We start from the raw sequence: 57,671 nt of genomic DNA, 5'->3' as shown, positions 1-57,671 counted from the left end.
GCTTGTCCGGAGTAACGCCTAATTCATTCATCCCGTAAAGAATCCGCCGTTGCACCGGCTTCAAGCCGTCACGAACATCCGGCAGTGCCCGGGCAGCGATGACACTCATTGCATAGTCCAGGAACGAATTCTTCATTTGACTCGTCAGATTAGTATCGGTAATCCGGCTTGTGTCTTCATCAGCCACTTTCGTGTTCCTCCTTTAGCTCTTACAGATCCAGATTTTCAACGAACTTCGCATTATCCTCGATAAACTTCCGCCGCGGAGCGACTTTGGTTCCCATCAACATCGGGAAGATCTTGTCGGCTGCCGCCGCATCATCCAATTTAACCCGCAATAAGCGCCGATTTTCCGGATTCATCGTTGTCTCCCAGAGTTGGTCCGAATCCATTTCACCAAGCCCCTTGTAACGTTGGATTACGGGTTTAGGCGTTGGCTGCAGCGCATTAACCGTTTTTTCCAATTCTTCGTCGGATTGAACGTACTTGACGAACTTACCCTGGCGAACCTGGTACAGCGGCGGCTGAGCGATGTAGACGTAGCCGTGTTCGATCATCGGCCGCATAAAGCGGTAGAACAGCGTCAAAAGGAGAATTCGAATGTGGGCCCCGTCAACATCGGCATCAGTCATAATAATCAGCTTGTGGTAATTAGCCTTGCTGATATCAAAATCTTCCCCAAAGCCGGTGCCGAGGGCCGTAAATAGCGACCGGATTTCATCATTAGCTAAAACCCGGTTAAGGCTGGCCTTTTCCACGTTCAAAATCTTGCCCCGAATCGGCAAAATCGCCTGAGTCAGCCGGGAACGGCCTTGTTTTGCAGAACCGCCGGCGGAATCCCCTTCGACGATAAACAATTCAGAGATATTCGGGTCGTTGCTGGTATTGTCCGCCAACTTACCCGGCAGACTGCTAATTTCCAGGCCGCTCTTCTTCCGCGTTACTTCCCGTGCCCGCTTAGCGGCGTCACGGGCCTTAGAAGCTAGCAAACCCTTGTCAACGATCTTATGGGCGGTGTCCGGATTTTCCATCAGGAAACGGTTAAAGGTTTCGGCAAAGATGTGGTCCGTCGCCGTCCGAGCATCAGAGTTACTGAGTTTGGTCTTCGTTTGCCCTTCAAATTGGGGATCGGGGTGCTTAATCGAGACGACAGCCGTCATCCCTTCCCGGACGTCCTCCCCAGACAGCGACTCATTATCGTGAAGGATCTTAGCCTGGTGGCCATAGTCGTTGATCACCCGGGTCAGAGCCGTCTTAAAGCCAGTTTCGTGGGTCCCGCCTTCGTAGGTGTTGATGTTATTAGTAAAGGTCAGCAGCTCACTGTGGTAGTCATTGGTGTATTGCAGTGACACTTCAACCGTAATGCCCTTGTACTTGCCTTCAACGTAGATCGGTGGGTTAAAGAGCACCTCATGGTTCTTGTTCAGAAATTCAACATAGTGGCGAATTCCGCCTTCGAAGTGGAATTCTTGTTTCGTAGCCTTTTCAGGGCGCTTGTCCTCGATCGTAATCTTGAGCCCCTTATTCAGGAAAGCCAGTTCACGAATTCGGTCGGTCAAAGTCTTGATGTTATAAGTCGTTGTTTCCCGGAATAATTCCGGATCCGGCTTGAAGTGAACCCGCGTCCCGTGTTGGATCTCGGGGATTCCTGTCTTGACGACTTTCATCGGAGTCTTAACGTGGCCCCGTTCAAAATCCATATAGTATTCTTTGCCTTGCCGGGTCACGTAAACGTCCAGTTCTTCTGAAAGAGCGTTAACAACCGACGCCCCCACACCGTGCAGACCACCAGATACTTTATAACTGCCACCACCGAACTTTCCGCCGGCGTGCAACACTGTGAAGACCGTTTCCAGCGCAGGCTTACCGGTTTCCTTCTGGGTATCGACCGGGATCCCCCGGCCATTGTCAACAACGGTGATGCTGTTGTCGGGTTCGACTACCACGTTGATTTCATCACAAAAACCAGCAAGTGCTTCATCAATCCCGTTATCGACGATTTCCCAAACTAGGTGATGAAGACCCTGCGACGTCGTACTGCCGATATACATCCCCGGGCGCTTCCGAACAGCCTCCAAACCCTTCAGAACTTGGATTTGACTCGCATCGTACTCACTACCCAGCTCTGCCTTTTTTTCCTGTTCCTTTTCACTTTCGCTCACTGTGTTTCCTCCTTCTTCACGTGTCCGTCCGCAATATTAAAAATCGTCGGTTGCTTGATCAATTGCCTGGCAACCCCACTCAAACTGGTGGTGGTTAAAAAGGTCTGGACTTTATCCTGGATTGCCGTCAATAAATGTGTTTGCCGCTCATCGTCTAATTCTGACAGCACATCGTCTAACAGCAACAGGGGATATTCTCCCGTTTGCGACTTCATAAGGTCAATTTCGGCCAATTTGACGGAGAGTGCCGTCGTCCGCTGCTGGCCCTGAGAACCAAAACTCTGCACATTGGCCCCATTAACGAAAAAATGAACGTCATCACGATGGGGCCCGCTCAAAGTCGTCCCTAGTTCAATCTCGTGGTCCTTGCTTTTCGCGTAGCGTTCCCGTAACTGACGTTCATAGTCCGCGGCTGTTTGATCTTCCCCCACATCGACCTGACTGACGTACTTAAAAGTCAGGTCTTCCTTCGCCGTTGAAATATGGTGGTGAAGATCAGCCGCCCAGTGCTCTAGTTGCTGAAGCAGCGTCGCACGCAAGGCAATCAATTGCCCTCCCGCGGCAGCTAACTCGTCAGATAAAACCCCCAGCAAGACCTGGTCACTTTGCTGGTGGTACTTGAGCTGCTTTAGATACTGGTTCCGCTGTTTCAAATATTGATTGTAACGACTCAATTGGTAAAGATACTGGCTGCTCATTTGGCTAAACTCGGTATCCATAAATTGGCGCCGGACAACTGGCGCTCCTTTAACAATCGCCAAGTCCTCTGGCGCAAATAAAACGACATTTAACGATCCTACATAGGTCGAAAGTCGGGATTGAAAAAGGTGATTGAGTTGTACCCGTTTACCGCGACCACTAAATTGCACTTCGAGAGGAAGACTCCCGAGACGCTTCTTAACCCGACCGGTGATCGTCGCTTTTTTTTGGTGCCAGCGAATCAATTCACGATCGTTGGCCGTCCGATGACTCTTCGTCAGCGCTAACACATAGATGGCTTCCATCAAATTGGTCTTGCCCTGGGCATTGGCGCCGATAAAGATATTAATGCCAGGATGAAAATGGACCTTTAAATCGGCATAGTTTCGAAAATTATGCAGCTGCAATTCTTCAAGAAACAAGCCACCACCCCGTTTATTGAACCGTCCATTGTCCCTGCTCGGGGATGGTCACTGTGTCGCCCGACCGCAATTTTTTACCACGTCGATCCTCTGGTTGTTCATTCACTAAGACCTGATGTTCCTTTAAAAACCACTTGGCTGCCCCGCCAGTCGGGATCACGCCAGCTTCTTTGAGGAGTTGGCCAAGGGTAATAAAGTCACCATTGATTGTCACCGTTTTTGTATCTGCCATTTAATCACCTACTTCTCCGTTTAACATTTCAATTATACCGTTTTTCAGAGGCAAAAACAAATCTAATGCCCCTTGCGTGGCCCTCAGGAAGCAATAGGCCATTTAAGGCAAATATCACCTTCGACCAGCAAAAAAGATATAATGCGCTCTCATGTCGTTTTAGCAGTTTTGAGAAAATAAAAAAAGCAAGGCACCAGGCCTTGCCATAATCAATTGAAATTTCAATCCTTTTAGCGTGTCCGCACCGGGGTGATCAGCTGGACAAAGTTGTTGTCCTCATCGCCGCTTGGGACCAAGGTGAACGGCCGCAACGGGGATGTGAATGACATCGTAATCGTTGCCTTACCAAAGGAACGCAGCGCATCCTTCATGTAATCCGGGTTAAAGGAAATTTCCAGTTCTTTTCCGCTCAGTTGACTGTTAGCCACGGCTTCTTCCACAAAACCAACGTCAGGTGAATCACCGCTGATCTGTGCCTTGTTTTCGGCCGGGTTTAAGGAAAGTTCGACTACATTATTGCGGCTTTCGTGTGACAGCAAAGAAGCCCGCTCGATTGCAGCCAGGAATTGGTCAGCTTGCAATTCGATCTGAGTGTCTGAAGTCGTTGGAATCAAGCGACTGGTTTCTGGATAGTTACCATCCAGCAATCGGGAATAGAAGTGAGTATTGCCAAAACTAAACAGCGCCAGGTTATCGGCAATCTGCAGTTTGACGTTATCCTTTTCATCGCTGATCATCCGGGATAATTCCGTCAATGATTTTCCCGGTAACACCACATCGTAGGCCTGGCTGTTATCGTCAGCCAATTCCACTTGCCGTTGTGCCAAACGGTGACTGTCAGTTGCCACCAGAGTCAAAAGCTTATTTGACAGGGTAATATGAATTCCCGTTAAAATTGGGCGATTTTCTTGGTTAGAAACGGCAAAAACTGTCTGACTAATAACTTCCCGCAGCATATCCGGTGCTAACTCAATCGTTTGCTCAGCCTCCACCTCTGGCAATGGCGGGTAATTGTTGGCATCCTGACCATTGATCTTAAATTCGGCCGGACCGGAGGTAATCTGGGCCTCAAAATTGTTTGTAACTGTAATGGTTACAGTATCATCAGGAAGTTTTTTGATGATTTCATTAAAGAACCGTGCTGGCAAAACAATTGCACCAGGTTTGTCAATCTTTAATGCATATTTATCATCAAGAATGGATATTTTACTTTCAAGAGTAATGTCAGCATTACTGCCAGTTAACGTAATGTCGTCTTTGCTTACGACCATCTTTAACCCAGTTAAGATGGGAATGGTTGTTTTTGAAGAGATCGCCCTTAAAACATTATTGAGTTGTTCAATGAATGCTGAACGGTTAATTGTAAATTTCATTTAGGACACTCCTTGTTTCCCTGTTAGTAAATACATTAATAATTAATATAAAAAGTAGGTGTAGTAGGCCTTGTAAATCTTGTGGATAAGTTTGGCCAGGCCACAGCTGAGTAAGCATTTAGCTTGTTGATAACCTGTGGATAAGTGGTGGAAAAATAGTTAGTTGTCAACAATCAGCGTTGTAGATCCATTTTAAGATCTTGGATATCGTCTTGCAATGTTTGGTTGTCCTTGAGCTGCTTCTCGATTTTATCGATTGCGTGCAGGACGGTAGTGTGGTCTTTGCCCCCGAAGGCTTTTCCGATTTGTGGCAGAGAGTCGTTGGTCAGTTCGCGTGATAGGTACATAGCGATTTGGCGCGGGACGACGATCTGTTTAGTGCGCTTTCGACCGGTTATGTCAGATTGGTTGATTTTGTAATAAGCCGCGACCCGCTTTTGGATGGTATCGATGTCGACTCCTTCGTCTTCACTTTCCGTGGCCATGCCCTGCAGGGCTTCACGGGTGAGGGCGAGGGTGATCGGTTCGTGTTTCATCTGGGCGAGGATTTTCACTTTCATCAAGGCACCTTCAAGCTCCCGAACGTTAGTGTTAATGCGACTGGCAATGGCATTTAGGACTTCGTTAGGTGCCTGGATGTTCTCTTCTTCGGCCTTGCTGCGTAGGATGGCGATTCGTGTTTCGAGGTTCGGCGAAGCAATTTCTACTGATAGTCCCCAGACAAAGCGGGAGACTAACCGGTCTGTCATGTCAGGAATTTCTTTTGGATACCGATCAGCTGTCAGGACAATCTGCTTGCTATTATCGTGCAATGAATTAAAGGTATTGAAAAACTCGAGCTGCGTCCCTTCTTTTTTTGAAAAGAATTGAATGTCGTCGACCAGGAGGGCGTCGAGGTTACGGTATTCTTGACGGAATTGTTCCTGGCTATTGTTTTTAATGGAGTTGACGTAGTCGTTAATGAAGTTTTCGCTTGTTACGTATTTGATGCGTGCTGCTGGATTATGTTCGAGCATGTTGTTGGCGATTGCTTGCATCAGGTGGGTTTTTCCGAGACCGACACCACCGTAAATTAGAAGGGGATTGTAGACCTTGCCGGGATTATCGGAAATAGCGTAAGCGGCGGCGTAGGCCATTTCATTGCTGCGGCCTTGAATGAAGTTTTTAAAAGTGTACTCAGGATTTAAAGGAGTTTCTTCCTTATATGTCGGCAGATTATTGACCGGAGTACTTGGCCTTGCTTCTTCATTTGCTAATTCGTTGGTAACAATGTATTCCGGGGTAATATTGGTTGTCGTTTGTTGGTAGAGAACGTTCTTTACTTTAGGATCGACTTCTTCTCGCCAAAATTTTTGGATGTATTTGTTAGGCAGTTCGATGGTCAAAAAATTGTTGTGGAGGGAAACGACTTTTGCCGGGGTGATAAGGTTTTTGTAAGTCGGTTTTCCGTAAATATCACGTAGGTGATTCTGAATTGCTTGCCATAGGGCATTAAGCTCAGTCACGAGAGTACCCCCTTCAGAGAATAAAATAATAAAACCAAAGGGTATTCTAGCATTCCTTTATAGAGTTTTCCACAGGCCTAAAAAATTTTGCCCACAATGTACACAACGGTGCGTGTAAATAGCCCACAATGGTGTCGAAATGTGGAAAATCCAGTAATTAATAGCACTTTTACACAGGCAAAAGTTGACAACTATTATTGGCCTGACGCCATTCTTGACTTATCCACCGGGTTATCCACAAGCATGTGGATAATGCAAATCACAGGGGTGTGGATCATCCACAAGCCCGTTAAAAACGTGTGGAAAACTTTGCAAAAGTAGGGTAAAAAAAACAACGCTGTGGATTATTTTGTGGAAACTGTGGATAAGTAAAAAAAAGCAATTATTTTTAGTGGTTTAAAGTGCTTAGGAACTGTGATACAATACAAAAGTATGTTTATGAGTGCGCCCGTTTTTTGGGGCGTCACAGAGCAAACACCGATATAAGGAGGTGCCACAAAAAATGGCAATGAAGCGCACATTTCAGCCAAAGAAGCGTCACCGTGCTCGTGTACACGGTTTTCGCGCACGTATGAGTACCAGCAACGGTCGTAAGGTGCTGGCACGTCGCCGTCAAAAAGGCCGCAAGGTATTAACGGTTAAGGCCTAAGGACTTAACGATTTAACCAAAAGGGCACGGCAAGCAATTGTGCTGCAATGAACCATAGTTGTAGCCGTTGACTTGCCATGCTCTTTTTTATTTTGTTGCAGTGGTTTAACGGGTGGAACGAAAATGCGAAAATCGTACCGTGTAAAAAAAGAACAAGAATTTCAACGAGTGTTTGAGACTCATAATTCGGTGGCTAACCATAAATTCATCATTTACCAAATGCAAAAACCGGGTCAAAAGCATTTCCGGGTCGGCATTTCAGTTGGTAAAAAAATTGGTAACGCGGTGCACCGGAACTGGGTCAAACGACGCATTCGGCAGACTTTATTAGAAGTCAAGCCACAGCTGAAAACTGATGTGGATTTTCTAGTGATTGCGCGGCCCTCTGCTGACGGTTTATCGATGGCAGAAACCAAGCGCAACTTAGTTCACGCTCTTAAACTGGCTAAACTGATTGATTAGGAGAAACACGTTTTGAAATCACGCATGAAACGCCTTAAACGGGCCCTCAGTTTAGTAGGGATCATGGGGATGACTTTGCTGTTGACAGCCTGCTCGAACGGCCCGATCACAAGTCACAGCAAGGGGCTCTGGGATCACTTTATTCTATATAACTGTTCTCGCTTTATTATTTGGCTGTCTCACAACTTCGGCGGTTACGGGATGGGGATCATTATTTTCACGATCATCATCCGAATCATTTTGTTGCCGCTGATGTATTACCAGACGAAGCAAACCGTTAAGATGCAAGAGATGGCCCCACAGTTAAAAGCCCTGCAAAAGAAGTACTCGTCCCGGGATCGTGAGACGATGATGAAGATGCAGGAAGAACAGCGAGATCTCTACCGCAAAGCGGGAATTAATCCTTATGCTTCCATGCTGCCATTACTGATCCAACTTCCCGTGATGTGGGCATTGTATCAGGCAATTTGGCGGACCTCAGAGTTGCGGTCCGGAAGCTTCCTGTGGCTGCAACTGGGGCACACCGATCCTTATTATGTTATGCCAATTCTGGCGGCGGTCTTTACCTTAATTAGTTCGTGGCTCAGTACGGCATCGATGCCAGAAAAGAACTCGATGACGACTGTGATGACCTGGGGGATGCCGATTATGGTCTTCTTTATGGCCCTTGGTTTCTCGTCAGCTATCACTCTCTACTGGGTTGTGACCAACGCCTTCCAAGTGGTCCAAACCCTGTTAATTCAAAACCCGTTCAAAATTAATCGGGAACGTGAAGAAAGACAGAAGGCGCAACAAGCACAGAAACGGCAGATTGCTCGCGCTAAGCGCAAAGCCTTGCGGAGTCATCGCCGTCATTAATGAGATCAGAGGCTGGGAAAAGGTTGGATTTTCCAGCCTCTCTTTAGTTTAGTGGACGGAAAGGGAGAATAAGATGGAGTCATTTAGTGCGCACACGCTAGAAGAAGCGAAACAATTAGCAGCCCAACATTTTAATATTTCCCAGGAAATGTTGACGATTCGGGTGAAACAAAAAGCGCGACGTGGCTTCCTGGGGATTGGTCGCCGCCCCGCAATTATCGAAGCGGAACCGATAACCAAGCCGGTGCCAAAAGTTGCTAAACACCAAGCCGGGCATGACTCCCAGCGTTCAGCAGTAAAACCCAAAAGTGTGACGCATCCGCGAGCTGTAAAGCAGACAACTTCTCCCCATAAGTCGGCGCGGCCGGCTGAAAAGGATCCCCAAGAACTGGAACGGGAACGCGCGGAAGCAAACCACCGCCGCAATCTCCAGAAGATGCGGAAGGCGGCTCAGGGCTGCTGTCAGTATCTCGAAAGTATTTTGCGCGAGTTGGGGATCCCCGCAACGGCGCAAGTCAACCAGCTGCGGGCCCACAATTTAACGATCGAAATTAAAACTAAACGGTCGTCGGCGGTGATCGGCTACCATGGTCGCCAAATCAACGCTTTAGAAGAATTGGGAACTGCCTATCTTAACTATCAGGGAGTTCACGACCCGGGATTGGTTTTGGATACGGCCCATTACCGTGAGCGGCGCAAGAAGGCGATTAAACGGCTTGCTGACCGCTGTGTGATGGAAGTAATTTCTACTGGCCAGGCGGTCTTCCTCGACCCGATGCCGGCACGGGAGCGTAAAGAAATGCACCGCCTCCTGGAAGATAACCCAAAGGTAAAGACTTATTCCCACGGCCGTGAACCATTTCGTAGCGTTGTGGTGGCGCCAAGCAATTAATGTTGACATTGGCGAAACTGCTTCGTACAATGAACTTGGAAAATTTAAGATAACGTTAGAGTAGTGAAAGTGCTTTGACCATCTTACTGGATTACCAGTGGCTGGGATTGGCACTTTTTTCTTTGGATTCTTGAGAGGAGGAACCGGTGTTGAATGCTACAGCTGGGGAAGAGACTATCGCTGCGATTGCTACCCCGATGGGGGAAGGCGGAATTTCGATCATTCGGGTCAGTGGCGATCAGGCCATCCCGGTCGTCAACCGTTTGTTTAAAGGCCGCGATTTAAGCAAGGTCGCAAGTCACACAATTAACTATGGTCACATCGTGGATCCAGAAACAGGTGAAGAGTTGGACGAAGTGATGGCCTCGGTGATGAAGGCCCCTAAGACTTACACTAAGGAAGACGTTGTCGAAGTGAATTGCCATGGGGGTTTGCTAGTGACTAACCAGATCCTGGAACTGCTCCTCGCTAACGGGGCCCGGATGGCAGAGCCGGGTGAGTTTACCAAGCGTGCCTTTCTAAATGGACGCCTGGACCTCTCCCAGGCCGAAGCGGTGATGGACATCATCCGGGCTAAGACAGATAAGTCTAAGCAGGTGGCAGTCAATCAACTGGATGGGAGCCTATCTCGGTTGATCCGGCAGTTCCGACAAGAGATCCTCAATGTCCTGGCAAAGGTCGAGGTCAACATCGACTATCCCGAGTATGATGACGCCGAAGTCATGACGACAAAGCTGATGAAAGACCACGCTACCAGTCTCCGTCAAAAATTGATCAAGCTTCTCGACACCGCCAAGCAGGGGAAGGTCCTGCGGGATGGCCTGGCGACCGCCATTATCGGGCGGCCGAACGTCGGCAAGTCGAGTTTGCTCAATGCCCTCTTGCATGAGGACAAGGCAATCGTCACTAACGTGGCCGGGACAACCCGGGACGTCATTGAGGAATACGTCAACGTCAAGGGAGTACCGCTCAAACTGATCGATACGGCCGGCATTCGCAAGACGGATGATCAAGTTGAAAAAATCGGCGTGGAGCGGAGTGAAAAGGCGATCAACACGGCGGATCTGGTTCTCCTCTTGATCGATGGATCGGCTCCGTTGACGGCTGAGGATCATGAATTGATCACGGCCACCCAGGGCAAGCAACGGATTGTCTTGGTGAATAAGACTGACTTGCCACAGAAGATAGATATGGACCTTTTAAAGTCCTACCTGGATGGGGATGAGTTGATCACAACTTCAATTATTACCAACCAGGGGATGGACCAACTGGCGACCACGATCAGCCACCTCTTCTTTAATGAAGGGATTGAATCTAGCCAAAATCAAGTTATGGTTACCAATGCCCGACAGATTGCTCTGTTGAAGAAAGCAAAGGCGGCTCTCGATGACGTCTTGACTGGTATCGATGACGGGATGCCGGTCGACCTGGTTCAGATTGATTTACGGCGCAGCTGGGATTTGCTCGGTGAAATTACCGGTAACAGTTACCAGGACGAGTTGATTGATCAGCTTTTCAGTCAATTCTGTTTGGGAAAGTAATGGAGGCATTAGAGAAATGGAACAGAAAAAAACTGGGACGGTGGTCCAATACGACGCCGGCAGTTATGATGTGATTGTGGTTGGTGCCGGTCATGCGGGCTGTGAGGCGGCGCTGGCGGCGGCCCGGATGGGAAACAAGACCCTGCTGGTGACGATTAGTCTGGAGATGGTTGCCTTTATGCCATGCAACCCGTCTGTCGGTGGCCCCGCCAAGGGGATCGTTGTGCGGGAAATCGACGCTCTCGGCGGTCAAATGGGCAAGAATATCGATGCCACCTACGTTCAGATGCGGATGCTTAATACCGGGAAGGGCCCGGCGGTTCGTGCTCTGCGGGCACAAGCCGATAAGCACGCTTACCACATGCAGATGAAAAAGACGATTGAGGAGACGCCTAACCTGACCCTACGCCAGGCAACGGTTGATGAATTGATTGTCAAAGATGGCGTTTGCCAGGGAGTGATCACTAATACCGGGGCCCGTTATCAAGCCAAAGCCGTTGTTTTGACCGTGGGGACGGCAGCCCGTGGGAAGATCATCATCGGTGAATTGCAATACGAATCGGGTCCGAACAACTCGAAGGCGGCCGTTAAATTGTCCCAGTGTTTGGAACGGTTGGGCTTTGAGCTGAAGCGCTTCAAGACGGGAACGCCGCCGCGAATTAACGGGAACACGATTCATTACGATGAAACGGAAGAACAGCCCGGGGATACAACGCCACACCACTTCAGTTTCGACACGCCAGACAGCGCCTACCTGTCCATTTCTGACCAAATCTCTTGTTGGTTGACTTACACCAACCCCACGACTCATCAGATCATTCGCGACAATCTCGGCCGGGCACCAATGTTCTCCGGCGTCATTAAGGGCGTAGGACCGCGTTACTGCCCGTCGATCGAAGATAAGATCGTCCGCTTTGCGGATAAGGATCACCACCAAATCTTCCTTGAACCGGAAGGCCGGACGACGGACGAATGGTATGTCGATGGTCTGTCAACGTCGATGCCAGAGGAAATCCAACAGCGGATGCTGCACTCCGTCAAAGGACTGGAAGATGTCCAGCTGATGCGGCCTGGTTACGCCATCGAATACGACGTGGTTTCACCATACCAGTTGCGGTCGACTCTGGAAACCAAGCTGGTGAAGAATCTCTACACGGCCGGCCAGACCAACGGGACATCCGGGTACGAAGAGGCTGCAGGACAAGGCCTGGTTGCCGGGATTAATGCCGGACGCCGGGCGCTGGGCAAGGGGCCCTTCGTACTGAAACGTTCTGATGCCTATATCGGGGTGATGATTGACGATCTGGTCACGAAGGGGACTAACGAGCCGTACCGTTTACTGACCAGCCGGGCAGAGTATCGGTTGATTTTGCGGCACGATAACGCTGATTTCCGGTTGATGGAAAAGGGCCATCAGATTGGCCTGGTCAGCGACGAGCGCTTCCAGAAGATGGAAGAAAAGAAGCAGCAAGTGGCTGCTGAAATTAAGCGCCTCGAAAACGTCCGGATTAAGCCGGGCCAAGCAGTAGATGAATTTATCGAACGGCATGGCGACCACGCGCTGAAGGATGCGGTGACGGCGGCCGACTTCTTAAAGCGGCCTTATGTTGACTACCAGACCCTGCTGCAATTTATCGATCAACCAGCGGAAAAGTTAAGCCGGCAGGTGATTGAACAGGTTGAAATTCAGTTGAAGTACGCGGGCTACATTAAGAAGGAAATGGTCAGTGTCAAGCGCCTGAAGCGGATGGAAGCCAAGCGGATTCCAGATGATCTGGATTATGAGGCAATCGAAGGCCTTGCCACGGAAGGCCGGCAGAAGCTGGAAAAGATTCGGCCGGAGACGATGGCCCAGGCGTCACGGATCAGCGGGGTCAACCCGGCTGACCTGGCGATTTTGAGTGTTTACTTGCAGCAGGGATATGTGGCGCGGATTCAGAAAGATGAAAAATAAGTTCTGGTAAGCCAAAAATAACTTGAATTGATGAATTGGCATATGATACGATTTTTTTAGCTATGGCAACACGGAGGTTATGCAATGGAGTGGCAGATTGGCAATGTCAAAATTCCCAACCGGGTAGTGGTCGCCCCGATGGCCGGGGTTACCAATTCGGCTTTTCGGGTGATCTGTAAGAAGTTCGGGGCTGGTTACGTGGTCTGTGAAATGATTTCGGACCGTGGCATCATGTACCGCAATAAGAAGACTTTGTCGATGATGAATGTCGACCCGGTCGAACACCCGATGGGCATTCAGATTTTTGGCGGCAGTAAGGAAACCCTGGTGCAGGCAGCTCAGTTTGTTGATACGAAGACTGATGCGGACGTCATCGACATCAACATGGGCTGCCCCGTCAACAAAGTGGTTAACACCGATGCTGGCGCCCGGTGGCTGCTTGATCCAGACAAGGTTTACGAGATGGTTTCCTATGTCGTTGACGCTGTTTCCAAGCCGGTTACCGTTAAGATGCGGATTGGCTGGGACTCTGATCATGTCTACGCCGTCAAAAATGCGCTGGCAGCAGAACGGGCAGGTGCTTCGGCCATTGCGATGCACGGGCGGACACGTAAGCAGTTCTACTCAGGGTACGCCGACTGGAATGTTTTAAAAGAAGTGGCGGACGCCTTGACCATCCCATTCATGGGGAATGGGGATGTCAAATCTCCTGAAGATGCCAAGCGGATGCTCGATGAAGTTGGCTGTAACGCCGTCATGATTGGTCGTGCGGTTTTAGGCAACCCATGGATGCTAAAGCGGACGGTCCACTACCTCGAAACCGGCGAGTTGCTGCCAGAAGCCACGCCTGAACAAAAGATCAGCATCGCTAAGGAACACCTGCACGATCTGATCGAACTGAAGGGTGATTACGTCGGAGTTCGTGAATTCCGGGGCCAAGCGGCATATTATGTCAAAGGGATCCCGCATTCTGCCCGGACCAAGGCCGCATTGATGGAAGCGACCGAGGAAGCGGAGATGGACCGCCTATTTGACGAATTGCTCGTGAAGGTTCAGGATTATCAACGTGAGCGACAAGCAAAAAATTAGTTTATTGGAGGCTGAGCTGTAATGGCAAAGGAAGAACATTTAAACGACCAAATGCAAGTGCGGCGCGACAAGATGAAGAAGTTGCGCGACGAGGGGATTGACCCGTTTGGCCAAAAATTTAAGCGTGACCACCTGTCTAGTGAAATTCGCGAGGAATTTGGTGATTTGAGCGAAGATGAACTGGCTAAACAGGAAAATATGGTGACGATTGCCGGCCGGATGATTGCTAAGCGGGGTAGTGGGAAGGCTAGTTTTGCCGACCTCTTTGACCGCGGTGGCAAGATTCAGATCTATGTTCGGCAAGACATTATCGGCGAAGATGCTTACCAAGTCTTTAAGGACTCCGATATCGGTGACTTCTGGGGCTTGACAGGGGATGTTATCAAGACCCGGGTGGGTGAACTGACCATTCGGGCGCGCAAGATGACCTTCCTGACAAAGGCACTGCGGCCGCTGCCGGATAAGTATCACGGTCTTCAAGATCCAGAATTGGTTTACCGCAAGCGTTACTTGGATCTGATTACCAATCCGGAAAGCTTCAAGCGTTTCCATGACCGGACGAAGATTATCAAGGCGATTCGTAATTACATGGATGGTCAACACTTCACAGAAGTCGAAACCCCGGCCTTGGAAACCGTTGCTTCAGGTGCTGACGCTCGGCCATTTATCACCCATCACAATGCTTTAAACATCGACATGTACTTGCGGATTGCTACGGAACTGCGGCTAAAGCGGCTGATCGTCGGTGGCTTTGAACGGGTTTACGAACTCGGTAAGGTTTTCCGGAACGAGGGGATGGACAAGCGTCACAACCCAGAATTCGATACGATGGAAACTTACGCGGCCTACTTCGACTACGAAGACGTCATGCGTGAAACTGAGGGGATTTTCAAGGCAGCTGCGAAGGTTATGAACCCTGACATGAAGATCACTTATCAGGGGACTGATCTTGACTTCAGCAAGCCGTTTGCCCGGATGACGATGGCCGAATCAATCAAGAAGTACACGGGAATCGACTTCGAGAAAGACATGACGATCGATGAAGCTCGTCAGCTGGCCGACGAAAACAATGTCCAGTACGAGAAGTGGTGGAAGGTTGGCCACATCATGAACGCCTTCTTTGAAGACAAGGTTCAACCAAATCTGGAACAACCAATCTTCATCTACAAGTACCCGATTGAAGTTTCTCCACTGGCGCACAAGAACCGTGAAGACCCACGCTTCGTTGACCGTTTTGAACTCTACATCGTGGGCAGCGAATTCGCGAACGCCTTTACCGAACTGAACGACCCGATTGACCAACGGGAACGTTTCGAAGCTGAAGCACGCGAACACGCTGAAGGTAACGATGAGTACCAGCCGATTGACGAGGACTTCGTTGAAGCCCTGGAATACGGAATGCCGCCGACAGGTGGTCTGGGTGTTGGGATTGACCGTCTGGTAATGCTGATGACCAATGCGAAGTCCATTCGCGACGTTTTGCTTTTCCCAACGATGCGGCCACTTGATAAGGGTGACAACTAGGCACCTGTTCAGTTAAATTATTGACTCCGGTATAGGCCGGGGTCTTTTTTAGTATTGTTGTTTTGCCATTGTCCTTACGGTATGATTTGGTTAATTATCACTGGTGAAAAGGGGAAACTTATCTTGGCAAAAGTTTTTATCGTTGAAGATAACCAGGAAATTATTGAGATGGTTAAGCCCGCCCTGGCAAAGTGGAAGTATAAGACAGAAACAGTCCGGGACTGGGACCAGGTTGCTAGTGAGGTAACGGGGGCTGCTCCTGACTTAATACTCGTCGACATTACCCTCCCCACTTTTGACGGCTTTTATTAGATTCACGAAATTAGGCGGAATTGTCAGGCCCCAATCATCGTCATTTCGGCGGCAAACATCGATGTCAATATTACCCGGGCTATTGCGCTTGGTGCCGATGACTACTTGATGAAGCCTTTCTCAACAACGGTTCTCTTGGCTAAAATCCAGGCACTACTCCGCCGGCAGCAGAATAATGATCCGGATAAGTTAAGCTGGGATGATAATCAACTGAATGGGTTAACCAACGAGTTAACAAATTCAGTCGGGAGCGTCACTCTTTCGCCGACCGAAGGAGCCCTCCTCGCGGTTTTGATTAGCCACCTCAATCACACGGTTAGGAAAGAACAGCTTCTTGAATGGCTCTGGCAAGGTGGCAAGTACCTGAATGAGAATACCCTCAACGTCAACATCAGTCGGCTCCGGGTCAAATTATCAACCGTCAAGTTGGCGCAGGATCTAAGGACGGAACGCGGAATCGGTTACCGCTTGGTGGCTAATAATGAAGATTAAAACTTTTCTTGCTTACCAGCTGAAGTCGTGGGGGCCAACGATCATCGCCTACCTGCTCTTGCTTGCACTATTGGCTACCCCCTCACGACTTTTTACCGTTTGCCCCAATCACTAGTAGTTGACACCTTGCGTTTTAGTCTGCCACTGGTCATCATCTGGGTACTGGTCGACTGTTACTTTACTAGCAAAAAGATCCAAGCAATTAACAATGACCACCAGATTATCCCCCAATCTCCAGTTGGGTTCGTCTTATTAACCCGTCAGCAGCGCCAAAATAGTGATGACCAGCAGCAAATTCAACAATTATCTTCCCAGCAGCAACGGCAGTTTGAGCAGCTGGAATTGTATTCTCACGAGATCAAAAACACCCTGACCAGTCTCCGTGCAGCTGCCGAAAATCAGCCACAGGTTGCCAGTCAAACGATCTTGTCTGCTGTTTCCCAAGCTGATTACCACCTCAACATGATGCTCAGCGACGAACGACTGTCATTAAGTGATAATGACTTTGACTTCGAGTGGCTCAAATTGGAAGAACTCGTTAACCACATTATCAAGGACAATTCCGCTATCTTCATCAACCGCCAACTGATTCCAGTATTGACTGGCCTTTCGCATGTCAGGGTCCTTACTGACCGCAAATGGCTGCATTTCTGCATTTCCCAGTTATTATCCAATGCTATCAAGTATTCCCCAACTGGGATGACTATCCAGGTGTGCTGGAAGGACAATGCCCTTCAAATTATTGATCAGGGTCCTGGCATTGCCAGCAGTGATCTTCCGCGAATCTACGATAACGGCTTTTCTGGCCGCAACGGTCACCAAACGACCAAATCGACGGGGATGGGGCTCTACCTTGTTAAGCAGGTGACCCAGCGCTTAAACTTTAACGTCCAATTTCAATCCCGGCAAGATCGCGGCACTATTGCGATGCTCAAGTTTCCGCCTACTAATGTTCGCCAATGATTTAGCTAACATTACAAAATTGTAAGGTTCTCCGCCTTCCTGTAAGTAGGAATGGGCGGGGAACCTTTTTATAATTTAGTTAATCAATAAACGAAGGGAACGAAAAAAATGAATCTCTTACATCTCAGCCACCTCAAGCGAACTTACCATCCCCATTCTGCTCACCCGGTGAGGGCTTTAAAGGACATCAGCTTCGATGTCGATCCTGGTGAATACATTGCTATCATGGGTGAATCAGGTGCCGGAAAGAGCACCCTCTTGAATATCATCGCGACCCTCGAAAAAGCCAGTGCGGGTGAGATCAAACTTAATGGTCAAAACCTCAGCGCCCTGACGGTTGACCAGGCAGCGAAGTATCGTCGCGAACATCTCGGTTTTATCTTTCAGCACTTCAATCTGTTAAACAGTCTCTCTAATCGTGATAACATTTATCTGCCATTGGTTCTTTCCAAGACGGCAGTTTCCAAAATGGAAAAACGGCTCCAGCCATTAGCTTCATCCCTTGGAATTGAAAACATTCTCGACCGTTACCCAGCCGAGATCTCCGGAGGCCAGCAACAGCGAATCGCGATTGCCCGCGCATTGATCACGCATCCGGACTTGCTATTGGCTGATGAACCAACCGGGGCCCTTGATTCCAATACCAGCAATGAAATCCTTGATCTTTTCGCCAGCGTCAATGAAAACGGCCAGACAATTATCATGGTTACCCACAGTGCTGCGGCAGCCAGTCGGGCCAAGCGAACCCTCTTCATTAAGGACGGGCGAATCTATCATGAACTTTTCCGCGGCGACAACCCCTTTAAGAAGTACCAGGAAGAAATCAGCCAAACCATGATGACCCTTACGAATGGGGGTGAATAGTAATGCTCTTTATTAAACTTGTTAATTCCAGTTTTAAACGGAACCAGCGCAGTTACTTTCCCTACTTAGTCGCTACCACGATGCTGGTGGCCATTAACTACATCTTTTTAGCTATTGGGAGAAATGCTAGCCTGAAAAAATTAAATACTGGCACAGCTACTAGTGCGTTGCTGGCCCTGGGCTTTTGTTTCATCTTCCTGATCACCGTTGCTTTCTTGATCTACGTCAACCGATTTCTTTGGCGGGAACGTCGTCAAGAGATGGGCCTTTATTCGATGCTTGGTATGACCCGACGCAATCTTCAACTGCTGGTCGTCATTGAAAAAAGTTACTTGCTAGCAAGTAGCCTCGTCGCTGGTCTGACGATCGGGGTTACCTTTGAAAAATTAGCTTTCCTGGGGTTAGGCTACCTGCTAAAAATAAGTCACCTGACGCAACCGTGGATTGTTCCGGCAGCACTTGGACAAACGGCTTTGCTGATGCTACTGCTTTTTGTCCTCATTCTTTTCGTTGACTTATTGAAGCTTCACCGACTGAGCCCTAGCCAGCTCTGGAAGCCCGTGGGAACCACGGTTAAACACCACGGAATTATTTATGGTCTTGCGGGTCTCCTTGGCCTTATCCTCCTTGTTGCCGCTTATTGGATTGCCTTAACCATCAAGCCACGGGTTTCAGCCATTACCCACTTTTTCTTGGCAGTCCTTTTGTTGACTATCGGGACCTACCTTTTCTTTATCATCGGCAGTATCGTCTTTCTCCAGCTCCTTCAAAAGAATAAGGGTTACTACTACCAGCCCCGCCACTTTATCGCTGTGTCAGGAATGCGACAACGGATGGAACAAAACGGGGCCAGCCTTGCCACTATCTGCCTGCTCTGCAGTTCCATTTTAGTGATCCTCTTTACCTCAATTACCCTCTATGCGGGGATTAATAATACCATCCGCTCATATGCCCCACAGGATGTGGTGATGTCTGGCCAACGGCTGAATTCTCAGCAATGGTCAACGATTGAGCAGACTGCTAAAGATCACCAGGCAACTATTAGCCACCGCTTAATCTACACCATGACGGCACCTCGCTACGGGTACTGGCAAGGCGATCGTTTTATCAATCAAGGCAATATCTTGAAAATGAATAGTCAAACGAGTAGCTCGGTTATCCTCTTGACCACCAAGGAATATAACCGGATTACTAACAACCATGTCCACCTCAACAACGATCAGGCCTTGGCTTATTCAAGCAATAAAGGGCATTATGGCCGGGTTAGGATTAACAACCAGCAGTATCATGCTAAAAAGTTAGCCAACTATCCGCTGTATTTCAACTTGGACCACAGCATTTATACGCCAACGTTCTACGTCGTCAACCACTTACCTGCGGGACTGCCAACGACGACGGTTACTTGTTTTGATTATCAGCTAAAGGGGAAAACGGAGAAGCAGATTAACTTTGAATCTGCTCTTCAATCACAACTGAAACTTACTACCAGCAACTTTACTGGAAAAGCAACGATCACTTCGCTCATCAATGGTCTCTACGGTGGACTCGTCTTTATTGGGATCCTCATCAGCATCACTTTAGCCATTACTACCACGATTGTGATCTACTTTAAACAGATTACCGAAGGCTATGCGGACCAGGAACGCTTTGCTACCATGCAACAGGTTGGCCTTAGCGAGAAAGAGACCATTAAGAGCATCCATAGCCAAGTTCTGATGGTCTTTCTTCTTCCAGTTATCGGAGCGCTCATCAACCTTTGCTTTGCTTTCCCGGCCATCCGACAAATCATGGTACAACTAAGCTTGTACAACCTGCCGTTAATGATTACGGTTGGCGTGATCGTCACGGTCAGCCTGTTGGTGCTCTACCTGATTATTTATGGACTGACAACCTGCACGTATCGGCAGATTGTTGATCAGCCCCTCACTGGGCATCATTAGTCTGACATCTTAATTATCATAATGAGATAGCGCCGAAAAAGAAAAAATGCCTCAATTTCCCTGCGTGAAATCGAAGCATTGGTAGCTCATAGTTATTCTAAAACTAATAGGAATTAGTGTGGGCCGTTAACAGCGAATATTAAAGTAATCATCTGGTGATATACCGTATCGCTAGATGATTTTTATCTTTAGTTGTTGGAACTAGCTCTGGCTCGGAAATTATGGTGCAAGCCGTGCCATACGTGCCGGTCCGCGATCCCAATCAGTGGACCGTTGAATAGGATGCACATCAAAGTGCCGAGGTTGACCGAATCAATGCGACGGGTGAACATGAATACCAGCAAGATGACGGTTATCGGAATGAGAAAGTTGATGAGCTGGGCTTGTGCGACGTGGCCGTGGAGGTAAAGAAAGCGCAAAATATTGGTGGTATCATCGTTGGGATGCATGACGATGTTGGCTCGCTGGTAGATTGAAATTGCTGCACAGAAGATACAGATTCCTGCAAAGCAGAGGACGGTTCGCCAGATGATGTTGAGCTGGGGAACACCCAATTGCTTGTAAATAGCTAAGAAGAGGTCGATGAAGTAGCTGAAGCAGGCGATGTAGATCGTCTCACCGATGAAGCGCCATTTATCCCACTGGCGGATCAGCAGTTGGTTGGTGATCGCTACAAGAACGCCGGCGATAAACATCGTCATCCCTACGGAGAGGTGGAAGAGTGCAGCGAGGTTAACTTCGGCGGCGGTCCATGGCGCAGCCCCCATATTGGTGGAAATAGTCAGGCCGTTGCCGAGGGCGTTGGTGACTAGGCCAACGATCAAGGCACTGATGCGAGTAATGGTTGAATTCTGTTTCTCCACGTTCCAGATTTCCTTTCTTCTAAGTTGTAACATAGAACAACATTCTATTGAGCCGGCGAGGGGATGTCAATGATATTGATGCTTTGATGCTGGTCAGCAAAAATGCCAGGATGAGTTTTGAAAAGAGCTAGAAGAGTCGATGATTATCATTGACAAGGCCCCAGCTTCACGAAATAATTTAGGGTGTAACACTTTAAAGGAGTAGCGATAACAAAATGCAACTAAGCAGTCAAGAAGCGCTAGTGTTGCTGCGCGAACACAATCTATTAGTGAAAGTCGTGCACAACCAATCATTTACAGCGAGTGACGTCCACTACGATTCTCGTCGGGTGACGCCAGGCAGCCTGTTTTTCTGTAAAGGGCGGACTAAGCCGGAATACTTGGCCAGTGCCCGGCAAAAAGGAGCGGTAGCCTATGTTGCTCCGCAGGAGGACGCAGCTGGTGGTGACCTACCCGGAATTATCGTGAACAATGAGGACAAGGCGATGGCACTTTTGTCAGCAGCGTTTTTCGGCTTCCCCCAAGACCAACTCTTCCTGGTCGGCATTACCGGGACCAAGGGTAAGACGACGATGGCTTATTTTGCTTACGACGCGTTGCGCAACCAGGAAGGCAAGCAGGTAGCACTGCTGTCAACCGTTAACTCCGTGTTAGGACCGAAGCCGACGGACACCTTTAAATCTGCCCTGACGACACCCGAATCACTGGATCTTTTCCGTGATATGCGACGGGCCGTCGATAACGGGATGGATCATATGGTGATGGAGGTTTCCTCCCAGGCTTACCTGCGGAACCGAGTTTACGGGTTGAAGTTTGACGTAGGAATTTTTCTCAATATCTTCCCGGACCACATCGGCCGCAATGAACATCCTAATTTTGCTAACTATCAGTTCTGCAAGGAACAGCTGATGGTCAATTCCCGGCGTTGCATCATCAATGCCGATGACCCGCACTTCGCAGACTTCTATGCTGCTGCGAAGTCGACGACGGACCCGGAAAAGATCTTTGTCTTCGGCCGGCCAACCGAAAATGGAGACGTTCCATTAGATTTCAGTTACCAAAATGACGGGGAAAATCTTCACGGCTCTCATTTCAACTTGCAGGCTTTATCGGCACGGGCCAAGGCCTTGGCAGTTGCTGGCGACTATCACGTCGATATTGCTGGCGATTACAACGAAGGCAACGCGACGGCAGCGATTATCACGAGCGGTATCGCTGGGGCTCAGCCGGCAGCTATCGCAGCAGCGCTGGAACACACCCGTATTCCGGGGCGGATGGATATGCTGACGACTAAGCACCATGGCACAGTCTACATCGATTACGCCCACGACTACATCAGCGTCAAGCGACTGGTGGCTTTCTTGCGCCAGCAAACCCACGTTAGTGGCCGGGTGATCGTCCTGCTGGGAGCAACCGGTGACAAAGGAATTTCACGGCGAGAAGGCTTTGGCAAGGCCCTGTCCGAAGAGAAAGCGGACGTAGCTATTCTGACGACGGATGATCCCGGCTTTGAAGACCCCAAGAAAATTGACCAGGAGATCGACAGCTACATTGACCACTCCCGGGTCGGCAAGGTCGAGTACATTATGGACCGGCAGAAAGCAATTGAGCACGCTATTGCTAACAGCACTCCTGATGACATCGTAGTGCTGGCCGGCAAGGGTGATGACCACTTCCAGAAGATCAAAGGGGCCAACGTCCCATACCCGAGCGACATTACAGTGGCTACGGAGACCATTAAGAAATTGGAAAAGTAGGACGGGGGCGGCTGCGCCCTTCCTGGTTCATGGTAAAATAGTAAAAAATTAATAAATTGGAGTAGTAGTAATGAGAGCATTTAAAGAGGTTATGAGTTGGGTCATTCCGGTTATCATCGGGCTGCTGATTGCTTTATTGATCAACCAATTCTTCCACTTTGTGCGAGTGGATGGGCCGTCGATGCAACCAAACCTGCAGAACAACGAACGGGTCGTTTGTTATAGACATGAGAAGATCCATCGCGGCAACGTAATTGTGTTTGACGCCAACGGGGTCGACCCCCAAGTCTCGAAGAAGACGGATTACGTCAAGCGGGTCATTGGCCTGCCAGGTGACACGGTTAAGTCACAAAATGGTAAATTGTACGTCAACGGCAAAGAGGTTAACCAGGATTATATCAGCCAGGTTCAACGGAACCAGGGGACTGGTAACTGGACCCTGAAGAGCATCTCGAAGCGCAATAACTGGTTGTCGCATAACGGCGCCACCAAGGTGCCGGCAGGTGAATACTTTGTCTTAGGTGATCACCGGAGCGTTTCCAATGATGGCCGCTATTGGGGCTTCGTGCCGCAGAACAAAGTCACCGGAGTGGTTAAGGTGGGCTTCTGGAATCGAAAACAGCCTGCCCGCAACAACGTTAACAATCAGTGGCAGCATTACTTTAAATAACTAATTGGGCCTGACGGACTTCTCAATTGAGAAGTGGTCGGGTCCTTTTTACTTAGGAGTTCTTTGCTTCCGATCTATCAATTTGCGCAGTACAATTAAGAAGTTATCGATTTAAAGACAAGGAAGGGATCGTTTTGACAAAATATTCAGCACTCTCTCAGCAGGAGATCAAGAACTTTCATGATGACTTTGTTTCACGTGAAACATCAGCGGTAATTGCCCGGGCCGTGATGAAGAATGGTATCAAGGCTAGTAGTGAAAATCCCGCAATCAGCACGCATGATCACCGGGTCTTCAACGTTGAAGTAAAGACCGGTGCGGTGACCAACCAACGGCAGAGTGGACGTTGCTGGTCCTTTGCCGCCCTGAACACCTTGCGACACCATTTTGCTTTGAAATATAAGCTCAATGACTTTGAATTATCGCAAAACTACCTTTTCTTCTGGGATCGGATTGAACGGGCCAATATGTTCTTGCAAAAGGTGATCGCCACTGCAGACAAGCCTTTCCACGACCGGACCGTCGATTTTCTCGTTTCCACAGCGCTAGATGATGGTGGTCAGTGGTCTAACGCGGCCGGTATTATTGAAAAATACGGGGTTGTGCCGGAATATGTCATGCCAGATACCTACAATACCAAGAACACCAGCGATGTCGCGGCGGTGATGCATGATCTAATGAAGAAGGATGCTCTTGAACTGCGACGGCAGATCAATGAGAAACATGCTAGTAAGGAGCAATTAGCTAAGCTGCGTTCACAAATGATGAGTGACGTTTACCGGGTAGCCGTGATGGCTTTCGGCGAGCCACCGCTGAAGTTTGACCTTGAATACAAGGACGACGATAAGAAGTACCATCGGCAAGCGGACTTAACACCGCTGGATTTCTACCACCAATACTTTGATGTCGATCTTCGCGACTATGTATTGATCACGAATGCTCCGGATCACGAGATGAACAAGCTCTATTCGATGCCGGTTGAAGATAACGTCGTTGATGGGATCCCGTTGCAGTTCTTAAACGTGCCATTCCACTATTTGCAGGATCTCGCTATCAAGCAGCTCAAGGATAACGAAACAGTATGGGTCGGCAACGACGTCCTTCAGCAGATGGACCGCAAGCGCGGTATCATGGATTCACAGCTCTTTAAAGCGGGCGAACTGCTGGGTGTTGACTTTGCGATGAACAAAGCGGACCGTCTTGAGAGCCGCCAGGGAATGGTATCTCACGCGATGACCTTAACCGGAGTTAACCTGGTCGATGGGGAACCAAACCGCTGGAAGATCGAAAATTCCTGGGGTGATAAGAACGGCGCCAAGGGCTACTTCGTGATGACCGAAGATTGGTTTAAGGACTACACCTACGAAGCTGTTATCAACCAGAAATACCTGGATGACGACTTGAAGAAGTTGTTAACCCAAAAGCCGGTTGAACTGCCAGGTTGGGATTCGTTAGCTTAGGTAACGTGGCTACTGGATTGGTGACTGAATTCGTTATTTTGGCGGATGATGAGCCCGCAATCGCGGCGTTGAAACTGCCTGATGAATGGGTTATGATAAAGGCTCGAGATAGATTACATGATCGTTGCAAAAAGCAAAATTAAGGAAGATAAAAGTGAGTACAAAGGTTAAGTTTCAGCCCATTTTATTGGGGACTGATTTTAATTGTTACGGGATGGCCCGCTCGTTTTATGCGGCTTACGGGATCAAAAGCATCGCCTATGGTGATACTCAGTTAGCCCCGACTCGTTATACCAAACTGATTGATGTGCGTTTACACAAGGGCTTTAATAGCAACCCTGGTTTTATGAAAGTGATGAACCAGGTGGCAGCTCAACTTGATCCAGACACAAAGTATCTGCTCTTGAGCTGTGGGGATGGGTACACTGAGCTCATTTCCCAGCACTTGGACGAACTAAAAAAGCACTTTGTTTGTCCTTATGTTGATCGGCAATTGTTTAAGGCCCTTGGTACCAAGGAAACCTTCTACCAGGCTGCCGAAAAGTACGGCCTGCCTTACCCAAAGACCCGGATCATCACCAAAGAAGAGGTCGAGAGTAAGGGCGCCGCAAACATTCAGCTGCCGTTTGATTTCCCGGTTGCCCTCAAACCGTCCAACAGTATTGAATGGCTGGACATCCACTTTGAAGGACGCAAGAAGGCTTACGTGCTGGACACGCGTGAGCAGTTCAATGAATTGCTGCCAAAAATTTACAAGGCCGGTTACCAAAGTGACTTCATTTGCCAAGACTTTATTCCTGGTGATGATTCCAACATGCGGGTGATCAATGCCTACGTTGATATGAACCACCATGTTCGGATGATCTGCCTCGGCCATCCCTTGCTGGAAGATCCGGCACCGGCTGCCGTTGGGAACTACATGGCGATTCTGCCAGAAAAGAACCAGCAAATCTACGATCAAATTGTGAAGTTCTTGGAGGCTGTCAATTACGTTGGCTTTGCCGATTTTGACTTGAAATATGATCGACGCGACGGCCAATTCAAGGTCTTTGAGATCAACTTACGGCAGGGACGGAGCAGTTTTTACTGCACTCTGAATGGCTACAACCTGGCCAAGTACGTTACCGATGACGTTATTTTCCATCTGCCAAAGGAAGATACGGACTACGCTGATGGCAACATGCTTTGGTTGGGCTTGCCAAAGAAACTGTTCTACAAGTACGCCAAGGATAATCAATACAAGCAGCGGGCAATCAAACTGATCGAGGCCGGTCAGTGGGGGACCACCGCTTTTGATAAGCACGATTCTCTAAAGCAGCGCTTGCTGATGCACTATGCCTTTCACTTGATGAAAGCTGATTACGAGAAGTACTTCGTGCAACGGTAGGACAAAGCGAGACAAAGAAAGGACATAACTATGTGCGGAATTGCAGGATTCGTTAACGATAATGAGCCGAAGGTGAAAGACTCTGTCTTGAAGCAGATGTTAGCCCGGATTATTCACCGGGGTCCAGATGGTGAAGGGCGCTTTTCTGATCCGAACGCCGCGATCGGGATGCGCCGCTTAAGCATCATCGATGTCCGGGGCGGGGATCAGCCGATTTTTAACGAAAACAAGCGGTTGGCCATCGTTTTTAACGGGGAAATCTACAACTTCCGGCCACTGCGGAAGAAGCTGATCGACCTGGGTCACACCTTCACGACGACGACGGACACGGAAGTAATCCTTCATGGCTACGAAGAATGGGGTGCAGACGTCTGCAAGAAATTGCGGGGGATGTTTGCTTTCGTCATCTGGAATCGCGACACGAAAGTTCTCTTCGGGGCCCGGGACCACTTCGGTATCAAGCCGCTCTACTATGCACAGATGAACGGCACCTTTATGTTTGCTTCTGAGATCAAATCCCTCTTAGCGCACCCAGATTTCCATAAGGAATTGAACCGGGAAGCGCTGAAGCCATACATGACCTTCCAGTACCCAGCGATTGACGAAACCTTCTTCAAGGGCGTCTTTCGGATTCCGGAGGGTCACTACTTCACCTACAAGGACGGCCAGCTGACGACGACGCAGTACTGGGATGCGGACTTTGATCCCCAAAACGAAGGCTTTGATGAGGCCGTCGACAACATTGAACAAGTAGTCGATGATTCTGTCAAAGCCCATTCCTTTGCTGATAAGAATGTAAAGGTGGGCTCCTTCCTGTCAGCCGGGGTCGACTCCAGTTATGTTACGGCGATGATGCGGCCAAACGAAACCTTCTCAATCGGTTTTGACCGTCGCTACGATGAAACAAAGGATAGTAGTCGACTGGCTAAGCTGCTGAAGTTGAAGAACCAAAACGGTAAGCTGACGGACTCTGAAGCTTTCCATACTTTTCCGAAGATCCAGTACTATCTGGATGAACCAGACTCGAACCCGTCCGTGGTGCCGCTGTACTTCCTGAACAAGATGGTCAAGGATGCCGGCTACAAGGTGGTCCTGTCCGGGGAAGGCGCCGACGAATTATTTGCCGGTTACGAAGCATATGGCTTTGACACCAAGGTCAAGGCAATTCGTTGGCTGACGGATCAACTCAAGAAGATGCCGCGGCAACGGCGTTACAAGATGGCCCGCTGGTTGAAGAACAAGCATTTCCACGGTCAGCTGCACATGTACCGCAACCTGGCACCGGCCCGGGATTGCTTCATCGGCCAGGCCTACATCTTCAGTCCTGAAGAAGCGGCTGATATTCTCCAGCCGGAATACAACGCCGGACCGAGTGTCAAGGAGATCATCGACCCGATCTTTGACAAGGTTGAGGACAAGGATATTCCAGAAGTGGCCAAGAAGCAGTACCTGGACATTCACCAGTGGATGCCGGGCGATATTCTGCTGAAGGCTGACAAGATGAGTATGGCCAGTTCTGTTGAACTGCGGGTACCGCTGTTAGATAAGGAAGTGATGCGGGTTGCCGGTCACACCCCATCCAAGTACCTCTTCAATTACAAGGACACTAAATACGCCTTCCGGATGGCCGCTAACCGCCACCTGCCGGAAGAATGGGCTACCCGGCCGAAGCTGGGCTTCCCGGTTCCGGTTCGTGAATGGTTGCGGGAAAAGAAGTACTACGACGAAATTCGCGCAGTCTTTGAGGAAGACTTTGTCAGCCAATTCTTTGACCAAGAGAAGCTGCTAAAGCTGGCTGATGATAACTTTAATGGCGAGGTCGATGGTCGCCGGAAACTCTGGACCATCTACACCTTCCTGGTTTGGTACAAGCTCTACTTCGTTGATGATTACCAAATGGACGAAAGCCAGCTGGACCAATGCAAGGAACCGCACGTTTACATCGAAGAAGCCTAACCTAGATATTGAAATCCTAAGAGCTCTGCAAAAGTCATAGCGGCCTATTGCAGAGCTCTTTTCTGTGTCTGCGGCTTGTGATGGCGTATAATCATAGCTGTGTCGATAATGAGAAAGGGGGGTTAACTTGGAACGGATCACCGAAAGACCACTCATCACGATTACGAATATTATTTGGAGCTTCAACCGAGATAACCGCCATCCGCATATTCTCCTGATTAAGCGCGCGGCCGATCCCTTCCGGGGCGCTTGGGCGCTGCCCGAAACCCTTCTCCGAAAGAGTGAAGATGCCGATAGTGCCTGTGTACGTTTGATCAAGGAAAAGATTGGCTTGACTTTGCCGGCTAGCTCGACCGAACAACTGGCGACCTTTACCGCTCCTGATCGGACGCCGGGGGAACGTTCGCTGGCTCTCGCCTATATGACTTTCTTGCCCACCATGCCGGCCTTAAATCCTGGCTATGGGGCAGTTGAAGCGCAGTGGTTCAGTCTTAACTACCGTGCCGAAAACTATTACTTGAATCATGGACAGACTTGTCTTGCCATTACCACCGATGCCGCTGACTTGGCTTTCGATCATGCGACCATTGTCAGCACGGCTCTGCAGCGCATCCGTAACAAGCTAGACTATCAGCCGAATATCCTGAAAATTCTTGGCCCGACTTTTACCCTGCGGCAAGCGCGGGAGGTCTATGCTCCTTTTTTGCGAACGACGGTTGAGCAGATTGATAATTCGAACTTCAAAAAGACGCACGGACGCTTGTTTGCGGAAGCGGGGGTAGTTGAAAAGCCAAAACATTCTGGGCGTCCGCCGAAGCTCTACAAGTTAAGAAATTAACAAGCTATGTAAAAAGTGTTACAATTATTCTAATTATGAGAAATTGAAAACGCTTTTTATTTTTTTAGAGAGATTAAAGTAATTTTTACTTAAATAGTGGAGGAGAATAAAAATGACCCACGAATTGCTAACAGATATGTACGAATTCTCCATGGCCAATGGCTATTATGAAGCCTTGCCGCATGATCGGCAGGCTCGTTTTGATGTCTTTTACCGTCGGGTCCCGGACCAGGGAAGTTTTGTCATTTCAGCAGGTTTGCAGCAAGTACTGGAGGAAGTCAGTCAGTGGCATTTTTCTCAGGATGACATCGATTACTTACGCTCACTACATCACTTTTCTGATGGTTTCTTGGATTATCTAGCGAAGGCCAAAAATGAATGTACGATTACGGCGCTGCCAGAAGGGACGCCAGTCTTTCCGCGGGAACCGATCGTTAGTGTTTGCGGGCCGATCATTGAAGCTCAACTGCTTGAAACGCTGATCTTGAACCTCATCAACCATCAATCACTAATCGCTACCAAGGCACGGCAGATCGTTAATGTGGCGAACGGTCATTCTGTGATGGAATTCGGAGCACGGCGGGCACAAGGTCCTGATGCGGCAACTTATGGAGCCCGGGCCGCGATCATCGGTGGCTGTGACAATACGTCCAACGTTCTGGCGGGCAAAGAATTCAACGTTCCGGCGGTCGGGACGATGGCTCATGCTTGGATTGAGAGTTTCCCTGACGAGCTGACGGCCTTCCGGGCTTGGAATAAGATTTACCCTGACACCGCTTCACTGCTGGTCGATACCTATGATGTCATCCATTCTGGGATCCCGAACGCGATTACCGCCTTTAAAGAACTCAAGGCTCAAGGCCACAAGCCGTTGAGCATCCGGATTGACTCCGGGGACATTGCTCAACTGTCCATCGAAGCCCGTAAGATGCTGGATAATGCCGGCCTGTCCGAAGTCAAGATTACGGCATCAAACGCCCTGGACGCTCAAGTGGTGAAATCACTGCTTGACGAAGGAGCACCGCTGGACAACTTCGGGATCGGTGAAAAGCTGATCACCAGTTCCTCCAGCCCGGTTTTAAGTGGGGTTTATAAGATGTCTGAGCTCGAGGTTGATGGTAAGTGGCTACCGAAGATCAAGCTAAGCAATACCCGGGAAAAGGTAACCTTACCGGGTAACAAGCAGGTTTACCGTCTGTACCATAAGGAAGACCACCACAAGGCTTTCGCGGACGTCATCGCCCTGGCTGATGAAAAGCTGCCGGAGACGATCGAGGCCATCAACTCCGATCCGAACGCAGTGGATGTTAACGTTAAACTGCGTAACTTTACAGCTCAACCGTTGATGCAGACGATGTTGAAGCCGGGAGAAAAGCCGACGACCAACGGGGATCCTTTCGCTATTCAGCATTACGTCAAGGAACAGCTGGCTTATCTACCGAAGACCACTCGGCGGCTGGTGAACCCAAGCTTCTACCCGGTTTACCTTACCCCGAAGTTGGCCCAGCTGCAGCAAAAACTGATTGACCAGCATCGTTAAAATTACACCATGATTGTTTATCACCGTCCGGTTTAAAGCCGACGGTGATTTTTTTTTGCGATATTGGTTGATATTCTTCAAATAGTATTAGATAATCTACAATGTGAAGATCGTATTTACAGTCTGAAGAATGTGCTTTCAAGATAGGGGGGAGATAGATGACACAGTCGCGAACCTTGAACCAGCAAAAGGTGGTTCAGGCTGCTGCTGAAATTGCAAAGAGCGATGGCTTGAGCCAGCTGACGATGTCGAACTTGGCGGATTATTTGGGGATTCGTTCCCAGTCGCTCTACCATTACGTCAAAAATCGGGAAGACCTGATTTCCTTAGTCGGGGCGGCGATTTTACAACGGATTCGGAAGCAAATTGTTCAGCAAATTGTTGGGCTGTCAGGGGAAAAAGCTATTTTGGCAATGGCTGATCGGCTTCGCGATGAACTAGCCAAGGTGCCGTTTATGGCTGGTATTTTTTACTCGATGCGCGGCACAGATGGGGAGGTTCGGATTCATGATGAGGTAGTAAACTACCTGGATCTGGTGAACCAAATTGCCCAGGCTGACGGCCTCGAAGCGATGGAGGTCCGGCCGCAGATGCTGGTTGGCGCAGTTTTCGGGTTTATTTTCTTGGATTCTTTTACCTTAACCGATACGCGTCAAACAGCTGAAGAACGGCAACGTGAATACGAGGAAATGATTATGCGATTAATTACACCTCGTCAAACAAAATCCGGTCATTAAGAAAGAAGATGAGATTGAATGGATTGGTTTAAGCGTCACCACGTCGGTGGGTTAGTAGCATGGATTATTCTTGTGATTGCAGCAATTATTCTCCTGCCGGACGTCAACGCATTAACCAGGGCTCACTCCAATATCAATCTGCCAAGCACGGTGCAGAGTGAAGTCGCTAATACGATGAAAAATCATTGGGGTCACGGCTCGAAAAATACCTATGAAGCAGTTGGCGTTTTTAGCAACGGTGACGAAGCAATGTCTCATGCCCAGGTCAAGCGGGTTAAGCACACGATCAACTACTTGAAACGACATAAGAGCAAGTACGGGATCAAGAGCATGACCGCTGCCTATGACAATGCATCCACCAAGAAACAGTTGATTTCCAAAGATAAGTCAACAGTCCTGGTTCAGATGAATGTCAGCAAAAGTCACGACACCGTTAAAAATGAAAACAAAGCACTGATGGGTGCGATGAAGACGACGGGACTAAAGACCTACGTCACCGGTTCTCAGATCATTCAAAACGACTTTTCTGGTGCCATTCAGGAAGGGATCAAGCGGACTGAAACCATCTCAGTCATCTTTATTTTCATTGTTCTCGTCCTGGTCTTCCGTTCGCCAATCGTGCCGTTAATTTCTTTGTTGACGGTAGGGGTTTCCTTTATTACCTCATTTAGTTTGGTGACAAACTTAGTTCAGCGGTTCAATTTTCCGTTCTCTAACTTCACCCAAGTCTTTATGGTGATTGTCCTCTTTGGGATCGGGACGGACTACAACATCTTGCTGTATAACCGCTTTAAAGAAAATCTTGGTTCCGGGATGGAGAACTATGAGGCAGCGATGGATGCTCGGTGGCGGGCTGGTCATACCATTTTGATGTCGGGTAGTTCGTTGCTGATCGGTTTTGCGGCCCTCGGCTTGGCGCGCTTCTCTATTTACCGGTCAGCCGTTGGGGTGGCCGTTGGGGTGGCCGTCCTGCTGATCGTTTTGCTGACTTTGAATCCGTTCTTCATGGTGACTCTCGGCAAGAACATGTTCTGGCCGGTTAAGAAATTCGAGGGCGAGTCGGAAAGTCGTTTGTGGCACTTCCAATCAAAGCATTCGCTGAAACACCCGATCATCGCCTTAGCCCTGGTCCTGGTAATTCTATTGCCGTTTGCTCTGACTTCGCAGCACTCGTTGGATTATGATGACGCAGCCGAAATTGCGGACAGCGTTCCGTCCAAGCACGGTTACATCCTTGTTCAACAACACTTTTCGAAGGGGACTGCAGAGCCATCGGAACTCTACATTCAGTCCGATCACCGGTTGGATAACCAGAAGGACCTGATGCTTCTGGATAACATCACTGGGCAAATTAAGAACAGTAACGGCGTCAAATTGGCAACCTCTGCGACCCAGCCGAGCGGTGCCAAGATCAAACGGCTATACGTCAACAACCAGTTGGGAACGGTCAACAAACAACTCGGCAAAGCAACCAGTGGTGTTGACCGGTTGACGGCCGGCAGTCAGCAGATGGGCAGCGGGATCAACCAACTGTCAGCCGGCAGCCAACAGCTGGTTGACGGCTTGACCCAGCTGAGTCAGCAGTTAAACGCCTCGATGTCCGGTTCGAGTGCCTCCCAGATCGCCCAACTGGAACAGGGATTACCGCAGATCAATAGCGGAATCCAGCAGTTAAACAACGCCCTTAACAATGCTGGGGGTTCGATCGATACCGCGGGTCTGACTAGCAACTTGCAAAATGTCGGAACCCAGGCTACGGTGATCGGCAATAACCTGACCCAGGCTGGCAACACATTAAAGAGCCTTTCTGGCGCCAGTGCTAGTCTCGACACTGGGGCAGCGATGTCGGCCTTCCAAAGTGCTGAATCGTCAGCTAAGTTAAACGACCAGCAAAAGGCCGTTATGGAGGGCGCAATGCGGCAGATTATGTCGAGCGCTGCCAGTTCCGCTAGTGGCCAGCAATCTTCAATGGCCGGCAAGCTGCAGTCAGTAGCTGCTAACATCCAAGCTGCCGGAGCAGCTGACCAGAGTTTAGGCAATTCGATGCGGGCGGTTTCCAGTTCCGCTTCCTCACTGAGCGGTTTGACCGGGCAGATTACGACCTTGAAGGCCTCGGTTGCTCAACTGGCCGCTGCTTCCAATGTGGCTCTGCCAGGTGCTACTTCCGCCCTGCAGCAGCTGACGGGTGGTTTGACTCAGGTCCAAAATGCGGTTAGCCAAGGGGCCGCTGGGGCACTTCAGCTCAACACGGGGATCAACCGGCTTGCTGCCGCTTCTCCACAGCTGACGTCGGGTCTGCAGCAGTTGAACAAGGGCCTGAACTCCGGCTCAAACTACTTGGGTGGTTTGCAGCATTCTGCGGCAGCGCAACACTTCTACATCCCAAGCTACGTTCTTCACAGCAAGACCTTCCAGCCATCAATCCAGACCTACCTGTCTAGTGACAAGAAGGCGGCTCGGATTGTGATTGTTTACAACTCCGATCCAAACAGTTACGCGGCTACCAACCGGGCTAACTCACTGGCTTCGATGGCTCGGAAGTCCCTGAAGGGAACCAGCCTCGGTGATTCACGGATTGCGATGGGCGGTCAGTCAGAACGGATCTACAACATGCGGCAGATTGCGGGCTCTGACTTCATGCGGACAGCCGTGATCATGTTGGTCGGCATTTCGCTGGCACTGATCTTCATCACCCGTTCACTTCTGCAACCGTTGTACATCATGGGAACGCTGGTCCTGGCTTACCTGTCATCATTGTCTATCAACCACTGGCTGGTCAGCCTCGTGATGGGGCGGGACATGCTGACGTGGAATACGCCGTTCTTTAGCTTCATCATGTTGATTGCCTTGGGTGTGGATTACAGTATCTTCCTGATGCGTCGTTACCTGGATTACCAGGAAACCGAGGATAATCCAAATAGGAACATCTTGCGGGCTTGCAGCAACATCGGGACGGTTGTTATTTCAGCCGCTATTATCCTGAGCGGTACTTTTGCTGCACTGATTCCGTCTGGCATTCCAACCTTGATCGAAGTTGCGATGACTGTGATCGTCGGTCTGATCATCTTGGTTGTGATCATGCCGGAAGTAATGACCAGTGCAATCTCACTGACTTACGGTACGCCGCTGAAAAAACGCGTGATTAATAAGAACCCTCAATAATGAGCTTAGATAACTAGAACGACCCGGATAGGCAAAGCTGTCCGGGTCGTTTTCTTGTAACGGAGTGCAGTAATTGACAAAAAGGCCTAATAGCCGTACCTTGAAACTTTAGAGATAAAAATGAAAGCGGGATTAAATCATGGCGCAAAATAAACTGGTGGTCATTTCCTTAGATTCGATGGGCTTTAATGACCTGGATCAATGGATTGATCTGGCACCGCACCTCAAAAAATTACGCGACCGGGGGACCTGGGTTCAGCACGTCCGGGGTATTTTTCCGACGCTGACCTATCCTTCACATACTTCGATCATCACCGGCCAGTACCCGGCAGTTCACGGGATCGTTAACAATACCAAGCTGCAGCCACAGCGCTTGTCGCCTGACTGGTACTGGTATCGCAAGGACGTTCAAGCAACGCCCCTTTATGATGTGGCGCGGCAGGCCGGTTTGACGACGGCAGCCTTTTTATGGCCCGTGACCGCTGGTAGCAAGATCGACTACAATATCTCGGAGATTTTTCCCAACCGTATCTGGACCAATCAAGTCTTGGTCTCGTTAAAGGCTAGTTCGCCCTGGTTTTTACTGCAGATGAACCACCGTTATGGTCACTTGCGCCACGGGATTAAGCAGCCTTGGTTAGACGATTTTGTCACGGCCTGCGCGATTGATACCCTGAAAAATAAAAAACCGGATTTGACCCTGATCCACCTCGTCGATATGGATAGTATGCGCCATCGCTATGGAGTGCGATCGACGGCGGCTCGGGCGGCCTGGCAACGTCTGGATGCGCGGGTGGCCCGGCTGGTGGACGCCACTAAAGCAGCCGGTACTTACGAGCATACGAATTTTGTTTTCCTGGGCGATCACTATCAAATCGACGTGACGAAGATGATTCACTTAAATATCGCTTTTGCCAAGCAAGGCTGGCTGCGGCCGTTGCCAGCGAAAACTACTTATCGCAAGGATTGGCAAGTGACGGCCAAGGCTTGTGACGGGGAGAGCTATGTCTACGTCACAAGTGGAGTGGACCTGAAGCGGGTGCGCCAGGTGATTGAACAGACGGCAGGCGTCAGCCATGTTTACTCGCAGGCAGAAGCTGCCCAGCGTGGGGCTGATCCGCATTGTGCTTTCTTAGTCGAAGCAAAGCGTGGTTACTACTTTACGGATGAAGTGAACCGTCCGGCGGTGGTCGAAGACGTTGACCCGACTTCTTTGGGAACGCACGATCGTTACCGCGGAGTCCACGGTTACGGGCCCGATCAGCCCAATTACGACACGACAATCGTCTTCTGCGGGCCGGATGTGAACCAAAAGAAGGTGATTGAGCAAACGGCTCACTTAGTCGATGAAGGACCGACCTTTGCCCAACTTCTCGGCTTGCACTATCCGCAAGCAACGGCGGGTCAACCGATTATCGGTGTCGTGAAGGAGGATCGCTCCTGATGAAATTTAACAAACAACAATGGGGATGGATTTTTTACGACTGGGCCAATTCTGGTTACGGAATCCTCGTCACAACAGCCGTGCTGCCTGTCTATTTTAAAGCCGTCGCGGAAGTAGCCGGGGTCAGTACCAGCAATTCGACAGCTTATTGGGGCTATGCTAACAGCCTGGGGACGCTGGTGGTTTCCTTGCTGGCACCACTTTTAGGCACGCTTGCTGACTACCCACACATGAAGCGCCGCTGGCTGAACATCTTTACCTGGGCCGGGATCATCATGACCCTTGCTTTAGCAGCAGTTCCGTCGCGATTCTGGGGCCTTCTGCTGGCTGTTTATATTATCGCCAGCATCGGCTACTCGGGGGCTAACGTGTTCTACGACAGCTTTTTGACGGACGTGGCGACGGATGCCGAAATGGACATGGTTTCGACGACTGGTTATTCAATGGGCTACCTCGGCGGGGTATTAGCCTTCCTAATTTTCCTGGTGCCGGAACTGACCAACGGCTTCGGTGGTTGGATGTCGTCAACGGCAATTGCCAAGTTTAGCTTTGTTCTGGCGGCTGGTTGGTGGATCATCTTTGCCTATCCCTTGCTTAAACACGGCCACCAACAGTACATGATGGGTGCCGTCGACCACCATTTGGCGGATAGTCTAGCTCGTTTGCGGCAAACGCTTCGCCATCTTAGTCATTATCGGCAGGCTTGCTGGTTTTTAGTGGCCTACTTCTTTTACATCGATGGGGTCGACACGATTTTCACGATGGCGACGTCGATCGGTAAGGACATGGGTTTGAAGACGGGGATGTTGATGCTGGTTCTGCTGCTGGTCCAGCTGATCGCGGTGCCTTTTTCCTTGCTTTACGGCTGGCTGGCCAACCGCATCGGGACCCGAAACGCCCTGCTGATCGGGATTATCGTCTATCTTATCATCTGCCTGGCAGCATTGCATCTGCATACGGTCGCGGACTTCTGGGGCTTGGCAGTGCTGATTGGCACCAGTCAAGGTGGGATCCAGGCTTTGTCCCGGTCGTACTTCGGTCGCTTGATCCCGAAAAATGCTAGCAACGAGTTTTTTGGTTTTTACAATATTTTGGGCAAATTCTCAGCGATCATCGGGCCGGTGATTGTCGGGGTGGTGACGCAACTGACGGGTAAGTCTACCCTGGGGGCTGCCTCCCTTAGTATCCTCTTTCTGATCGGCCTGATAGTCTTCATGTCTGTTTCCCGAATGGCTGGTGATTCCCGTGACAAAGATTGACCAACAATTGATAACCGACGTCCTCAATATTGTCGACATCATTCCCCCAGGAACGGTAGCCACTTACGGGCAAATCGCGCGACTGATTGGCCGACCTCAAAATGCGCGGTTGGTCGGCAAGGTCCTTGGCAAGTCCGGTGGACACGGTCACCATCCTTGTCACCGGGTTGTAACAGCGACGGGACGGCTGGTTCCCGGCTGGTTTGACCAGCGGCCCATGCTATTGGCCGAACACGTGCCCTTCAAAGATGATTGTCACGTGGACATCAAACGTTGCCAATGGCAGGGCTTGTGATGCCAAGCTTCATTGATCAACAAGCGACTGAATATTTGACGGATTGATCCGCTAGTCAAGGGGGACCAATCCGTTTTTTAGGTGCAACAAAAAAACCATCAGGTGGTTTAACCACTTGATGGCCTTTTAAATTCAATGTTTATCATCTTTAGTGTCCCGTTGCTCAAATGTTTTGAGCATACTGCCACCGATGCCGCTCTGTTCAGAACTGCCGCCAGCTAGTGCCAGTAGAAGCTGATTAAGGTTATTTGGGTGGTTATCGGCTTTGGCCGTCGCACTGGTGAGCTCAAACGGGATTTTTTTAGTTTGCTGAACTTTTTTTAGATAGATTTTAATGCCGCTGGTCAGGTCAATTCCCATCTCAGCAAAAATTTTGCTAACGTCATCTTTGAGTTGGTCGTCGACTTTAATGTTAATTTGTGCCATCAATATCACTCCTTTGAGTTCATTTTAGCATAAAATGTATTCATTATATATCTAAATAACTAGAAAATGCTATTCAAAAGATAGTAATAGATGGATAATTGATAAGAGCCGCTCACGCCACCCAAACGCCGGCGACACATTGCTATTCTTCCGGCTGGTCCTGGTCTACTCGGGTCATCTTCATGTAATCGATCCATTGGTCGTACTGTTCAGCGGAGACCTTGCCGCTTTTGAGAGCGGCTTGACGCAGGGTCAACCCTTCCCGGTCCGCCAACTGTGCGATTTGAGCTGCCGTATGGTAGCCGAGATGTGGGGAGAGAGCTGTGACGGTCATCAGCGAATGATCTAACAGTGCATTCATCCGGTCGGCGTTGACGGTCATTCCGTGGACAGCTTTATCGGCAAAATTGCGCAAGGTCCCGGTCAACAAGTCAGCCGATTCTAAGAAGACAGCGATGATTACCGGTTTGTAGACGTTCATCTCGAAATTACCTTGGGAGGACGCCATCGTAATGGTGGTGTCGTTGCCAAAGACGCGCAAGGCAGCCATGGTGACTGCTTCAGCCTGGGTCGGGTTGACCTTGCCTGGCATGATGGAAGAACCGGGTTCGTTGGCAGGGAGCTTTAATTCACGCAGGCCAGCCCGGGGTCCGGACGCGAGAAAACGCAAATCCTGGGCCAGCTTGAAGGCGTCGGCCGCCAATGCTTTCAGGGCGCCGTGGATAACATTGAGGCCAGAATGGTTGGCCAGGCCGAAAAACTTATTGGTATGGACGGTGAAGTGATGACCGTACACTTGGGAGAGCTTTGCGGCAATCTGTTCAGGCATCCCAGTAGGAGCATTGAGACCGGTGCCGACGGCGGTTCCCCCGATGGCCAACTCATACAGCGTTGGTTTGAGTTGTTGAAGATAATTGAGATCGTGTTTGAGGGCGGCGATGTAGCCGGACAGTTCCTGACCAAATGTGAGTGGTGTCGCGTCTTGGAGGTGGGTGCGGCCGACTTTGACGGTCTTCCAATACTGCTTTTCCTTGGCGACCAGTTCGTCAATCAGGTGCTGAACTGCTGGCTCTAACTGGTCAAGGGCCTGGACAGCCACGAGGTTCATCGCCGTCGGAAAGGTGTCGTTGGAGGATTGCCCACGATTGACGTCGTCGTTCGGCAGGATAGTTAAGTCGGGATGAAGCTTCATCGCCTCGTTGGCAACCACTTCATTGGTGTTCATATTAGTTTGCGTCCCAGATCCGGTTTGGTAGACGTGGAGTGGGAAGTCTTTTTGCAATTGAACGTCACTGAGGGTGAATAAATGGTCGATGGCTTCGTTAATTGCCTGGGCTTTGTTTTGGGGTTCAGCACCTAGTTCAAGGTTTGCCTCGGCTGCAGCTTTTTTGATCTGCAAAAGAGCGCGGATGATCGGCAGCGGCATTAGCTGGCCGGTGGGAAAATTATGGCGGCTCCGTTCAGTTTGAGGCCCCCAAAGGGCGTCCTTGGGGATCTTTACGGGTCCTAGGGTGTCACTTTCGGTACGATACTCTTCAGTCATAAAAAAACCTCCTTACGTTAATTCAGAATACCATGATTTGATTGCTTAACCGCCATAAAATTGTTATATTATTAGAAAATTCTAAGACATTTTTAATCAGGGAGGTAAGCAGATGTTTAGCCAAATTGGTCAACTAATTTTTGAAAATGAAGCTGTTGCGAAGACTTCGGATTTTACGATGGGGCTTGAAATTGAGATGCAACGGGTTGATGAGCAAGGCAACTTCAGTCAGGAACCTTATCCGGCAGGAATTGGTGATGAAAAGACCAATCCATGGATTACGAATGATTATCTGGAAACGATGTCTGAAACCGTTACTCCTTCGGCAGCACACGCGATTGATGCGATGCACTATCTCTACCGAATTAATAATGCTTTGCGGTCTGCCTTAGCTCCTGGTGAATTATTGTGGCCCCTTTCGATGCCACCGCGGATGCCAAAAGATAAGACAAAACTTCATTTTGCTAAGATGGGGCCCAAAAAAGAAGCCTACCTGGCAGAATGGACTAAACGACATGGTTATTCTCAGGGGACACCATGTGGTGCGCATATCAACTTGAGTCTGGACAGCCACGTGGTGAAATTAGTGCTGGAAAACTTCCCTGAACAGTTTAAGGACGAGCGGGAAGTGCGCAACTACCTTTACCAGGTTCTCGCTCAGGGTTTTGTTCGTTACCGCTGGCTTTTGACCTACCTTTTCGGCGCGAGTCCAATTGCCGAGGCTAACTATTTTGAAAAGGGCCAGGAACCTGAACATCCGTTGCGCAGTATTCGTCAAAGCAAGTATGGTTTTGGGACTAAGTTTACGGGTGACTACACCAGCCTTGATAAGTACATCACCCGGATTGAACAGGGGGTTAAACAGGGGATTCTGACTTCTGACTACGAATTTCATGGGCCGGTGCGTTTCAAGGGCAATCGTAATTTGAAAGATCTACCCAAGAAGGGAATCGAATACCTTGAGCTGCGGATGCTTGATTTGGATCCAAGTACTTCCGTTGGGGTGCGGACTGGGACCTTGCGCTTTATTCGGCTACTGGCTAGTTATTTCATCATGCATCCGGCCCTTCACCCGTCAGATGTTAACGGAATCTTGGAAAATGCTGATAAGATCAACGAGGAGGTTGCTGAAGAAGTTCCGACGGAGCCGAGCAAGTACCAATCCACTGCGTGGGCCATCATGAAGAGTTTGGAACGTTACGCTAACCAGATTCAGTTAGGCCCAGAGTATTCCGAAATGTTGGAGGACTTGGAAGACCGGGTTGCTAACCCGTTGACCACGCCGAGTGCAAAGTTAATGAACTACGTCAAGGATGGCTCGCTGACGGAGTACGCCCTTAAACGGGCTAAACGCTACCAAGAAGCTGCGCTGGAATCCATTAACCCATTTCGCGGTTTTGAAGGTGGAAAGATCTATACAGCAGATGAACTTCGCAAAGCTCTAGCGCGTTGTGAACTACTCGGCCATGAATGACCGAGCTTCTGGGAACACGAAGTAGTATTTAGGGTATTACACAGGTATTCCTGATACCTAACTTACAGAACTTCGCTATTTACCACGGCTAGTCCCTAGCCAATGACTTTCAGTCCTTTATGCAAGATATTAACTGCCGCATTAATATCCCGATCGTGATGGATACCACATTTAGGGCAAGTCCATTCACGAATTTCTAGCGGCTTCTTACCGCTGTGATAACCACATTGACTACAAATCTGGCTAGTATAGTTGGGTTTAACCGTAATTAGTTGTTTACCATACCAGCTACATTTGTATTCCAACATGGTGCGAAATTGATACCAACTAGCGTTGGCAATTGACTTAGCTAGGTGGTGATTCTTTTGCAGATTCTTGGTTTTCAAATCTTCAATCACTATCACGTCATAATTTCTAACTAAGTCAGTCGTCAACTTATGCAGGTAATCCTTACGTTGGTTAGCTATCCGTTGCTGATAGCGTGCCTTCTGCCGTTGTGCTCGTTGCCAGTTCTGATAATCGCTAAGTACCATTTTGAAATCACTATGGTTATGATTCCACTGACGCATAGCTATGGTTGCACGGTGCTTACGTTTACTGTACTTAGATTGCCAGGCATTAGCTTCCTTTTCTAGCCACTTAGCATTAAACGTGGCGTACTTAACTCCGTCAGAGCTAATTGCTAGACTAGCAATACCAACGTCAAGACCAACGGTCTTGTTGGTTTTCGGTAGCGACACTACCTCCGTTTCAACTTGTAAAGCGAGGTAGTAACGGCCAGTAACATCATAGCTAACCGTATAACATTTAATCTTCGCATCACTAATGGATGTCGTCTTGCTGGTCCGTATACTGCCGAGCTTTGGCAAGAACATACGGCGCTTAGCTATAACTTTACAGGTAGAACGCCCAGTATATGACAGTTTAGTTGCGTGCCGACTTTTAAATCGTGGATAGCCACCCCGATGTTTAAACAACATCTTAAAAGCTAAAGCTAGATTATGGTTAACCACTAGGAAGCTGGTCGCATCACTTTCCTTCAGATAAGGATATTCTTGTTTAAGACGTTTAAGCAGGCAATTCATGCCATACTCATTCACGAAAGAACTGCTGGGGTTATTTTGATAGCGCGCTTGAGCCATACCCAGCATTAAATTCCAAACCTTGCGGTTATTACCAAACATCTGCCATAGCTGATCTTGCTGATGACCATTAGGGTACAAACGAAGTTTGACCCCTTTAATAATTGTTGCCATGATGTTTTCGCCCCCTCTCATTAGGAAAGCTAATCTTTTACTTTTCTTTAGCCCGCTGATCGTCAATATACTTAGCAACAGCTTGCTCATTAACGGCACCAATGCTTTCTACATAGTAGCTAGGTGACCAAAGATGCCGGTTTTGCTGTTTCCAATAACTGGTTTGCAGTTCTGGACATTCCCTGAACAATTTCCAAGCTGAAATGCCCTTTAACCAGCGCACAATATTAGTAACTGATAGTTTTGGCGGGGCACTAATTAATAAGTGAATGTGGTCGTCTTTGCCAATTTCCATGTGGGCAATCCTAAATCCATATTTTGAAGCAATTTCACGTAGACACTGCTTCAAGACAACTTCAACGTTTCCTTTCAACACTTTGTTGCGATATTTAGTTCCCCATATGATGTGGTAATTCAGATTGTAGACTGATGTTCGGCCATATGTAAGTCTATTAGTATCTTTTATACCAATTATTATACCATGTTTTGCTTAAACCATGTGTGGAATAGGTATAAAAAGTAGGGGGCAATCCATCACGTCCTTAAAAGAACGAGTTTCCTTGCCCCCATTTCAAAAAAGGCTGGGAAGAAGGAAAATTCCTTCATCTCAGCCTTTTATTTTGGAGCGTGCTGGGCACGTTTAATAAAGTCAGCGAACAGTGCTCGGGAGTAGTCATAATGTTTGAACATGTTTTCCGGATGCCACTGAACAGCGAGAATTTGGTTGTTATCCACGGATTCGACGGCTTCGGGAATGTGGTCATCAGCGCGGGCCGTAACTTCTAAGGAGGCAGCCACCTTGTTAAGAGCTTGGTGATGGCGTGAGTTAACGTAAGGGCGTTTGCCAACTAGGTCAGCTAAGTAACTGCCATCCTTAGTGGTAACATGGTGCGATGGAAAATTGCCCGGCGCATCTTGGGAATGTTTCAAAGTCTTCGTTGGCACTTCGGATAAGTCTTGATAGATAGTACCGCCGAGTGAAACGTTGATGACCTGCATTCCCCGACAGATGCCCATGATGGCTTTGCCAGCTTTCAGCGAAGCCTGGACGAGAGCGATTTCGAATTGGTCGCGCTTGAAAAAGGTTGGCCCCAGTTTTTGGTGGGGTTCCTCCCCATAAAAGGTTGGGTCAACATCACTACCGCCAGCAAAGATGATTCCGTCAAAAAGGGGCATATACTCTGGAATAAGCTCCGTCGGTACATTAGGGAAAATAATGGGAACACCACCGGATTTAAGGATAGCTTCGGTAATCGGTCGTGGTGAGTAGTTGGCGTTGCGCTCATTGACGATGTTGGTTGCTACTGTTAACGTATCAGCCGGGACAGCAATTCTTGGTCGCATTTCCATCTCTCCTTCATAATAATTTAATAATATTATCATAAAGTAAGAAAAAAGTGGAGTCAATTCTCAACTTTTGGCAGATTGAGTAACAGTCATTATTGTTCAACGAACGCATCTCGACTCATTCTTGACTTGGAGTGAGCTTCAAGTAGTACGCTTACAAGTGGTAAGGGCGAAAGAATAGGAAAAGGGTGACTAGTAATGAACGATCTAGTATTAAACAATGGTGTCAAGATGCCCCAATTAGGTTTTGGCGTCTTTCAAATGGACCAGGCAGATGAGTGTCAACGAGCAGTTGAAGAAGCAATTGGTGTTGGTTACCGGTTAATTGACACTGCTGCAACTTACGGCAATGAGGCATCGGTTGGTCGAGCGATTAAAAACAGTCATATTTCCCGCGACCATTTCTTCATCACCTCCAAATTATGGGTGAGTGATTTCCAAGGGGATAAACCCACTGAGGCCATTGACCGGTCACTAAAGCAATTGGGGAGCGATTATCTTGATCTGTATTTGTTGCACATGCCTTATGGTGACGTCTTCAATGCTTGGCGGGCGTTAGAGCAGGCCTATCATGCTGGTAAAATTCGGGCAATTGGAGTTTCTAATTTTACCGCCGACCAGTTAATGAATTTGGAATTATTTAATGATGTAAAACCAGCAGTGAACCAAATTGAAATTAATCCGTGGAACCAGCGGGAACTGCTGAAGCGATTTTGTGAACAGCAAGATGTTCAGGTGGAGGCCTGGGCTCCCTTTGCGGAAGGGCAAAATCACCTCTTTACTAACCCAATTTTGTCACAGATTGCGCAGGCCCATCAAAAACAAGTGGGTCAAGTGGTATTGCGGTGGTTGATGCAACGGGGCATTGTTACTATTCCGAAGAGTGTTCATCGTCAACGGATGGTCGAGAATTTTGATATTTTCGATTTTCAGTTAAACGCAGACGAGATGAAGATGATTGAATCTCTGAACTTAAGACGGAGTTTCTTCTTTGATCCTCGTGATCCGGCAGCGATTAAATCGATTGTCGGTGGTGGGCGACCGGGAGCTAACCAAGATTAATTTTATATAACTCAAAACCCTCGTAGCTGTAATCACATAACTGCGAGGGTTTTAATCATAACTTAAATGCTAATGAAGATTACTTTTCACGTGAGTATGATGCAATGTCAGCCAAGATTTCGTTCATAAAGGCGTCCATGGACATCTCGTTTTGTTCCTTTTCACCGTACTTCCGGACAGAGACGTTGTTGCTCTTGACTTCATCGTCACCAACAACCAGGGTGTACGGAACCTTTTGGGTTTGACTCTCACGAATCTTGTAACCCATCTTTTCGTTCCGGTGGTCGACAACAACCCGGATGTTAGCAGCCTTCATCTTCTTAGCGATTTCTTCAGCGTAGTCACCGTGCTTGTCATCGCTAACCGGGATGATGTGAACCTGTTCAGGAGCCAGCCAGGTTGGGAAGGCACCCTTGTAAATTTCAGTCAGGTAAGCGATAAACCGTTCCATCGTGCCGACAATCCCACGGTGGATCATCACTGGCATGTGTTCTTGACCATCCTTGCCCACGTAAGTCAGGCCGAAGCGGTCAGGCAGCATGAAGTCCAGTTGGATAGTGGACATGGTTTCGTCATTGCCGAGGGCCGTCTTGGTCTGGATGTCCAGCTTTGGACCGTAGAAGGCGGCTTCACCAACAGCTTCGTAGTAGTCCAGGTGCAGGTCGTCCATGGCCTTCTTCAGCAGGGCTTGGGACCGTTCCCACATCTCGTCGTTAGCATAGTACTTCTTGGTGTTCTTCGGGTCCCTCAGGGAGAGACGGAAGCTGTAGTCGGTAATGTTGAAGTCCTTGTAGACGTCCATGATCAGCTTCAGAATCTTGGAGAATTCAGTTTCGATTTGGTCGAGGGCGACAAAAGTGTGACCATCGTTCAAAGTCATTTCACGAACCCTTTGCAGACCGGAGAGGGCTCCAGACTTTTCGTAACGGTGCATCATGCCGAGTTCAGCAATCCGTAGCGGCAGGTCACGGTAGGAGCGAATGTGGTGCTTGTAAATTTGGATGTGGCTTGGGCAGTTCATCGGCCGCAATTCAAGCATTTCACCGTCACCCATGTCCATCGGTGGGAACATGTCATCACGGTAGTGTGCCCAGTGACCAGAAGTCTTGTAGGCGTCCAGGTTCATTAAGACAGGAGTGTAAACGTGTTGGTAACCGTCGGCAACTTCCCGGTCGATGATGTAACGTTCGATAGTCCGGCGAATCGTTGCCCCTTTTGGCATCCAGTATGGCAGACCGGCACCAACCTTTGGATCAACGAAGAAGAGGTCCAGCTGGTTACCGATGACACGGTGGTCACGTTCGCGAGCTTCCTGCCGCTTCTTCATGTCGGCGTCCAAGTCGTCCTTCTTGAAGAAGATGGTTCCGTAAATCCGTTGCAGCATCGGGTTGGATGACATGCCCTTCCAGTAGGCACCGGCAACGGAGAGCAGTTTGTAGTTCTTCAAAACATCAGCGTAAGTGAGAACGTCAGCTTCAGCTGGGGCGAGGACACCAGCAACGGAGTAAACAGCCACCTTGTCACCGTCAGCGGCTTCCTTTAGCAGGGCGTTGCTGTACTGGTCGTCGCCGGCCTTTGCCAAGGCGTCGTCCAGGCTAAGTTCAACGCGTTCGATCTTAGCATCGTCCTTGATGAATTTCTTCATGGCGTCGGCTAACTGTGGCAGTTCGTCGACAGAAACTTGTTGGTCGTCCTTGTCGGAATCAACGTGGAAGCCGTCTTCATCGACCTTGGCTTCACCCAGGCGAATGCCATCAAATTCTTGTTTTAGAGCTGCCTTCAAAAGCAGGGCAGCGGTTTGCCGCAAAGCAGCTAAAGCTTCTTTAGAATCGCGGTCAACTTTGCGAACTGAACCATCTGGTGATAATAACTGTACTTGTGCCATAAAAATACACACTCCTTTGAGAATAAAAAAAGCCCCTAGTACCCAATTAAATGGCACTAGGGACGTTGATAACAAAATCAGCGTGGTTCCACCCACATTCAGAGTCTCATTGACTCCCTCTATGGTGTGGTAACGGGTCACGACCCGGTCTCCCTTATTTCGGGAAACAGAAGAAAGGTGGTACTCGAACTGAGCTGTTTAACGGTGCTTCCAGCCTAGGCACCGACTCCCTGACTAAACAACTCTGGTGAGCATGTCCTTTACAATTCAAAGTATAGCATCGCGCAATTTTGTGTCAAGAGAAAAATTAGAAAATCATTAAATTACTGAATTAGTGGGAGGCATTGTTAGCAGGAGCGGGCGAGGTTGGCTGACTGCTATTAGTTTGCCCGGCACCACTGTTGCCATTGCCGCCTTGAGAGTTGCCGTTATTGCCAGTACTCCGCGGGCCACCGGTCTGGCCGGTATTGCCACCTGAACGCGTGGTGGTCGGTTCGTCGTTGTTAGTTGTCTGACTGCCACCCTGCGAATTGCCATTATTGTTGCTGCGGCTGGTCGTGGTGGTCTGGCTGTCAGTGGTACCACCATTATCATCAGTGTCGTTATCATCGGTCGTCGCAGTCCCGTTTGAGGAGCTGTTGAAACTATGGTGGTGTTTGTGGTGCTTGTGACGGTGCCGTTTGTGAGAACTGGTGCTTGTGACGACACTAGCGGAGTCACTGTTAGTGTTGACGGGGTCTTTTTGCTTAAAAGCAAAGATAATGATCATAACGACCAGAACGGCTAAGAGGATGCCGAGCAAAATACGGAAGAGCTTGCTGCCGCCTTTGCGTGGTCCCTTGCCATAGTGAAATTGCTTACCGTCTTTAGCTGTTTGTTTCCGCCCCCAGTGACGGCGCGGTTTGGTCGGACGAGGCGCGTCATAGCGGCCCATCCGGGTATTACGATTAGGTTCCGAATTATTGTTCATTCTTCTTTTTCACCTCAACAGAAAGGCTAATGTAGGATATCTTGGCTATTATACCATGATCTATTGATTGGTTAATAATAACAAAACCACGGGCAGATTGACAGTAATTGTCTCCCACTCGTGGTTGGAAAGTTGAAAGTAATGGAAAATGATAACTGGTAATTCGCTTAGTCTTCTTCGTGATCTTGGATTTCACCAGTAGAAGCACCCGAATTGTGACCAATGTGAGCTTCACGGAAGTGCTTTTCGCCACGCCGGAATTCGATCACCGTCCAGAGCAGGAGTGCAACGATGGCAATGATGATAAGCCAGGCAACGACATCAGAAGTGCCCTTGTTCCAAAGATTGAAACCTTCAACTGTAGCTGGCATGTTGTAGAGGTTCAGGAAGGTTAAGAGTAGAATTGAAACCCAACCGAAGAACTTAACAGCCTTGTTGTTCTTGAATTCACCCATTTCCACCTCACTGTCAGTCATCATGATCAGTGGCAGCATGGAGAATGGCAAGTCGATAGCCAGGAAGATTTGTGAGTTTTCCATCAGCATGTTCAGGGCTTGGTGCTGTTGAATTGCTGATTCACGGCCAGTCATGGCAACACAAATTAGAACTGGAATAATGGAAATAACACGGGTTACCAGCCGCCGCGCCCAGAGTGGCATCTTCATGTGGACGAAACCTTCCATGATGACTTGCCCGGTCAAGGTCCCGGTAATCGTTGAGTTTTGCCCAGAAGCCAGCAGGGCAACGGCAAACAGCGTCGCCAGCAAACCAGACTTAGCAACGGCGATCAGGATCCCGTTACTCAGCATTGAAGTGTTGTTCAGCGCTTCGTACAGGCCGAAGAAACTAGTATCTTTAACGGCCCCCATCTTGAAGACGGCCACCCCGACGATCAGCAGCAGTGAGTTAACCACGAAGGCCAGTGACAATTGAATGTTAGAGTCCCACGTCGTGAACCGGACGGTCTGCCGAACATTTTCAGGGTCGTTGTGGTCAATTTCACGGGTTTGTGAAATTGCGGAGTGCAAATACAGGTTGTGCGGCATCACAGTAGCACCGACAATCCCCAGAGTCCCGCTCAGAGGTGAAATCCCGCCGACTACCGGTCCTTGGGCAATGACCTTTGGCGTTGGGATGTAGCCCTTCAAAACGGCGCCCCAGTCAGGACGTGAAAGGGCAACTTCGTAGGCGAAGACGACCAGGATGACCAGGATCAGGCAAGCAACAATTGCTTCGATTTTTCGGAAACCAATCTTCGTCAACAGCAGCAGCACGAGGACGTCAAGAACAGTGATAAACACGGCTGGAACCAACGGAATGTGGAATAAGAGGTTCAGCGCGATCGCCGCCCCAATAACTTCGGCGATATCAGTCGCCATAATTGCTAGTTCCGTCATGATCCAGAGAACGATCCCTAAGGCCTTGCCTGTCCGGGCACGGGTCGCTTGCGCCAAGTCCATTTGGCTAACGATCCCAAGTTTGGCAGCCATGTATTGTAGTAACATCGCAATCAAACTTGAAACCAGGATCGCGGTCATCAAAGTGTATTGGAAGCTCTGCCCACCGGTGATTGAAGTCGACCAGTTACCAGGGTCCATGTAACCAACGGCGACGAGGGCACCAGGACCGGAGTAAGCAAAAAGGGTTCTAAAGAATCCTTTTCCCTTCGGAACTTTAACTGTACCATTAATTTCCTCCAACGATTTCCCGTTGGCGTATTCAATCAAGTGGTGTTGCTTCTTTGGACGCTTTGTATTGTCCATTTGTAAGTCCACCTTTCTGTGTAAACATCAGCACCATTAATAAATGGTGTTAGCCTCTTTCAAAACCTTTTTTAGGCTAACATAAAAATCAACATAATTCAATCTAAGTTTTCACCTAAAATCCTCCTAAAAAGCCTTTTTTTAAACTTCCTTGCGTTTTTCGAACAAGCGTTCGTATAATTAAAAAAGAAGGGTGGCGAAAAGAAATGAATTACAGCCATGAACCACATGGTTTGTTTCTGATGATTGATAACAAATCCTTTTATGCGAGTGTAGAATGCGTTGCTCGGGGACTGAATCCGTTGAAAGCGATGCTTGTTGTAATGTCGGAGACAGCAAATACGGGCAAGGGACTGGTCCTGGCTGCTTCCCCGATGGCCAAAAAAGTGCTGGGTATCAGCAACGTCGACCGGGAATACCAGGTACCACGTGACCCACGTTTATTGATCGTTCCACCACGGATGAACCTATATATAGAAAAGAACTTGACTATTAACCAGCTTTTTCAAGAATTTGCGGCGCCGCCACAGTGCTGGCCCTATTCCATTGACGAGAGCATATTAGACATGACTAAATCATGGCATCTGTTTGGCAAAACACCTGATGAGGTGGCACTGCGGATTCAAAAGACGGTGCACGACCGCTTAGGACTGTATACAACGGTTGGAATTGGCCAGAATCCACTCCAAGCTAAGCTGGCTCTGGACCTGTTCGCTAAACACAGCCCGAATTTCCGCGGTACGCTGACCTACCGTAATTTTTGCGACCGCGTCTGGCCGATTACGGATTTGACGAAGGTGTGGAGCATCGGGCAGCGAACAGCCAAACACTTGCACCATCTCGGCATCCATTCCGTAGGAGAATTGGCCCGGACAAATCCTTACCAGCTGAGGAGTGAAATGGGGGTCATGGGCCAGCAGCTCTACGCCCTTGCCTGGGGAATCGACCGGAGCCAATTGACGGCGGTACCAGCAGTGAAGAATCATAGCTGGAGCAATTCCCAGGTGCTGCCGCGGGATTATAACAATGAAGCAGAGATAACGGTTGTTTTACGCGAAATTACCCAGCAGGTCGTTTCCCGGATGCGGCATCACCACCAGCAGGCGGCCTGTGTTAGTCTCTGGGTGGGCTTTTCTGGCCGTCAAGCCTCCCGGGGACGTTCCGGTTTTACCCACCAATGCAAAATTGACCCGACGGATGATAGCCGGACGATTGTGGCGACTGTACTGGCAATTTTTCGGCAGTCCTGGGCAGGGGAGACCATTCGCAACCTGGCGGTAAGTTTGGGTCAACTATCACCGGCCACAGGTCAGCAGCTGTCCCTCTTTACTCCCGTGGCCCGGCAGGTTAAGCGGGCCAAGTTTGACCATCTGGTGGACCAGCTGCGCGATCAATTTGGAACCAACAAAGTCTTTTATGCGAACAGTCTGTTACGCGGTGGGACGATGCTAGAAAGAGCAGGCTTGGTCGGTGGTCACAACGGTGGGAATAGTTTTGCCTAGGCGGCCATGAATTGCTGTTAGATTTGCTCCTAAATGTGATAAGCTTAGTAAAACATCAAATCGACAAGAGAAAACGGAGTAAACAATGGCTTTTCTAACACTCAAAGATATTCATAAGTCATATTTCCTGGGAAATAAAGAATTTCCGGTGTTAAAAGGGATTGACTTGAATTTTGAACTCGGCGAATTCGTCTCCATCCTCGGTGAATCTGGCGGTGGTAAGACGACGCTGATGAACATCATCGGGGGCTTGGACCGTAAATTCACTGGTAAGGTGATCGTGAACGGCCAGCAATTGGATCACCACAAGGAAAAGATGATGGATCAGTACCGCCGTGAAACGATTGGTTATATTTACCAGTCATATAACCTCATTCCACACTTGACGGTACTGGATAATGTCTTGATGGCTCTGGATATGACAACTTTGGATCGTAACCAGCGGCGTCAGCGTGCTGAACAGCTTTTGGCCAAAGTCGGTCTGGAATCGCAGATGAAAAAGCACCCTAACCAGTTATCCGGCGGGCAAAAGCAACGGGTGGCGATTGCCCGGGCCTTAGCGACCGATCCTCAGTTGATCATCGCGGATGAACCGACAGGGGCGTTGGATTCTGCCAATACCCAAGAAATTCTCAAGCTCCTGGACGAAATTGCGCGTGAAGGGAAGCTCGTGATTGCTGTGACTCACTCCCAGGACGTTGCCAACCACGGGACCCGGATCATCCACCTGGCTGATGGTCAGATTAGCGGGGACGAACGACTAAAGCCCGCCTATCCGCTGCCGCAAACGCAGGATCATATCCAATCCAAGCAATTATCAGCGGCGGCCAGCTACCGGACGGCTTTTAAACACTTTACTTACAACTTTTGGCGCAACTTCCTGATCATCTTAGGCACGGCCGTCGGGATCTTTGCGGTTCTCTTATTTAGCGGTTTAGGGAACGGAGTCAACGGTTACATCAACAACCAGATCAATAGTTTGATGAATCCTCATTCTATTACCGTGATCCAGAACACCAGCGGCAAGCAGATGACGATGACGGAATTACAAGACTCGATGCAAAACTTTGCTTCTAATCCCAAGGCCATGCTGCTGAGTCGGCACGAAATGCGCCAGCTACGACAGGTAAAGGGTGTCGGCGAGGTTGAAACGTGTTATTCAATCCCAACCTATAAGGTTGAACAAAACGGAAAGTCCGTCAGTGGCACTACCATCAATACTTGGACCAAGCACCAGAGCAGTCACATGATCAAAGCGGGACATCGCCCGGCTGACGGGGAAATAGTGCTTAGCCGCCGAGAAGCGGTCAACCTCAAGGGTGAACATAAGTACAAGTCCTTGATCGGCCAGTCGGTTAATGTCTCGTTCAACTGGTTTGATGTGCGGGAACGGCCAGTGCAGGTCAAACTTCAGCTGAAGGTCGCGGGAATCACTGACTCTAATACTGGCTCAGCCCCTACGGCTACCACTTATCAGACGATGAAGAAGGGCTTAGCCAGCGCCCAGGCCGCTACTGAGCCGAATGTTGCCGCGGTTTATGTCAAAGACCTTGACCAAGTTTCGGCGGTAGCACGCCGGATCAACCATTTGAAGGCCAAGGATCACAAGTACATTCTCGGCGCGATCACGGTCGGATCCATTTTGAAGCGGCTCAATAGTTACGTGAAAGTCGCATCACGGGTTCTTTCAGCCGTGGCGGGGATTTCCCTGCTGGTCTCCGCACTGATGATCATCGTGACGATGTATATGTCCGTTTCGGAGCGGACCAAGGAGATTGGGATTCTCCGGGCACTAGGAGAGCGACGGAGCGACATCCGGCGGCTCTTCACGTCCGAATCGATCTTTATCGGCCTGTTCGCGGCTATTTTGGCAGAGGGCCTCGCTCTTATCATGGCGGCTGTCTTCAACCACGCGCTTTACGGGTTGATTCACTACAACATTGTGCAATTGTTGCCGGCAAACCTGATCAACGGCTTTATCATTGCCCTTGTGATTTCCTTCCTAGCCGCCTTGCTACCGGCGCGCCGGGCGGCACGGTTGAACCCAATTGATGCCCTTGCAGCTGAATAATTTAATAATATAGAGAGATATTAGTGGCCCCTTAATATTCGTTGTGATGAATATTAGAGGCCATTTTTTGTGCGTTTGAAGTGAAGCTGTAAAGTCGCCTCTTTTCATTTGACTGGAATAGGAGTATGATTAAACACGTATTAATATCCATAATCTGTATAAATGGGGGGTGCAAAATGGACCGGAAGAAACGACGAGCAATGATCCTCAAGATCATCAAGCAACAAGCCGTCAGCACGCAGGATGAACTGCTAAAGCTGTTGGCTGAGCAAGGGGTCAATGCTACCCAGGCGACGGTTTCGCGTGATATTCATTCGATGAACATCGTCAAAGAAAACGACAACGGGGTTTTGCGTTACGCTCGGTTGAGTGAGAATAATGATGATCGTTATCAAGAGCTCTATGATGCGATTGCTAACGACGTCGATGATGTCACGACGGTTCAGTTCATCAACGTAATCAAGAATCCGCCGAACTCAAGTTTTGCGACCGTGATGGCGGGCTTGTTCGATGAAGTCAACTTGCCGGAAGTAGTCGGCACCATTGCGGGAAATGATACTCTGATTCTTATCTGCCGCTCATCAGAAGACGCGCAAAAAATTGCTCAGATGATCAAGGAACACATGCAGGAATAAGACAAAGCCAGCAAACAAAAAGCGCCGCAGCTCGGAATGAACTGCGACGCTTTTCGTACACACAAATTATTGATACAGTTTCATGAGTTGTTCGGTATGGCTCACTACGTCGGCGATCAAGGTCATGACTTGTGGATTTTTAAGGTGATAGATGATAGTTTTACCCTTGCGATGATAATCGACAAGGTTGAAAGCGCGCATCTGTTGTAACTGATGGGAGACAGCGGATTGTTCCCAGTGCAGCGCTGAGCTGATCTGTGACACACTCATCGACTGCTGCAGCAACAAATACAATAGCTGCAAGCGTTTGGGATGACCAAGGAGCTTAAACAGCTTGCTGACGGATTCTAAATCCTTTAATTCTGGTGCCTGGTAGCTACTCACAATACATCACGACTTTCCCCAATATCGTTTCAATAACTCCAGCCTATCTTGCTCTCTTGTTAAAAACAAGTCTTGATCAATGAAGCAAAAAATGATAAGCATCGCGCAGCAGGGCAGAACCACCACGAAAATGCTTATCATTTTTGGGTTTGAGATGGAGCTAGCTTTTAGAGAACTAAGTGTTGGCCAACAAAGATAGTGTAAGGCGAACTGATCCCGTTGAGACGGGCGAGGGTGTGCCAGTCAAGGCCGTAACGGGCAGCAATGGCATAGAGGGAGTCGCCGCTCTGGACCGTGTAGCTGCCGGCTGAATCATTATTGCGGTTCGTTGCCGTTGAGTGGTAAGTAGCGTTGCTTGTCGTGCCACTGACCTTCAACTGTTGGCCGACGTAAATTAGGTTCGGGTTCGACATCCCATTGATTTGGGCCAGGGTTTCGTAACTCATGCCATATGCAGCAGCGATGGCTGAGAGGGTGTCACCGCTCTTGACAGTGTAAACAGCGGAAGCGGTGTTGCTGGTCTGACTGTTGTTGGTTTGGGTTTCGGTTTGCTTGTTAGCAGCCGGAGTTTGGGAAGCACCCGCACCACGGATGGTCAAAGTCTGGCCAACATAAATCAAGTTAGGATTGCTGAGCTTGTTGATGCTGGCTAGCTGTGTGTAGGTTGTGTTGAATTTTTCAGCGATGCCAGACAGAGTGTCGCCACTTTGAACGGTGTAGGTTTCGTTGGCACTGGCTGTCGTTTGTCCTTGAGAATTGGCTGCCTGCTGGCTGTTTTGTGCGCTTGCCGGGGCCTGGCTCTGGGCAGCTGAGCTTTGGGTTGGCGTCGACGCACCAGAATTAGTGGCATTGTTGGTAGCGGCGGTAGCAACCAGCAAACGTTGCCCGACATAGATCATGTTCGGGTTGCTGAGGCCGTTGATCTGGGCCAGGTGGGTGTAGGTCGTGTTGTAGCGGCTGGCAATGCCAGACAGGGTGTCACCACTCTGGACGGTGTAGTAGTTGCTGCTGTTGCTGCCCTGGTTGTTGACGATATCGTGATTACCACTGTTGTTATTGACGGGAGTGACCTGCTTACCAGCCAGAGCAACGGAATCCAGCTGGGTCAGGTTGTAGGTTTTGACCAGGCTGATTAAAGCAGAGGCGTAACTCGGGTCGGTCGCGTAACCATCGGCGCGCAGTTTGTTGGCCACACTGACATAGTTTGTGTCACCGAGCAAGTTGTGATAGCGGGAGTTACTGTATAAGAAGTTGCCATGATCTTCGACGGACTCAGCGTTGTTGTCGTAAGCGCGGAAGTAGTCGTTGATGTAGACGCTGCGGCCACCGTAAACTTCACGGGTTGGCATGTTGACGGAGTGACCGTTGTAAGAACCTTTGATCCCGAAGAGGTTGTGAGCTGAAGTGGCAAGGGTTGATTGACCCCACCCACTTTCGAGAATTGCCTGAGCCACCGTAATTGATGGGAGGACGCCATATTTATTCCAGCCTTCGATTGCGCCGCTGGCAACACTCTGGATGAATTGTTGAGAGTGGGCGTTATTGCTGAAGTGTAGGGAATTGATGTCGACCTGGTTGGCTGCCGCCGGGACGGTCACCACGGCTTTTTCATCCGTGGCCTTCACTGCCGTAGATGCAACGGCTGCGGATGGAGTAGCGGTGCTAGCTTGCGGACTGGCCTGGAAAGAAACGGTCGCAGCCTGGGCGCTGTCGCTAGCAGAACTGTTGGCAGACTGACTATTCTTAGCGGTGCTGGCATTGGAGCCAGCCTTGAGTGTTGTTTGGTCGTTGTTGCTGTTGGTTGTGGCCTTGCTGGCGTCTTGGTTGTGGTCCTGATTATTAGCGCTCGCCTGGTCATCGGCATGGGCGATACTGCCTCCCGCCGTCAGCAAAGCCAACGTGGTGATGCCAGCCACGACCCATTTCCGACCGCTCTTGTATAATTTAAAGTGTTTTTTTACTTGCGACTCATTCTGCATCTCGTTAAATCTCCCTCGATAGATCATTTATCAAACGATCAAATTGGACCACGCTGACAGGAAAATATTAAGATTTTCCAAAGGTCCTTAATTAATTTAAAATTTATCATGATTAATATGGATCGTCAACGAATTTATCACCCAATATGATTCGCTTAACCAAGAATGACCATAACAATTCCATTCTATGAAATTATAGGCGCCGGGGCAAGTAATCTTATCAGCCGAAAAATAAATTGGCAAAAAAGCACAAAAAAAGAGGATAGTGAATTTGCTGTTCACTATCCCTGCCAACTGGGCTGGTCATTTTTGTTTAATCAACGTCGCCCTTGGATTGCATAAAACGCTGAAGCAGGCCGATTTCTTCGATCGTCGGTTCAGTTGCTTCCGACTTAATGTCATGAACGCGTTCTACTGACAACTGGCTGCCTAGCGCGACCTCGTTATCCGTCATTTCTTTTTTGCGTTCAAATTCAATAATTTGGTGGGCCAGTTCATTTTCCTTGTCAGCCATCGTCCAACGTCCCCTTTCAATTTTTAACTTCTATTGTAATCATTTTGTTTGGCAAAAGGCAAGACTTAGAAGGTCTGAATGACTTTCAAGATCCCGGCAACAATCAGGTAGAATGAAACCAGCCAAACCAGCATCATGGCTGACAACATCGGCTGAAAGAGCATGGTAATGGCGACGATGAATTGCAGGATACTGAAGATAATCATCAGGACTATCCAACCAGTGCCATGAAAACGCCGATAGACGCTAATCAGCGAAACGTCGGCAATCGCGTCGAAAAGAAACCAGAAAGCAAAAATGTAAACGATGACGGTGCTGCCAAAGTTATGGAAAAACAAGAAGGCAATCCCTAAAATAATGTCGACAATTGCCATCGCCAGCAGCCAGCCGGTATTGAAACCGAGGAAGTCCTGGATGCCAATCCGGCACCACAATTCGAACAGTCCCCGAACCAGGAGCCCGACTGCTACTAGAATTGTCAAAAGATGCATCGTTTTGTCGGGATGGCTGAGTGATACACAGCCGAGGACGATGAGAAGGATGCCGAGAATCAAGCTGCCCCAGCTAAAGGGCCGTGGTTGTTTTGCACTGAACATAATCATTCCTCCAATAAATAATAGCTTCACTATTATATTATCTTTTCTGCAAGTGGAGCGCCAAATTAAATTAGTGAGAAAAGGTAACGATTGCCGGCATCGGCAGAAATTTACTTGCATTTGTGGCATAATAAGGGACAAGTTAGAGATAGGAGTGCTGAAAAATGAATTGGAATTGGTTAGGGTGGCTGTGCTGGCTAGCAGTAATCGTTTTGTGTGTCTTTACGGTAAAGTACATCCGCAACCACCAACTGATGTTAATTGCGGAGACGAAGAAGCGTTTTAGCGGCAAGCTCTTCCTGCGTTACGTTCTGTTAACGGTGGTGAGTCTGTTCTGCATCGGCTTGATGGCCTACTTTACCTTTTTCCGCTCCGTGGACGTCAACAATCCACAGGCAGTGACGACGAGCGAAAAATACGAACCACTGCAGCTGGGTAACACTAAACACGGTTTTTACTATGTCGTGGCCAACCGCAGTCGGATGGGCAAACACCCAGTAGTTTCCTACACTTACTGGACGAAAAACTCCAAGAACACCACTAATTCTCGCTACGGTTCCATCGCTGATTCAAATTCCTATATCAGCACGCAAGCCTCCGTTTATCCGTGGAACAAGAAGCGCCTGAAAGAGGAAAATCGGCGGACGGGACATGCCTTTGTGGCCCAGATGACAGTTCGTTATAAGAACACGCCCCTAAATGGTTTGGGAGTACGCTGTGGTCGGGTGGCAACCACTTACACGCTCCTACGGATTCCAGGAGCCAACATGATTGATTTGAATTAAATTGTGATGGGCGAAATCCAAAGTAAGAAGGGACTGTGACATAAGTCTCTAATAAAGAACGGAGTTGGATGAAATCTTCGGATTTCATTCAGCTCCGTTTTCCTTTAAAATATAGATATACTGAAAAATAAAAAAAGACATCGACTGACCCTCGATGCCTTCAATACCCTTGAAAGGA

At 49.0% G+C, this 57,671-nt stretch carries 48 protein-coding genes and 1 pseudogene (1 of these 49 running past the window's edge); 30 read left to right on the top strand and 19 right to left on the bottom strand.

Going from position 1 to position 57,671, the window contains the following annotated elements; genetic code table 11:
* The 6 genes from gyrA to dnaA form a co-directional block, all read right to left on the bottom strand.
* On the bottom strand, nucleotides 1–136 hold the start of the coding sequence (gene gyrA, locus QOR82_RS02230; protein ID WP_408612904.1) for a DNA gyrase subunit A. Its footprint begins 2,330 nt before the window's first position; 136 of the gene's 2,466 nt are visible here — the first part of the coding sequence; it begins with the start codon at nucleotides 134–136; its stop codon lies off the left edge, out of view.
* Between the two features lie 73 nt (nucleotides 137–209).
* Entirely contained in the window at nucleotides 210–2,162 is a 1,953-nt protein-coding gene (gyrB, locus tag QOR82_RS02225) for a DNA topoisomerase (ATP-hydrolyzing) subunit B (protein ID WP_283583142.1), read from the bottom strand.
* On the bottom strand, nucleotides 2,159–3,283 hold the full coding sequence (recF, locus tag QOR82_RS02220) for a DNA replication/repair protein RecF (protein ID WP_283583141.1): 1,125 nt from the start codon (nucleotides 3,281–3,283) through the stop codon (nucleotides 2,159–2,161). Before recF ends, gyrB begins: the two co-directional genes overlap by 4 nt.
* 13 nt (nucleotides 3,284–3,296) lie before the next feature.
* Nucleotides 3,297–3,515, bottom strand: coding sequence for a S4 domain-containing protein YaaA (gene yaaA / locus QOR82_RS02215; RefSeq protein WP_283583140.1), 219 nt, complete (start codon nucleotides 3,513–3,515; stop codon nucleotides 3,297–3,299).
* Between the two features lie 230 nt (nucleotides 3,516–3,745).
* Nucleotides 3,746–4,888 (bottom strand): DNA polymerase III subunit beta, encoded by a 1,143-nt coding sequence (gene dnaN, locus QOR82_RS02210; protein ID WP_283583139.1) that lies wholly within the window; start codon nucleotides 4,886–4,888, stop codon nucleotides 3,746–3,748.
* A 173-nt stretch (nucleotides 4,889–5,061) separates the two neighbouring features.
* Nucleotides 5,062–6,393 carry a chromosomal replication initiator protein DnaA gene (gene dnaA / locus QOR82_RS02205; RefSeq protein ID WP_283583138.1) on the bottom strand — a complete coding sequence of 444 codons (1,332 nt, stop codon included), beginning with the start codon at nucleotides 6,391–6,393 and terminating at the stop codon, nucleotides 5,062–5,064.
* 502 nt (nucleotides 6,394–6,895) lie between these two features.
* Between dnaA and rpmH the strand changes: the two genes are divergently transcribed.
* From rpmH to QOR82_RS02145, 12 genes and pseudogenes are all read left to right on the top strand, one after another.
* Nucleotides 6,896–7,042: a 50S ribosomal protein L34 gene (rpmH, locus tag QOR82_RS02200; RefSeq protein ID WP_283583137.1), complete on the top strand. Its 147-nt coding sequence runs from the start codon at nucleotides 6,896–6,898 to the stop codon at nucleotides 7,040–7,042.
* 123 nt (nucleotides 7,043–7,165) lie between these two features.
* Nucleotides 7,166–7,504: a ribonuclease P protein component gene (rnpA, locus tag QOR82_RS02195; RefSeq protein ID WP_283583136.1), complete on the top strand. Its 339-nt coding sequence runs from the start codon at nucleotides 7,166–7,168 to the stop codon at nucleotides 7,502–7,504.
* Nucleotides 7,505–7,528: 24 nt separating this feature from the next.
* A complete protein-coding gene (gene yidC / locus QOR82_RS02190) occupies nucleotides 7,529–8,362 on the top strand; it encodes a membrane protein insertase YidC (protein ID WP_283583153.1) in 834 nt (277 codons plus the stop codon).
* 73 nt (nucleotides 8,363–8,435) lie between these two features.
* Nucleotides 8,436–9,254, top strand: a complete 819-nt coding sequence (gene jag, locus QOR82_RS02185; RefSeq protein ID WP_283583135.1) for an RNA-binding cell elongation regulator Jag/EloR — start codon at nucleotides 8,436–8,438, stop codon at nucleotides 9,252–9,254.
* A 197-nt stretch (nucleotides 9,255–9,451) separates the two neighbouring features.
* Nucleotides 9,452–10,795 (top strand): tRNA uridine-5-carboxymethylaminomethyl(34) synthesis GTPase MnmE, encoded by a 1,344-nt coding sequence (mnmE, locus tag QOR82_RS02180; RefSeq protein WP_408612903.1) that lies wholly within the window; start codon nucleotides 9,452–9,454, stop codon nucleotides 10,793–10,795.
* 16 nt (nucleotides 10,796–10,811) lie between these two features.
* Nucleotides 10,812–12,749, top strand: a complete 1,938-nt coding sequence (mnmG, locus tag QOR82_RS02175) for a tRNA uridine-5-carboxymethylaminomethyl(34) synthesis enzyme MnmG (RefSeq protein ID WP_283583133.1) — start codon at nucleotides 10,812–10,814, stop codon at nucleotides 12,747–12,749.
* A gap of 84 nt (nucleotides 12,750–12,833) precedes the next feature.
* Entirely contained in the window at nucleotides 12,834–13,838 is a 1,005-nt protein-coding gene (dusB, locus tag QOR82_RS02170; protein WP_283583132.1) for a tRNA dihydrouridine synthase DusB, read from the top strand.
* A gap of 21 nt (nucleotides 13,839–13,859) precedes the next feature.
* On the top strand, nucleotides 13,860–15,362 hold the full coding sequence (gene lysS / locus QOR82_RS02165) for a lysine--tRNA ligase (RefSeq protein WP_283583131.1): 1,503 nt from the start codon (nucleotides 13,860–13,862) through the stop codon (nucleotides 15,360–15,362).
* Between the two features lie 123 nt (nucleotides 15,363–15,485).
* A pseudogene (locus QOR82_RS02160) lies at nucleotides 15,486–16,166 on the top strand (response regulator transcription factor).
* A gap of 27 nt (nucleotides 16,167–16,193) precedes the next feature.
* Complete coding sequence (locus QOR82_RS02155; RefSeq protein WP_283583130.1) at nucleotides 16,194–17,129, top strand: ATP-binding protein; 936 nt, start codon at nucleotides 16,194–16,196, stop codon at nucleotides 17,127–17,129.
* A gap of 108 nt (nucleotides 17,130–17,237) precedes the next feature.
* Nucleotides 17,238–17,993 carry an ABC transporter ATP-binding protein gene (locus QOR82_RS02150; protein WP_283583129.1) on the top strand — a complete coding sequence of 252 codons (756 nt, stop codon included), beginning with the start codon at nucleotides 17,238–17,240 and terminating at the stop codon, nucleotides 17,991–17,993.
* 2 nt (nucleotides 17,994–17,995) lie between these two features.
* Nucleotides 17,996–19,933: an ABC transporter permease gene (locus QOR82_RS02145; protein ID WP_283583128.1), complete on the top strand. Its 1,938-nt coding sequence runs from the start codon at nucleotides 17,996–17,998 to the stop codon at nucleotides 19,931–19,933.
* A gap of 188 nt (nucleotides 19,934–20,121) precedes the next feature.
* On the opposite strand, the gene QOR82_RS02140 is transcribed toward QOR82_RS02145, so the two are convergent.
* A complete protein-coding gene (locus tag QOR82_RS02140) occupies nucleotides 20,122–20,796 on the bottom strand; it encodes a YczE/YyaS/YitT family protein (protein ID WP_283583127.1) in 675 nt (224 codons plus the stop codon).
* A 215-nt stretch (nucleotides 20,797–21,011) separates the two neighbouring features.
* Between QOR82_RS02140 and QOR82_RS02135 the strand changes: the two genes are divergently transcribed.
* The 12 genes from QOR82_RS02135 to QOR82_RS02080 all read left to right on the top strand — a co-directional run bounded on the left by QOR82_RS02135 (nucleotide 21,012) and on the right by QOR82_RS02080 (nucleotide 37,301).
* A complete protein-coding gene (locus QOR82_RS02135; RefSeq protein WP_283583126.1) occupies nucleotides 21,012–22,553 on the top strand; it encodes a UDP-N-acetylmuramoyl-L-alanyl-D-glutamate--2,6-diaminopimelate ligase in 1,542 nt (513 codons plus the stop codon).
* Nucleotides 22,554–22,623: 70 nt separating this feature from the next.
* Nucleotides 22,624–23,223 carry a signal peptidase I gene (gene lepB, locus QOR82_RS02130; protein WP_283583125.1) on the top strand — a complete coding sequence of 200 codons (600 nt, stop codon included), beginning with the start codon at nucleotides 22,624–22,626 and terminating at the stop codon, nucleotides 23,221–23,223.
* Nucleotides 23,224–23,357: 134 nt separating this feature from the next.
* On the top strand, nucleotides 23,358–24,683 hold the full coding sequence (locus tag QOR82_RS02125; protein ID WP_283583124.1) for a C1 family peptidase: 1,326 nt from the start codon (nucleotides 23,358–23,360) through the stop codon (nucleotides 24,681–24,683).
* Between the two features lie 154 nt (nucleotides 24,684–24,837).
* Nucleotides 24,838–26,070: a carboxylate--amine ligase gene (locus QOR82_RS02120; protein WP_283583123.1), complete on the top strand. Its 1,233-nt coding sequence runs from the start codon at nucleotides 24,838–24,840 to the stop codon at nucleotides 26,068–26,070.
* Nucleotides 26,071–26,100: 30 nt separating this feature from the next.
* Nucleotides 26,101–28,026 (top strand): asparagine synthase (glutamine-hydrolyzing), encoded by a 1,926-nt coding sequence (asnB, locus tag QOR82_RS02115; protein WP_283583122.1) that lies wholly within the window; start codon nucleotides 26,101–26,103, stop codon nucleotides 28,024–28,026.
* Nucleotides 28,027–28,153: 127 nt separating this feature from the next.
* The gene (locus QOR82_RS02110) at nucleotides 28,154–28,864 is read left to right on the top strand and encodes an NUDIX domain-containing protein (RefSeq protein WP_283583121.1); all 711 of its coding nucleotides are present in this window, start codon (nucleotides 28,154–28,156) and stop codon (nucleotides 28,862–28,864) included.
* Between the two features lie 106 nt (nucleotides 28,865–28,970).
* Entirely contained in the window at nucleotides 28,971–30,404 is a 1,434-nt protein-coding gene (locus QOR82_RS02105) for a nicotinate phosphoribosyltransferase (protein ID WP_408612902.1), read from the top strand.
* 158 nt (nucleotides 30,405–30,562) lie between these two features.
* On the top strand, nucleotides 30,563–31,141 hold the full coding sequence (locus QOR82_RS02100) for a TetR/AcrR family transcriptional regulator (RefSeq protein WP_283583119.1): 579 nt from the start codon (nucleotides 30,563–30,565) through the stop codon (nucleotides 31,139–31,141).
* Nucleotides 31,142–31,159: 18 nt separating this feature from the next.
* Complete coding sequence (locus tag QOR82_RS02095) at nucleotides 31,160–34,303, top strand: MMPL family transporter (protein ID WP_283583118.1); 3,144 nt, start codon at nucleotides 31,160–31,162, stop codon at nucleotides 34,301–34,303.
* A 139-nt stretch (nucleotides 34,304–34,442) separates the two neighbouring features.
* Nucleotides 34,443–35,747 carry an alkaline phosphatase family protein gene (locus QOR82_RS02090; RefSeq protein WP_283583117.1) on the top strand — a complete coding sequence of 435 codons (1,305 nt, stop codon included), beginning with the start codon at nucleotides 34,443–34,445 and terminating at the stop codon, nucleotides 35,745–35,747.
* A complete protein-coding gene (locus tag QOR82_RS02085; protein ID WP_283583116.1) occupies nucleotides 35,747–37,006 on the top strand; it encodes an MFS transporter in 1,260 nt (419 codons plus the stop codon). The genes QOR82_RS02090 and QOR82_RS02085 overlap by 1 nt, the downstream gene beginning before the upstream one ends.
* Nucleotides 36,993–37,301, top strand: a complete 309-nt coding sequence (locus tag QOR82_RS02080) for an MGMT family protein (RefSeq protein WP_283583115.1) — start codon at nucleotides 36,993–36,995, stop codon at nucleotides 37,299–37,301. The genes QOR82_RS02085 and QOR82_RS02080 overlap by 14 nt, the downstream gene beginning before the upstream one ends.
* A gap of 132 nt (nucleotides 37,302–37,433) precedes the next feature.
* Here QOR82_RS02080 and QOR82_RS02075 read toward each other — a convergent pair whose 3' ends face one another.
* Together QOR82_RS02075 and QOR82_RS02070 are read right to left on the bottom strand one after the other, a co-directional pair.
* On the bottom strand, nucleotides 37,434–37,727 hold the full coding sequence (locus QOR82_RS02075) for a type II toxin-antitoxin system RelB/DinJ family antitoxin (protein WP_283583114.1): 294 nt from the start codon (nucleotides 37,725–37,727) through the stop codon (nucleotides 37,434–37,436).
* Nucleotides 37,728–37,869: 142 nt separating this feature from the next.
* A complete protein-coding gene (locus QOR82_RS02070; protein WP_283583113.1) occupies nucleotides 37,870–39,270 on the bottom strand; it encodes a class II fumarate hydratase in 1,401 nt (466 codons plus the stop codon).
* Between the two features lie 112 nt (nucleotides 39,271–39,382).
* On the opposite strand from QOR82_RS02070, the gene QOR82_RS02065 reads away from it, so the two are divergent.
* Complete coding sequence (locus QOR82_RS02065; protein ID WP_283583112.1) at nucleotides 39,383–40,744, top strand: glutamate--cysteine ligase; 1,362 nt, start codon at nucleotides 39,383–39,385, stop codon at nucleotides 40,742–40,744.
* 95 nt (nucleotides 40,745–40,839) lie between these two features.
* Here QOR82_RS02065 and QOR82_RS02060 read toward each other — a convergent pair whose 3' ends face one another.
* The 3 genes from QOR82_RS02060 to QOR82_RS02050 form a co-directional block, all read right to left on the bottom strand.
* Entirely contained in the window at nucleotides 40,840–42,000 is a 1,161-nt protein-coding gene (locus QOR82_RS02060) for an RNA-guided endonuclease TnpB family protein (RefSeq protein WP_283583111.1), read from the bottom strand.
* Nucleotides 42,001–42,037: 37 nt separating this feature from the next.
* Complete coding sequence (tnpA, locus tag QOR82_RS02055; protein ID WP_283583152.1) at nucleotides 42,038–42,466, bottom strand: IS200/IS605 family transposase; 429 nt, start codon at nucleotides 42,464–42,466, stop codon at nucleotides 42,038–42,040.
* Nucleotides 42,467–42,615: 149 nt separating this feature from the next.
* Complete coding sequence (locus QOR82_RS02050) at nucleotides 42,616–43,344, bottom strand: gamma-glutamyl-gamma-aminobutyrate hydrolase family protein (protein ID WP_283583110.1); 729 nt, start codon at nucleotides 43,342–43,344, stop codon at nucleotides 42,616–42,618.
* Between the two features lie 201 nt (nucleotides 43,345–43,545).
* On the opposite strand from QOR82_RS02050, the gene QOR82_RS02045 reads away from it, so the two are divergent.
* Nucleotides 43,546–44,409 (top strand): aldo/keto reductase, encoded by an 864-nt coding sequence (locus QOR82_RS02045; protein WP_283583109.1) that lies wholly within the window; start codon nucleotides 43,546–43,548, stop codon nucleotides 44,407–44,409.
* 79 nt (nucleotides 44,410–44,488) lie between these two features.
* Here QOR82_RS02045 and thrS read toward each other — a convergent pair whose 3' ends face one another.
* The 3 genes from thrS to QOR82_RS02030 form a co-directional block, all read right to left on the bottom strand.
* Nucleotides 44,489–46,294: a threonine--tRNA ligase gene (gene thrS / locus QOR82_RS02040; RefSeq protein WP_283583108.1), complete on the bottom strand. Its 1,806-nt coding sequence runs from the start codon at nucleotides 46,292–46,294 to the stop codon at nucleotides 44,489–44,491.
* Nucleotides 46,295–46,625: 331 nt separating this feature from the next.
* Nucleotides 46,626–47,264 (bottom strand): hypothetical protein, encoded by a 639-nt coding sequence (locus QOR82_RS02035; protein ID WP_283583107.1) that lies wholly within the window; start codon nucleotides 47,262–47,264, stop codon nucleotides 46,626–46,628.
* 167 nt (nucleotides 47,265–47,431) lie between these two features.
* Nucleotides 47,432–49,027: an Nramp family divalent metal transporter gene (locus tag QOR82_RS02030; RefSeq protein ID WP_283583106.1), complete on the bottom strand. Its 1,596-nt coding sequence runs from the start codon at nucleotides 49,025–49,027 to the stop codon at nucleotides 47,432–47,434.
* A 206-nt stretch (nucleotides 49,028–49,233) separates the two neighbouring features.
* Between QOR82_RS02030 and QOR82_RS02025 the strand changes: the two genes are divergently transcribed.
* From QOR82_RS02025 to QOR82_RS02015, 3 genes are all read left to right on the top strand, one after another.
* Nucleotides 49,234–50,529, top strand: coding sequence for a Y-family DNA polymerase (locus QOR82_RS02025; RefSeq protein ID WP_283583105.1), 1,296 nt, complete (start codon nucleotides 49,234–49,236; stop codon nucleotides 50,527–50,529).
* Nucleotides 50,530–50,614: 85 nt separating this feature from the next.
* The gene (locus tag QOR82_RS02020) at nucleotides 50,615–52,600 is read left to right on the top strand and encodes an ABC transporter ATP-binding protein/permease (RefSeq protein WP_283583104.1); all 1,986 of its coding nucleotides are present in this window, start codon (nucleotides 50,615–50,617) and stop codon (nucleotides 52,598–52,600) included.
* Between the two features lie 176 nt (nucleotides 52,601–52,776).
* Nucleotides 52,777–53,235 (top strand): arginine repressor, encoded by a 459-nt coding sequence (locus tag QOR82_RS02015; RefSeq protein WP_283583103.1) that lies wholly within the window; start codon nucleotides 52,777–52,779, stop codon nucleotides 53,233–53,235.
* A 66-nt stretch (nucleotides 53,236–53,301) separates the two neighbouring features.
* Here QOR82_RS02015 and QOR82_RS02010 read toward each other — a convergent pair whose 3' ends face one another.
* The 4 genes from QOR82_RS02010 to QOR82_RS01995 form a co-directional block, all read right to left on the bottom strand.
* Nucleotides 53,302–53,619, bottom strand: coding sequence for an ArsR/SmtB family transcription factor (locus QOR82_RS02010; RefSeq protein ID WP_283583102.1), 318 nt, complete (start codon nucleotides 53,617–53,619; stop codon nucleotides 53,302–53,304).
* A 167-nt stretch (nucleotides 53,620–53,786) separates the two neighbouring features.
* On the bottom strand, nucleotides 53,787–55,598 hold the full coding sequence (locus tag QOR82_RS02005) for a LysM peptidoglycan-binding domain-containing protein (RefSeq protein ID WP_283583101.1): 1,812 nt from the start codon (nucleotides 55,596–55,598) through the stop codon (nucleotides 53,787–53,789).
* Between the two features lie 313 nt (nucleotides 55,599–55,911).
* Complete coding sequence (locus tag QOR82_RS02000) at nucleotides 55,912–56,112, bottom strand: LBP_cg2779 family protein (RefSeq protein WP_283583100.1); 201 nt, start codon at nucleotides 56,110–56,112, stop codon at nucleotides 55,912–55,914.
* 65 nt (nucleotides 56,113–56,177) lie between these two features.
* A complete protein-coding gene (locus QOR82_RS01995; protein ID WP_283583099.1) occupies nucleotides 56,178–56,708 on the bottom strand; it encodes an HdeD family acid-resistance protein in 531 nt (176 codons plus the stop codon).
* 164 nt (nucleotides 56,709–56,872) lie between these two features.
* Between QOR82_RS01995 and QOR82_RS01990 the strand changes: the two genes are divergently transcribed.
* A complete protein-coding gene (locus QOR82_RS01990; protein WP_283583098.1) occupies nucleotides 56,873–57,493 on the top strand; it encodes an LVIS_2131 family protein in 621 nt (206 codons plus the stop codon).
* Nucleotides 57,494–57,671 lie beyond the last annotated feature (178 nt).

Origin of the sequence: Limosilactobacillus difficilis (assembly GCF_947387495.1) — a bacterium.
GTDB classification, from domain to species: domain Bacteria; phylum Bacillota; class Bacilli; order Lactobacillales; family Lactobacillaceae; genus Limosilactobacillus; species Limosilactobacillus difficilis.
This window is presented reverse-complemented; position numbering and strand designations above follow the sequence as displayed.

Bases quoted from the DNA above. Each gene is read 5' to 3' on its own strand.
- yaaA (WP_283583140.1), bottom strand. From the start codon at position 3,515: ATGGCAGATACAAAAACGGTGACAATCAATGGTGACTTTATTACCCTT.
- dnaN (WP_283583139.1), bottom strand. From the start codon at position 4,888: ATGAAATTTACAATTAACCGTTCAGCATTCATTGAACAACTCAATAAT.
- rpmH (WP_283583137.1), top strand. From the start codon at position 6,896: ATGGCAATGAAGCGCACATTTCAGCCAAAGAAGCGTCACCGTGCTCGT.
- rnpA (WP_283583136.1), top strand. From the start codon at position 7,166: ATGCGAAAATCGTACCGTGTAAAAAAAGAACAAGAATTTCAACGAGTG.
- yidC (WP_283583153.1), top strand. From the start codon at position 7,529: ATGAAACGCCTTAAACGGGCCCTCAGTTTAGTAGGGATCATGGGGATG.
- jag (WP_283583135.1), top strand. From the start codon at position 8,436: ATGGAGTCATTTAGTGCGCACACGCTAGAAGAAGCGAAACAATTAGCA.
- mnmE (WP_408612903.1), top strand. From the start codon at position 9,452: ATGGGGGAAGGCGGAATTTCGATCATTCGGGTCAGTGGCGATCAGGCC.
- mnmG (WP_283583133.1), top strand. From the start codon at position 10,812: ATGGAACAGAAAAAAACTGGGACGGTGGTCCAATACGACGCCGGCAGT.
- dusB (WP_283583132.1), top strand. From the start codon at position 12,834: ATGGAGTGGCAGATTGGCAATGTCAAAATTCCCAACCGGGTAGTGGTC.
- lysS (WP_283583131.1), top strand. From the start codon at position 13,860: ATGGCAAAGGAAGAACATTTAAACGACCAAATGCAAGTGCGGCGCGAC.
- QOR82_RS02150 (WP_283583129.1), top strand. From the start codon at position 17,238: ATGAATCTCTTACATCTCAGCCACCTCAAGCGAACTTACCATCCCCAT.
- QOR82_RS02145 (WP_283583128.1), top strand. From the start codon at position 17,996: ATGCTCTTTATTAAACTTGTTAATTCCAGTTTTAAACGGAACCAGCGC.
- QOR82_RS02135 (WP_283583126.1), top strand. From the start codon at position 21,012: ATGCAACTAAGCAGTCAAGAAGCGCTAGTGTTGCTGCGCGAACACAAT.
- lepB (WP_283583125.1), top strand. From the start codon at position 22,624: ATGAGAGCATTTAAAGAGGTTATGAGTTGGGTCATTCCGGTTATCATC.
- asnB (WP_283583122.1), top strand. From the start codon at position 26,101: ATGTGCGGAATTGCAGGATTCGTTAACGATAATGAGCCGAAGGTGAAA.
- QOR82_RS02100 (WP_283583119.1), top strand. From the start codon at position 30,563: ATGACACAGTCGCGAACCTTGAACCAGCAAAAGGTGGTTCAGGCTGCT.
- QOR82_RS02095 (WP_283583118.1), top strand. From the start codon at position 31,160: ATGGATTGGTTTAAGCGTCACCACGTCGGTGGGTTAGTAGCATGGATT.
- QOR82_RS02090 (WP_283583117.1), top strand. From the start codon at position 34,443: ATGGCGCAAAATAAACTGGTGGTCATTTCCTTAGATTCGATGGGCTTT.
- QOR82_RS02085 (WP_283583116.1), top strand. From the start codon at position 35,747: ATGAAATTTAACAAACAACAATGGGGATGGATTTTTTACGACTGGGCC.
- QOR82_RS02075 (WP_283583114.1), bottom strand. From the start codon at position 37,727: ATGGCACAAATTAACATTAAAGTCGACGACCAACTCAAAGATGACGTT.
- QOR82_RS02070 (WP_283583113.1), bottom strand. From the start codon at position 39,270: ATGACTGAAGAGTATCGTACCGAAAGTGACACCCTAGGACCCGTAAAG.
- QOR82_RS02065 (WP_283583112.1), top strand. From the start codon at position 39,383: ATGTTTAGCCAAATTGGTCAACTAATTTTTGAAAATGAAGCTGTTGCG.
- QOR82_RS02060 (WP_283583111.1), bottom strand. From the start codon at position 42,000: ATGGCAACAATTATTAAAGGGGTCAAACTTCGTTTGTACCCTAATGGT.
- QOR82_RS02050 (WP_283583110.1), bottom strand. From the start codon at position 43,344: ATGCGACCAAGAATTGCTGTCCCGGCTGATACGTTAACAGTAGCAACC.
- QOR82_RS02045 (WP_283583109.1), top strand. From the start codon at position 43,546: ATGAACGATCTAGTATTAAACAATGGTGTCAAGATGCCCCAATTAGGT.
- thrS (WP_283583108.1), bottom strand. From the start codon at position 46,294: ATGGCACAAGTACAGTTATTATCACCAGATGGTTCAGTTCGCAAAGTT.
- QOR82_RS02035 (WP_283583107.1), bottom strand. From the start codon at position 47,264: ATGAACAATAATTCGGAACCTAATCGTAATACCCGGATGGGCCGCTAT.
- QOR82_RS02030 (WP_283583106.1), bottom strand. From the start codon at position 49,027: ATGGACAATACAAAGCGTCCAAAGAAGCAACACCACTTGATTGAATAC.
- QOR82_RS02025 (WP_283583105.1), top strand. From the start codon at position 49,234: ATGAATTACAGCCATGAACCACATGGTTTGTTTCTGATGATTGATAAC.
- QOR82_RS02020 (WP_283583104.1), top strand. From the start codon at position 50,615: ATGGCTTTTCTAACACTCAAAGATATTCATAAGTCATATTTCCTGGGA.
- QOR82_RS02015 (WP_283583103.1), top strand. From the start codon at position 52,777: ATGGACCGGAAGAAACGACGAGCAATGATCCTCAAGATCATCAAGCAA.
- QOR82_RS02005 (WP_283583101.1), bottom strand. From the start codon at position 55,598: ATGCAGAATGAGTCGCAAGTAAAAAAACACTTTAAATTATACAAGAGC.
- QOR82_RS02000 (WP_283583100.1), bottom strand. From the start codon at position 56,112: ATGGCTGACAAGGAAAATGAACTGGCCCACCAAATTATTGAATTTGAA.
- QOR82_RS01995 (WP_283583099.1), bottom strand. From the start codon at position 56,708: ATGTTCAGTGCAAAACAACCACGGCCCTTTAGCTGGGGCAGCTTGATT.
- QOR82_RS01990 (WP_283583098.1), top strand. From the start codon at position 56,873: ATGAATTGGAATTGGTTAGGGTGGCTGTGCTGGCTAGCAGTAATCGTT.